We start from the raw sequence: 57,671 nt of genomic DNA, 5'->3' as shown, positions 1-57,671 counted from the left end.
GCGGTCGGCAGCTGGATGAACGGGAACCTGTGCCGGTGCGGCACGTATCCGCGGATCCGGAAGGCGATCGGCGCCGCGTCCGAGGCGCTGGCCGCCGGCGGCGCTTCGGAGCCGGTGACCGCCGCGGGGGAGGTGGAGGCGCGGCGGCTGACGCCGGAGGAACTGGCCGATCCGGTCCATCCGTACGTCCGCGTCCACGAGGACGGGACCGTGGTCGCCTTCTCGAACCAGATCGAGATGGGCCAGGGCGCCCACACCGGGCTGGCGACGATCGTGGCCGAGGAACTGGACGCGGACTTCGCGTCGGTCCGGGTGGTCAACGCGGCGAACGGCGGCAACGCCGGGGGAGACGTGTACGCGACTCCCGCCGGCGGCGGATTCCTCCAGCTCACCGGTGCGTCCACGTCGACCGTGGGGTACTGGGCCCGGTACCGCTTGGCCGCCGCGCAGGCGCGGGCCCGGCTGGTGGCGGCCGCGGCCGAGGTGTGGCGGGTGCCGGCCGGCGAGGTCGAGATCGACTCGGGCGTGCTGACCCACCCGAGCGGGAAACGCGCCGGCATCGGCGAACTGGCCGCCAGTGCCGAGCAGGTGCCGGTCCCGGCCGACGTCAGCCCGAAGGATCCGGCCCGCTACAAGCTGATCGGCGGCGAAGGCCGGCTTCGGGTCGACGCTCCGGGGAAGATCCTCGGGACGACCCGGTTCACCATCGACGTCACGCATCCCGGCATGGTGACCGCGGTGGTGCTGCACCCGCCGAAGTTCGGCGCCACCGTGGCCTCGGTCGACGACACCGCGGCGCTGGTCCTGCCCGGCGTGAGCGCCGTGATCCCGATCGAGGAGGGCGTCGCGGTGGTCGGCGAGACGTTCGACGACGCGCAGCGGGGCGTCCGTGCGTTGCGGGTGGACTGGGACGACCGGAACGCCGAGCGGCGCAGTACGGAGGAGCTCCTCGCCGTGCACCGCCGACTGCTCGACTCCGGCGAGAAAGCCGTGGTGGCCAAGGAAGACGGCGATGTCGACGGCGCGCTCGCGCGGGCGGTGCACGTCGTCGACGCGAGCTACGAGCTGCCCTACCTCGCGCACGCCCCGATGGAACCGAACAACGCCGTGTGCCGGATGGCCGACGACGGCACGCTCGAGGTCTGGGCGGGCACCGAGGGACCCGAATACGTCCGCATGGCGGCGTCCGCCGCGGCCGGCGTCGACAAGAACCGGGTCCGGGTGCACGTGCCGTACGCGGGCGGTTCGTTCGGCCTGCACAGCTCGTCCGGCCGCGACCCGGTCAGCGAGGCCGTGCAGGTCGCGAAGGCGCTGGACTGGAAGTACCCCGTGAAGCTCCAGTCGCTGCGCGAGGAGGAGCTCAAGAGCGGCCGGTACCGGGCGATGGCCGTGCACCGGGTCCGCGCCGGAGCCGACGCCGAGGGTCGCGTGACGGCGTTCCACCAGCAGATCGCCGCCCAGCCGACCTCGGTCACCCTGCCGGTGGTGGCGGACTTCCTGTTCACCGGTGGCGTCGACTACATGACCACCAGCGGCGCGGTGAACCCGCCGTACGCGGTGCCGGACTTCAAGCTGGAGACCAGCGTCGTCGAGACCGGCGTGCCGATCATGGTGTGGCGGTCGGTCGGCAACTCGCACACCGAGTTCGCCCGCGAGTCGGCGCTCGACGAGCTCGCCATCGCCACCGGGTGCGACCAGGTCGACCTGCGCCGCGACCTGCTGGCGGAGAATCCGCGCACCTTGAAGGCGCTGGAGCTGGCGGCCGAGCGGGGCGGCTGGGGCACCCCGCTGCCCGAAGGCCGGGCCCGGGGCATCGCCGCCAGCAGCTTCCTGTCCCACAGCGCCCAGGTCACCGAGATCTCCCTGGACCGGCGCAACCGCGTTCGCGTCGAGCACGTCACGTTCGTGGTGGACTGCGGCATCGTCGTCAACCCGGACCTGGTCCGCGCGCAGGTCGAAGGCGGCCTGATCTACGCGCTGAGCGCCGCCGCGTGGGGTGAGGTCGTGCTCGAGGACGGCGGCGAGATCGTCACCCGGAACTTCGACCGCTACCCGATCATGCGGATGCAGTCGGTACCGCGGATCGACGTGCACCTGATCGAGTCGGGCGAGCCGCCGACCGGCGTCGGCGAGGTCAGCGTCCCCACCGCCGCACCCGCACTGACCAACGCCATCGCGGCCGGCACCGGTACCCGCATCCGCAGGCTGCCCGTCGCCAGGACCATGCGGGTCCTCTGAGACCCGGGTGATCCCGGTGGTTCAGGCGCGGCCGGAAGCCAAGAGCCGCAGCTCGCGTCCGCGGCGGACGGCGGCCGTCCGGTCGGTGGCGCCGAGTTTCGCGTAGATGTGGCGGATGTGGGTGTTGACGGTGTTGAGCGAAACCGACAGCTGCCCGGCGATCTCGGGCCGGGTGAGGTTGGTCGGCAGGTAGCGCAGCACGCGAAGTTCGCTCGGACTGAGTTCTCCGGCGGGAAGCGGGTTCGCGGGCGCGCCACCGCGGACGACGTCGAGGATGTCGGCGACGAGCGCGGCGTGCGACGTCTCCCGCAGGGACTCGAGCAGTTCCCCTGCCCCGGTCATCGCGAACGGCAGGATCAGCCGGTCCTGCTCCGCGAGGGTCAAGGCGTCCTCGACCAGGGTTCCGGCCGCTGCCTTGTCGCCCAGCTCCCAGCCGGCGAGCGCCGCCACGAGCCGGGCCTCGATCCGGGCCGGCACGGAGGCGGTCTCGGGAACCTTGCGCAGCTCCTCGCGGGCGCCGGCCGGATCTCCCCCGGCGAGCCGGACGACCGCCGCCGCGGTGCCGAACTCGTCGCCTGCGGCGTGCTCGAGGGTCGCCTTCGCCTCTTCGAGCAGCCCGCCACGGGCCTGCGTGGCGATCATCCACGCGGTGACCCGGGCGCTCAGTGCGTGCTCACCCGCCATGCCGGCCTGGACCCGGCGCGCGGCGGCGAACTCGGGCAACGCTTCGCGATGGTGGCCGCGGGCCGCCGCGAGGAGCCCGGCGACCAGGTGCACCAGCAGCCGGGTGCCGGGTTCACCTTCGGCCCGGGTGAGGCGCTCGGCCCGCGCCAGCCACTGCTCGCCCCGGTCGAACTCGCCCGTCCCGGCGAAGATCCCGGCGAGCGTCACAGCCGCGGGCGCGATCACGGGCTCGGCCTCCCAGCCGTGGTGGGCCGCCAGCGCGATCGCCTCTTCACAGCGCTGCCGCGCCAGGGCGAAGGACCGGAACGTGGACGCGAACCCGAGGTGCGCCAGGCACGCCACTTCGAGGTAGGGCCTGCCGATGTCCCGGGCGAGGGCGGCGCCGTCCAGGAGGTGCCGCTCGGCTGCGGGGAGCCGCATCGACCACGCCTCGGTGACGCCGAGGTTCAGCAGGGCGACGGCTTGCAGGTCGCCCACGAGCGCGATGTCGGCGTCCGACCGGCCGGTCACCGGCGACGGCAGCGCATCCGCCTGCTCGACGACCGCGGAGAAGTGGCCGCGCAGCCGGGCCAGCAGCAGCTCCAGGGCGGTGATCACCATCCGCGACGCGGTCGTGCCGGCGTGGGACCGTGCGATCGCCAGGTGGGCCACCGCGTCGTCGAGGTGCATCCGGTCGAGGTCGGCGATCGCGTGCACCACAGCCAGCTCCGGGGACCGCGCACCGGCCCTGGCCGGGAAGGCACGCAGCAGGGCCGCCACGCTGCCCCCTTGGCCGTCGAGGGTCATGCTGAGCGAATGGTCGGCGAGCAGCCGGGCCGCCGCGGGCCAGTCACCGGCGGCCTGGAGGTGCCGGACGGCGTCGGCGGGCAGCGCGTGCTCCGCGAACCAGCGCGCGGCGAGCCGGTGCAGGGCGGGAATGTCGGCGTTCTGGGTCCGGCGCAGCTCCAGTCGCAGCAGCCCGGCGAACAGGTTGTGGTAGCGGAACCAGGTGCGAGTGGCGTCGACTGAGACGACGAAGGCGTTCGCGTCCTCGAGCTCCAGCAGGATCCGGTCCGAACCGGCCGCGCCGGTGAGCAGGTCCGCCAGCTCGCCGTCGACCCGGTCCAGCAGTGACGTGCGTAGCAGCAGGCGTCGCACGTCGGCCGGCTGCCGGTCCAGTATCTCGGCCATCAGGTACTCGGCGACGGTCCGGTCGCTGCCGGAGAACTCGGCCACGAATCGTGCGGGGTCCGGGTGCCCGGCCAGCGAGAGCACCGCGAGTCCCAGCCCGGCCGCCCAGCCCTCGGTCCGCTGGTGGAGGGTGGCTGCCGCGTCGTCGGGCAGTGGGATCCGGGCGGTGGCCAGGAGTTCCCGGGTTTCGGCTTCGGTGAAGCGCAATTGTGGGACGCGGATCTCGGCCAGTTCCCCGGCCAGCCGCAGCCGGTGCAGGCGCAGCGGCGGGAGGCGGCGGGTGGCGACGATCGCGTGCACGCGCGGCGGAAGCCGCGTCAGCAGCGCCGTGAGCTGATCGGCGGCCTCGGCGGAGCCCAGCTCGTGCAAGTCGTCGATGACCAGGTAGATCGGCTCCCCGGCTGAGCCGATCTCCGAAAGCACCCGGTCCACCATCGCCTGCCCGTCGAAGCCAGGTGTCGTCGACGGCTCCACGCGGTCCGCGCCGGTGGCGTCGTACACCGCGCCGAGCAAGGCGTGCCAGAACAGCTGCGCGTCGAGTTGCTCCGGCCGCACCGACATGAAGGCGATCCGCCGGCCCCGGCCGTACTGGTCACGCCACAGGCACAGCAGCGACGTCTTTCCGCTGCCGGCGGGCGCCGAAACGACCGTGACCCGGCTCCTGGCGGCGCGGTCGAGCGCGGCGACCAGGTCACGACGCTCGATCAGGTCGGGCACGCGGCCAGCCTAACCGCAGATCGCCGGAATCCGGTGGCGACCGCTCACCTGCCGCGCCGCGACGCTGGTCGGGGCGTGCACCCGCGCGTAACTCGAAAGGATCCTCATGTCCCCCTCGAACCGCCGATCGTTCCTCGCCCGAGGTGTCGCGCTCGCGGCGCTTCCGGCGGCCGCGAGCCTGACCGGTGGCGCCTTCGCCGGCACAGCGTCGGCCGAGACCCTGCCCGACTACGCGCCGGTCCCGCCGTCCGCGCTGGGCCCTGCCCTCAACGAGCAGGGCTACTACGTGGGGAGAGTCGAGAAGAACCTGTACTGGGTCACCGACGGCACCTACCAGGCGGCGTTCCTGACCACCCGCGAGGGCGTCGTCCTGTTCGACGCACCCCCGACCATCGGGCACAACCTGCAGCGCGCGATCGATCAGATCGCAGCCGCCAACGGCGTGTCACGCAAGGTGACCCACATCGTCTACTCCCACCACCACGCTGACCACCTCGGCGCGTCCTCCCTGTTCGGCAAGAACGTCGTGCGGGTCGGCCACGCCGAGACCAAACGCCTCCTGGTCCGCGACAACGACCCGGCGCGGCCGGTCCCCGACGTCACGTTCGAGAAGCAGCGCACGCTGCGCGTCGGCGGCGAGCGCATCAACCTGGCCTGGCAAGGCACCAACCACACCCCGGACAACAGCTACATCCACCTGCCCGACCACGGCACCCTGATGCTCGTCGACGTCGTGCTGCCCGGGTGGGTGCCGTTCTACAACTTCAACCTCAACGAGGACGTCCCCGCCTCCATCGCCGCGCCGGCCAAGGCGCTGTCCTACCCGTGGAAGCACTTCATCGGCGGGCACCTGGGCCGCCTCGGCACGCGGGACGACGTCGTCGTGTACCAGCAGTACATCACCGACCTCACCGACAACGTGAAGACCGCACTGGCCACTGTGGACCCGACGCCGTACTTCACGAAGTACGGCGACAACGCCTGGGCCGGCGTGAAGACCTACCTCGACGCGGTCTCCGACTACGCGGCCGCACCGGTCGTCAAGAAGTACACCGGCGTGCTCGCGGCGGCCGACGTCTTCACCGCCAGCCACGCGTTCATCATCCTCGAATCGATCCGCCTGGACCTCGGCTATGGCTCGCAGATCCACCCCTGACCTGGGCGGCTCCTTCGCACTGGGTGCCCGGCGCGTCCATCGGGTCGGTTACGGCGCCATGCAACTCGCGGGGGACGGGTTCTCCGGGCCACCGCGAGATCACGACGAGGCCCTTCGCGTGCTGCATGCCGCCGTGGCCGGCCGGGTCGACCACATCGACACGGCGCAGTTCTACGGGTCGGGGACGGTGAACGGCCTCATCCGCGAGGCGCTGCACCCGTACCCGGCCGGCCTGGCGATCGTCAGCAAGGTGGCCGTCGGCCACGACACCCGCGCCGCCGACCTGCACCGGGGCATCGAAGACAACCTGAGGGCCCTCGGCCTGGACCGGCTGGCCGCGGTCAACCTGCGCATGCCGGACCCGCTCGCGGTGCCGGACCGGGGGTTCGACGCCCAGCTGGCCTCGCTCGTGAAGGCGCGCGAACAGGGACTGGCCGACGGCGTCGGCCTCAGCAACATCTCCCGGCAGCACCTGCTCAGGGCGCTGGAGCAGACCGAGGTCGTCTGCGTGCAGAACCTGTTCCACCTCCTGGACCAGCGATCCCTCGACGTGCTCGAAGAATGCGCGCAGCGGGGCATCGCGTTCGTGCCGTACTGCCCGCTGGGGTGGCCGCTCGCCGCGCGGCAGCGGATCCTCGACAGTCCCGTGCTCGCCGAGCTGGGTACGAGGCTGGTGGCCACGCCCACGCAGGTTGCGCTGGCATGGCTGCTCGACCTCGCGCCGAACGTCCTGCTCATCCCGGGTACCCGCACGCGCGCCCACTTGGCCGAGAACCTCCGTGCCGGAGACGTCGTCCTCGACGACGACGCGCGTGCCGCGCTGCAGCGGAGTTTCCCGCCCGGCGAACGGAGACCCACGCCTGATCCACACGCACTGAGGCCGCCGACCGGCCGGACCCGGTCGCTCGGCCCGCCGGAATCACCAGGATCCGGCGACGCCGGGTCACCGGGCCGATGAGCAGCCTGGGTTCATCACCCTCATGAATCCAGGAGCTTCCATGGGTTTCGATTCCGAACAGGTCGTCCGCAACGCCTACCGTGTCGCCGAGGAACAGGACGTTCCCGGGTGGGTCGCCCTCTTCACCGAAGACGGCACCTTCACCGACAACTCCATCGGCGTCACCTACCGCGGGCAGGAGCTGGGCGACACGGTCGTGGTCTACGCGAAAGCGTTCCCCGACATGCACCGCGAGCTGTACCAGGTGTACGTCGCCGGGAACATCGTCGTGGTCCAGCTTGCCTTGCAGGGCACGCAGACCGGCCCGCTCACCACGCCGATGGGCGTGCTCCCGCCGACCGGCAACAAGATGGACGCACCGTGCTGCGACGTCTTCGAAATCGTGGACGGCAAGATCAAGCGGTTCGACTGCTACCCGGAAGGCACGATCATCTTCGGCCAGCTCGGCATCCTGGACGACATTGCCGGCGCGATGACCACGCCGTAGGGGGACGACAGTGAGAACCGGCACCGAAGCACTCTAGCGGCCTCACCTGCGCGACGGAGACGATTCGCTTTCTCCTCCCATCCCGGAAGACAGGAGTTCGACATGAGCGACCCGCTCGATCGGAACGCGAAGACCATCGCGGAGTTCCGGGCGAACGAGGGCCAGGTCGGCGGGGTCTTCGAGGGCGCTCCGCTGGTCCTGGTGCACCACCGTGGCCGCAAGAGCGGACGGGAGTACGTCACCCCGGTGATGTAGGCAGAACCAGTCGGCCACCTACCCCTGATCGGTCAGTTGCCACAAGTGTCGGCCTTCGGCTCGAGTAGGTCGAGAAGCCGGTGAGGATGATCGGCGAGCTCACTGCCCGGCGGCAAGTCCGACGACAGCAGCCACCGTGATGCCCGGCGGATGGCTCCCGAAGCGCGGCGCCGGCAGAACATAGTTCCGCCGGCGCCGTCCCCGGTCAGTCGCTAGTAGTGGTAGCACCGGCCGGCCACGTCGTTCGACGTGAATCGCATCGCGTTTCGGGTGTTCGGGCCGTAACCGCCGTCCGGAGTGGTGCCGATGGTCGATTGCACGCCCTTGACGGCAGCCTCCGTCCTCGGCCCGAAACTGCCGTCGGCGGCGAGGTTTCCCACCAGCTCGCTAGAGTAGGGGCTCGCCAGGCGAACGGTCGGATAGCATGTCTTCAGCGTGTACTGCAGGCCTTGCACGACGGCGGAGTTGGCCGCTTGGGTCCTGCTGATGAGGCAGGTGACGTTCCCGCCGCCGGTCGCGGGCACGGAGAGGTTGTTGCCGCCCCGGTTGACGTTGACCATGGTGGTGCACAGCGGTGTCGCCGCGGACGCGACGCCGGACGGCAGCAGCGTCAGCGCCGTCGCGACGAGAACCGTGGTGACACCGGCGGCGAGGTGTCCGAGCATGCCGGGCCGGTTGCTCATGAGCGTCTCCTCTCAGTTGAACACGCTCGCTGCGCTCGGGCAGATGTTCAACCAGTGCAGGGTGTCCTGCACGAGGGCGTTGTCGTGGTCCTGGATCGCTTGGTGGTGCAGCTGGTTCACGAACTCGCGCATGTTGTGCCCGGTGAGCGGGCCCACCTGACCGTCGATGCCAAGGCTGTTCCGGGACTGGTAGTTCCTGACGCCCTGCCTCGTCGCTGAGCCGAAATCGCTGTCCTCGCCGCTGCTGCCGACGCTGATCCCGGCGTAGGAGTGCACGACGTGCTGCGCGCACCAGACCGCGGTGCCCGTGTCGCCGTAGTCCACCTGGCCGTTGTGGTTGTTGTCGCCCGCCAGCGCCACCGTGGTCGCCAGCCCCAGCGAGGCGACGACCGCGGTCACGATCGTGGTGCCGCGCGCAATGGTTCTCCGAATCACGTGCTTCCTCCCTCTGTTTCCGTTTGTCACGATCCATTGGTCAGTGCGCCGCCGCCACCACCGCCGCTCCCCGTTTTGAGGCAGCTCAGGAAGTAGGAAGCGTAGAGGCCGGTGATCCTCTTGGTCTTGGCGACGAGACGGCTGCTGTTGCTGAGAATTCCCACTTCAATCCCGTTCACGGCATCGTGTACCCGGCAAGTGGTCGTTCCGCCGTCCGGCGCGAACACCGTCATCTTGACGGCGTGTTCCGCGCTGTTCGCCGAAACCGCCCTGGTCGAGCAGCCGATGCCGGAGGACGGGATGGTGCAGCTGGTGGTGTCGGCCGCCGCTGTTCCGGCGCCGAGCACCAGCCCGAGCAGAACGGTCGCACCACTGGTGACGACGGCCAGGGGTTTCTTGATCCCGCGAGACATCCGTTGACTCCTCTGCTCTGTTGTCCGTGTCCCGGAGTCTGCTCCGGTCACCTTGACAGCGGCTTGACACGGGCGACCCCCGAGTGGGCATCATGCGGCGGGGGGAGAGATGGAATTCCGGTTGTTGGGCCCCATGTGCGTCAGTAGGGGGAACGAGGACCTCGAGCTGGGGCGCCGCGCGCAACGCCTGGTGCTCGGCGTTTTGCTGCTCGAAGCCGGCAAACCGGTGTCCTTCGCCCGGCTGGAAGATGTTCTCTGGGGTGAATTCGTGCCGCCGAACGGCCGGGCGATGTTGCAAACACACGTGTCGCGCCTGCGCCGGCTGCTCGATCCCGGCCGGAAGGGCAGGTGCGACTGCCGGATCGTGACGCTGGGGCCGGCCTACCTCATCGAAACCGACGCCGAAACCATTGACGTCCACCGGTTCCGCACGGCGGTGACTCGCGGGCTGGCCTCGACCGACCTCGAGGAGAAGGCGTGCCTGCTCCGCGCCGCACTCGACCTCTGGCGCGGCCCGCTCCTCGCCGGCGTGATCGACGAGGATCTCAGGCACCAGCTCGGCGCCGGGCTGGACGAACTGCGCCTGACCGCCTGGGAGGCTCTGGCCGAGGCCGATCTGGCCCTCGGACGGCATCGCCAGGCCACGGCGACGGTGGCCGACCTGGTGGCCAAGCACCCGACCCGGGAGTCACTGGTCTCCTCGCTCATGCTCGCCCTGTATCGAGATGGCCGGGGCGCAGAAGCACTCACCGTCTACCACGACACGCGCACGGCGCTCGCCGACAGGCTGGGGACGGACCCCGGTTTCGCACTGCAGCAGCTGTATCACGCCATCCTGCGGGCGGACCCCGATCTGGTCGTGACCGGTCGCACGAAGCCCGCGGAACGGGTGGTGCCGCGCCAGCTGCCCGCGGCGACGCGACCGTTCGTCGGGCGCGTCGACGAATTCGCCAGGCTCGACGACGCTTTCGGGGTCGCGGGTCGGCAACGCGCGTCGGTCGTCGTGCTGGCCGGCATGGCCGGCGCCGGCAAGACCGCCCTGGCCCTGAACTGGGCCCACCGCAGAAGGGACAGCTTCCCGGACGGCCAGTTCTTCCTGAACCTCAACGGATTCGCCGGCCTGCCGGCGACCTCACCGGCCGACGCGCTGACGCAGTTGCTCGGCGCTCTCGGTGTTTCAGTCGCGGACTTGCCGAAGTCGGTGGACGAGGCCGGGGCGTTGTTCCGCACGCTGGTGGCAGACCGGCGCATGCTGGTGCTCCTTGACGACGCCGCGAGCGCGGACCAGGTGCGTTCGCTGCTTCCCGGTGGCAGGGCTTGCTTCACGCTGGTGACCAGCCGCGGCAGCCTGAACGGACTCGTCGCCCTCGATGGCGCGCGGCGGATCACGGTCGGCTCGCTCAGCACGCGCGAGTCGTGTGTGCTCCTGAGTGAGATCGCCGGCGCCGACCGGGTCGCGAACGAGCACCCGGCAACGCTCGAGATCACTCGGTTGTGCGCCCGGTTGCCCCTCGCCGTGCGGATCGCCGGGGCCACGTTGGCCGAAAACGGAAGCCTATCGGTCACCGGGTACGCCGCCGAACTGGCTACGGACCGCAGGCTCGCCGCGTTGCAGGTGGCCGACGACCCGGACGCGGCCGTGCGGGTGGCGCTGGACCGGTCCTACGCCAACCTGCGTCCGCCGGCGCGCCGGCTACACGCTTTGCTGGGTCTTCTGCCAGGGCCGGACATCTCCCTGCCGGCCGTCGCCGCCCTCGCCGGACTGCCTCAGCCGCACGCCGCGCACCGGCTCGCTCAGCTCACCGACGCTCACCTCGTGGTCAGCTCCGGCGCCGATCGCTTCGCGATGCACGACCTGGTCCGGCTCTTCGCCCACGATCGGGCCGTCACCGACGCGACCAGGGCCGACCGGGACGCCGCCGCCGTCCGCGTCCTGACCTGGTACCGGGACGCCGCGAACGCGGCGGACCGGGTACTCCGCCCCCGGGAGCGGCCCAACTTCGAATCGACCACCCACCCCATCACACCGACCGACGAGGCAGCCGCGCTGGAATGGCTCGGGCGCGAGGAAAAGAACCTCATCGCCGCCGTGACCTTCGCCGAGCGGGACCACCCCGGATTCGCATGGCAGATCGCAGCGGCCATGTACGGGTGGCTGTACCGCCGCTACTCCCGCACCGGGTGGATCGAGATCTACCGACGCGCCGCCGACGCCGCCGTACGCGCCGGCGACGTCGCGGGAGAGGCCCTCATCGTCGGGCGGATGGCCATCGCGTACGGTCTGCTCCGGCAGGTGAACGACGCCGTGGCCGCGTGTAAGCGAGCCTACGAACTGCGTCGATCCCTCGGTGACCGGCTGGGCACCGCCACCGCACTGCTGAACCTGGCGGCGGTCCACCTCAACGACCGGCGCCCCGACGAAGCGATCCAGGTCCTGCACGAGGCGACAGAGGAAGCGCGGGGAGTCGCGGGCAACGGGCACTTCACCACGATGATCCACAGCAACCTGGCGGAGGCCTACCAGCTCACCGGCCGGCCCCGCGAGGCGCGACAGTACTTCCAACGCGCGCTCGAAGCCGCCGGCCGGGATACCAACCTTCGTGACCAGGCTCAGATCTTGATCGACTTCGCCGCGTTCAGCGCCGAGTGCGACGACCTGAGACCGGCGCTCGACCTCGCCGAACGCGGCAGGCACCTCGCCACCGCCACCGGTGACGAGATATTGGTCGCGGAGGCACGGGAACAGTTGGGCTCCATCCGCCTCGCTCTCTCCGAGACCGGTCCGGCCCTCGAACACCTCTACGCCGCACTGGCCACCTACGACCGTCTCGGCCACCGGGGCGCCGCCGATCTCCGCGACCACATCAAGAAGATCCATTCGACGGCCCGCACGGCGCGTGACCCCGCCACGACAACGTGACGAGGGTCGTCTTCTCACCGGGATCATCGGCGCGATGGTCCCGCCGGGTTCCCGTGTGCACCACGACGCGCCGGTGCGCCGCTGGAGCCCGCGCGGCCACTGGATCCTCCGAGCGCCCGTCCCGCCTTCCACCCTGTCGTCTGGGGAGGACGGGGCGGAAGCCGGACGAACACCCCGACAACGCCGTCGGACACGGACCCGCACGGACCGTCCTCACCGAATGCCCGGATGATCTTGAGGTTGAGGCTGTACCCGCACTGGTTCAGCGCGTGGCCGGTCTGAGTGACGATTCCTCGTTGACCCAGACCTTCACGCAGGTCGGCGCGTTGCCGAAGATTCCGACCTCGCCGCCTACCCAGCGGGTGTCGGCCGCGGCCGGCTGACGCCGGCCGCAGTGATCAGCCCCGAAACGGCTATGGCGACAACCGTCACTTTTCGCCAGGTATTGCGGAATTTCATGGTAGCCCGAGCATGCCACCGTGGTCTGCCCTCTCAGAGGTACTCGCCAGACGAGGCCGCGCGGCCGGTTCAATGAGTGCCGCGCTGACGGCCGGCCGCCGGATGGCGAACTCGGCCGTCTCCGTGGCGTTGCGGCCGCTGACCGGAGTGGCCCCTTGGCCGGCCCACCCGACAGCACGCTGGACCTGCCGCAGCAAGGTGTCCACCGCGCGGGGCACTGCCCGAGCCGCCTTCACGGGTCCTGGGCTAAAGGTTCTGTGACAGGTTTCGCTCGCGAAGGCGAGTTCGGCAATACGTTTGTGCGGTTGTCAGGCGAATGACAGACGGGCCATGCGGCCGTGTCATTCACTCGCCGTTCGTTCAGCCACCAGCGCGTCGACGATTTCGGCGAGCTCGTGGACTCCGCGGGTACCGGCGATGTGTCCGGCGATGCGGCACGCGGCGTCGCGGTAGTGGTGGTCGTCGAGGACGGCGCGGACAGCCCGACGGATGGTCGACGGCGCGGGGATCCGGGTTCTGATGCGGCGTCCGACACCGGCCCAGGCGACCCGGGCGATGACTTCGGGCTTGTCCTCCTGGCGGCCGGCGGCCACGATCGGCACGCCGTAGCGCAGCGCGTACTGCACGCCGCCGTACCCGCCGTTGGTGACGTAGACGTCGGTCTTCGGCAGCAGCTCGTCGTACGGCAGGAACTCGGCGGCCCTGGCGTTCGCGGGCAGCGGCGGCAGGGAATCGAGGGGGCGCCCGCCGGTGGCCACGGCGATCAGCACGTCCTCGTCAGCGAGGCCGTCGAGGGCCGGTGCGATGAGCTGACCGTAATCGCTGTTGCCGATCGTGCCCTGGGTGAGGTGGACGACGGGCCTGGAGCCGTCGAGTTCCGGCCACCACGGGGGAAGCGGGGCCCGCGAACCGGATGCCGAGATCGGTCCGGCGAAGTGCAGGGTGGCGGGCGCGTCGGAGCGCGGGTACTCGAACTCGGGCACGGTGAACTGCACGATCGCGTCGGCGTGGCGGGGCCAGTCGAGGACTGCGAACGGGATCGAGCGGCCGTGCACCCGGTGGAACGTCCGGTCGGCGATCTGCTCGATGGCCGGGAAGAGGACCTTGGCGGTGAGTGAGGCGAGCGCGGTGTTGCGGAGTCGGCCGAGCGGGCCGCGCAGCGGCATGAGCCCCGTGCCGAACGGGGCCGTGTCCCGGCTGGCGATCATCAGCGGGCAGATGCCGCACATCACGATCGGTGGCCGGACGCCGAGCGGGTGGCCGAGGAGGAACGCGCCGCCGATGAAGGCCGGGTCGGCCAGGAGTGCGTCAGCCGGTTCGGCGGCGTGCGCGGCCATGACGGCGTCGTGTTGCGCGCGGCCGGGCCGGACGAAGATGTGCTCGAGGTCGTGGGCAATCGCCCGGGTGCCGCTGAGCGCGGCGCGCTCGGGGAAGGTCCGGTTCCAGTCCTGCCGGTCGTCGAAGTCGGCTTCGGCCGGCAAGGGCAGGTGCTCGGCGCCGGTCGCTGCGACGAGTTCGGCGAAGCGGGCACCGGTGAGGAAGCGCACGCGGTCTCCTCGCCCGGCGAAGTGCCGCGCGACGGCGAGCAGCGGGGTGACGTGCCCGTGGACGGGCATGGTCGCGATCATGATCGAGGGCATGACGCCCTCCCTCGGCCGCTGGGGAGATAGAGTCGGATACTATGGAGCAGTATTCATCTGTATGGGTCGGTAGTCAATATGTCGGACGCTGATCGCGGCGCCCGCACTTACCGGTCGGAGCTTCGGCAGCGCCAGGCCGCGGAGACCAGACGCCGGGTGGTCGAGTCCGCCATCGAGGAGTTCGGCGAGCGCGGGTACCACGGGGCGACCTTCGCGCGGATCGCGAAGCGGGCCGGGGTCTCGGTCGAGACAGTGCGTGCCAACGGGCCGAAGACGGCACTGCTGTGGGCCGCGGTCGCGGTGGCCTCCTTCGGGGTCGAAGGGGACATCGAGTTCTTCGACACCGAGCGCGGCAAGAACATGCTCGAACTCCGTGAGCCGGGCGCGTTCGGCGCCTACCTCGGAGAGACGATGCTGGCGATCAACGAGCCCGTCGCCGGGGTCTGGACCGCGGTGACCGCCGCGGCCCACGGCGACTGCGAGGTCCGGGACACCTTGGCCGAGCGGCTCGTGTCCATGCGAGGGCAGGTCGAGAAGGTTCTCCGGGTGGTCGGCGAACGCGACTGGCTGCGGACCGACGTGCCCTTCGACGACCTCGTCGAGGCGCTCTGCGTCATCACCAGTGTCGAGGCCTACGTGCGTTATGTGCGGATGGACGGCAAACCGCGCGAGGAGTACCAGGCCTTCGTCGCACGTACCGTCAACGACACCATCCTCCGGCGCAGTTCCGGCGAGGCTCCGCTTTCCTGATCGGCACGTGCGTACGCGCGGCGCTGCGGTCGGCGGCTACTCGAGACTGGGCCCAGGATCGGGTCCGGCCAGACTCTGGTCCAAGTGCTCGGTGAGCCGCTCGCTCACAGCGGCTGCCCCCCTGGGGGGTGTCATTGGCGTGGCTCTCTCATGGCATGGGTCTCATCGAGCACTGCACGAGGGGTGACTGAAAAAGTCTGTTCTGTTCGAAGTGGCGGCCCCCTCTTTGCGGGCATCGTCGCGCTGAGGCACGTTTCGCTCGTAGAGGTTGTGGTAGCCAGTGGCAAAGTCGAACGTCCGCACATCGGCACGAGCGGACGTCTGCGTGCTGGAACAGCCCCGGCCGGCTCGCCACCAACCGGGCCTGGGCCGGGCTGCCTCACGTGTCGGATAGCCTCGTGTCGTGCATCGCAGTCGGCTGTTCGGGATCTTCATTGACACGCCTGCCGCGGAAGCCGGTTCGGCAGCGGGTTTCTGGTCTGCCGCACTGGGGGTTCCGGCACGGTCCGTGGTGGGCGAGGAACAGTTCACTGCGCTGGACGGTGCCATCCCCGGGTTGATCGTCGACATCCAGGCGGTCGACGACGAGCCCCGCTATCACGTCGATATCGAGACTGATGACGTGTCGGCGGAAGTAGCCCGTCTGACAGCTCTGGGCGCGAAGCCGGTCTCGCGTTGGCTGGAGTGTCACACACTGCGCGCGCCCGGCGGCCACCTGCTCTGCGTGGTGCCGGTGCACAGCGATCCGGAGACGTTTCACCGGCTCGCTCGGACCTGGCCATGACGGTGGCCGGCACGGGCGTGGTGGTGTTTCGGCCGCCGCGACCGGCGGGTGGCGTCTGGCCGGACAAGAAGCCGTCCTGGCGACCTTCGACGGATCGCGACACATTCGGGCCATGGCAGCACACGCCTTCCGGCTCGGCCGCGCCGGCCGAGCTGAAGACCGCAGCGCTGAGCTCGATCGCGGCCTGGCTGGGCGACTGATCTTCGACAAGCTGTACCAGTACCGCAGAGGTCGGTTCCTCGGCATGAGCGGGCGTTGGTTGTAGGCTGCGAAAATGGTCGAGATCCGGGGGCGGCTCGGCGAAGGTGACTTGCTCGGCGTTGTGCGAGCGGCGTTCGGGGAGCGCGAACTGGTCTCGGTGGAACGGCTGCGTGGCGGTTCCAAAAAGGGCGTCTACCGGCTCGTGCTGGATGACCGCACGACAAGCATCGCCTACGTGTGGAACGCCGAGGAGAACTACTGGCCGGACGCGGCGTCGCAGGATCAGAGCGATCCGTTCGGTCATGCCGACGGGCTCGATCTGTTCGAAGCCGCTCATGCCGCACTGTCCTCGATCGCCGTCCGGGTGCCCCGCGTGGTGATGGTGGACCGCTCCAGGAGCCTGCTCGCGGGCGAGGTTGCCGTACTGGAAGACGTGCGTGGCGGCACGCTCGAAGCCTTGCGCGAACGGGACTCGCGGCGAGCATCGCGTGTGCTGGCCCGCCTCGGTGACGTGGTTCGGGCGATGCAGGACAGCCGGCGCGACCGATATGGCCGGCCGGGCGTCGACCGGGCCGGCGACACCGATCCGGTGGAACAGATCGTGCTGCGCCGCGCGCTGGGCCAGCTCGCCGAGACCGCGGCTCGCGTCGACCGGCTCGCGGCGGTCGAACACCGCCTCCGGGATCTTTTGTGCGAGCGTCACGCGGCTGTGGCTCCCCGTACCGAGTACGGGTTCATCCACGGCGAGCTGGGTCCCGATCACGTCTTGGTCGACGACCATGACGAGCCGGTGCTGATCGACATCGAGGGTGCCATGTTCTTCGACGTCGAATGGGAGCACGCGTTCCTGGAGCTGCGCTTCGGAAGCGATTACCCCTTTTTCCGCCGTGCCGGCCTGGACCGAGACCGAATGCGCTTCTATCGCCTCGCCATGTACCTGTCGCTCGTGGCGGGCCCGTTGCGGCTCCTGGACGGTGATTTCCCGGATCGGCCGGTGATGCTGGAGATCGTGGAACAAAACATCGACCGGACCCTGGCGCAGCTTACCTGAGCGCCCAGCGGGGCGACCGCTCCATCATCGGCAATAGCGGACGTTTGACAGCCGTACTTTCGACACGGGCCCCGGAACCAGCTCGGCGCGGTCGGGTCTGCAGGTTCAGCGGGCCAAAACCGCGACGCAGAGCCCCCGCCCGACCTGGACCCGTTGGAGCGCCCACCGAGCCGGGCTCAGCGTGTATCGGCTCAGCCGGAGACCGCTGTTGACGCGGACAGGCCCGTGCGGGCGGTCGCGGCGCGGGAGCGGAACGGCCCGATCGGCATCGCCGCCACGCCCGAGGTGGACCTCGTCGGCCTGACCGCCCGCGAAGACGCCGCCGTCGGCGCACCAGCCCCGACCGCCACTGCGCCCGACGCCGCGGCGGCAACGGCGGCAACGGCGAAGCGTCAACGAACCCGGCCCACGGCGCCGACAGAGGCACGCAGTCCGCCTTGCGACGGCAATCCGTTCAGTTCAAGGTGGACAGGTTGATTGAGTTGGCCATCACGGCGTAGCCGCTGTTGTCGGGGTGGATGCGGTCGCCGCTGTCCCACGCGGGGTTGAGCCAGTTCTGGTGGTCGGGTGCGCCGGAGTTGGGGTAGTTCGGGTCGGTGTTGCGCATGATCGCGTCGAAGTCGATGATCGCGTCGAAGTGGTTGTCGGTGCGGATGAACTGGTTGACCTGGACGCGGTTGGTGTCCTTGGCGTCGTCGTTGCCGAACCACCCACCGCGACGCGGGGTCACAGTGGCACCGACGACTCGGAGGCCGGCGGCGTGTGCCCGGTCGGCCAGCTGGTTGAGTCCGTCGATCAGGGTGGCGGCGTCCGTGCCCAGGTAGAGGTCGTTGGAGCCTTCGGCGATGATCACTGTTCGGGCGCCGTTGTGGCCGAGTACGTCCCGGTCGAACCGTTGTGCCCCGGTCGGGCCGACTCCACCGGGGGTGATCAGGGTGTTTCCCGCGACCCCTTCGTTGACGACCGACAGCGGCGTGCCCGCGGCCTGCAACCTGCGTGATAGCACGTCCGGCCAAGTGCTGAAGGTGTTGACAGTGGCGTGTGCTCCGTCGGTGACCGAGTCACCGAGGACGATTACGGCGCCGGTGGTGTGGCCACCGGCCACCTCGATGCCGGCCACCCAGGCCACGTTGATCCCGCGGCCCGGATACGGGCCGGGATCACCTGTGTGGTCCCCGGCTTCGCCGCTGAAGTCGGTGCAGTACTCACCGATCAGCCCGAGTTCGTGGTTGGGGTACTCGGTGACGGATCCGGCGGTGTATACGCTGACCGCGAGTTGCTCGCCCGCGGTGACCGGCATGGGTACCGGGTCGCTGAACACCTCGCTGCCGGCCGGGATCGTGACCACGGATTGGGCGCCGAAGGTGACCTCGTGCAGGGTGGCGGGGACGATGGTGCTGTCGGTGTCGCGTTGCGCGACGGTGACCCGGTTGAACGTGGTGGGCGTGCGGACGAACTGGTTGGTCAGCCGGATGCGGATCTGTGTGCCGTCCGCGCTGACGCGTTCGGCGTTGCGGCAACTGAAGTTCGAGGCGTTCAGCGGCATCGCTTCGTGCATAGCAGTGCCCCAGGCCGCGATCCACTGGGTGTCGGTGGTTCCCGAGGATGCCGACCCGGCCGTGCACGCTACGGCGGTCAACGCGGCCAGGCTGACGCCGATACGTCTGCTCCACGGGTTCACCAACTGCTCCGAGTTCGTAACGGTATAGGTGCGGTTCGTTCGGGTTCACCAGTGGTGCGCAAGCACTTTCGGTGAGTGAAAGCGCGGCGTGATCGACAATACTGGGCTTACCGCCGCATCGGGCACATCGGATCCCACGAATGGCCCCTCTTCGATTCCCCCAGCGTCGTCACAATTGCGACAAATTGCCACGACCGGCCCTGGCGGGATGCATGGCCAGTCCTGCGTGGCACCGACAGACTAAAACATCACTCCGCGAAACAGTGTTGTGATATCGGCCATAGTGCAAATGGCGGTTGACGGGTCTTGATACGCCCGCTATAGGGCTTACATCGAGGCGAAATCTTCGCGCCGGTCGATCGAGGAGACTCAGATGCGTGCGGCGAGATCCGGTTTCGCGCTGCCCTTTCAATTGGGCGCGCCGGCATCGGCGACCACGGACTGTTTGATATGACTGGGTTGAGCCGGGCGGTCACCAGCGTGAGATTGCCGAGTGTCTATCCCCGGCCCGGCCGCCGGGTTGTCGAGGGTGACGCTGCCGGCCGGCAGGCAGCGGACGTCCACCTCGCCGTCGAGGCGCGCCAGCCGGACGAGGCGGCTCACGCTGTCCATGGGCCCCGAGCCGGTTCGAGGAGCCGGCGGACCTCGGGGACCACCTCGGCGGCGAATGCGGCGATCTGGCCGGCCGTCTCCCGTTCCGGCCAGAACACGAACGAAGTGAACGGCTGCTCGGTGCCCAGCCGCGCCAGCACCTCCGCCCACTGCCCGGCCGTTCCCCGCACGGGTGCGGCGCCGTGGTCGATCCGCGGACGGCCCTCCGTCGCGGTGATGGTGCCGACGACTTGGGCGATCCGGCGGACCGACGCCGGGTCCCGGCCCACGGCGACCGCCGCCTCGTCGATCGACCGGTGGGGCGCCGGCCACTTTTCGTACGGCAGGTAGGGGGCGATCGGGGCGGCCCACCCGTCGGCGATCTCGCCGGTGAGGGTCAGCGCATTCGGTCCCTGGGCGCCGGTCCAGATCTCGATCGGGTGCGCGGGTGCCGGTCCCGGGGGCACGCCGCCGACCGAGTAGAACTCGCCCGCCAGCTCGACCGGCGCCGGGCCGTCCGCCCACAGGGCGCGCAGCACCGCGATCGCTTCCCGCAAGGCGGCGTTCGCCTCGCGCGGCGTGCGCCGGGGCACGCCCATCCGCGTGATGGCGTCCCAGTAGCCGCCGGCACCGAGCGCCAGCTCGAACCGGCCGCCGGACACGACGTCGAGCGCGGCGGCGGCCTTCGCCGGCATCGCGGGCGGCCGCAGGGGCAGGTTGGCCACGTCCGGGAAGACGCTGAGGGCGAGCACCGGATCGGCCTGCGGGTGATCAGCTGAACTCGATCGTGGGCACGGTTGACTGCAGCCGCGGCTTCGACCGCCGCTTCCGCCCGACAGCGGCCCGCGTGCGCGAGCGTGGTGCACCGCTGGGACGACGACGTCATCGAGGCACTGCGATCGCGAGGCCGACCGGCGGCCGACCGGTTACGAGCAGCGGGGCCAGCGCGGTCCCGGCCGGCACCGCCTCGGCTCCCGTCCCGGTCGCCGACGAGGCGTACGACTACACCTACCAGACCGGAATGTACCGCGACGGAACGCCCGGCCCGCTGGGCGCGGTGGTCCCCTGCGTTGCCGACCAGGACGAATGGTTCCTTCGCCGCTACGCCCGTGCCTTCGACGACCTCAGCTCGGATCTCCGGATCGGCCGGTTTCCCACACCGACCTGCGCCGCCGAGGAGATCGCGCTCGACCTGGCGATCCAAGATGCCGAACGGCTCCACCACGACGAAGACGAACTCGTCGCGGATTTGGAGACCGAGCTACCGGCCTCGCGATCTGACGAGAACTGGGACACCCTGCAGGGCGTTCTGTTCCAGGACAAGGACTACGAAGGGCTGCTCAGCTACCGCATCCCGCTCGAACGGGACGAGGCCGAGCGTTCGTTCGAGGAGTTCGACAATGTTCCGCCGCGCGACCGTCATCGTGGCTTCCGCCGATAGCTGTCCCCCTGTTCGCCGTCCGGCACGCCTTCTGGCGAATAACCTTGTCTTGAGATCGCTGAACGAACCGGTGAGGACGGCCGGCCGCGGACTCACAGCCATCGCAAACCATCCAAGACTCGCTGGAGGAAGCCGAGATTCGACGCGGTGCTCGCCCGCGTCGCTGCGGCTCTCTCGTTTGCGAAATCGGCGTCACTGGTCTCGGCTGGTGGCTCGTCGTCGGTGCCTCCCGACAGGCGGCAGGTTCAGGCGTCGGGCTAGGGTGTGGGAAGCCTCAACGGCGCCTGTAACGCCCGTCGGGCGCAGGCCGATGGTTCGCGTGGGCCCTGTTGGGACGCGCGCGGGGGAGGTCTTGCGGCGCTCATACCGGACGGCAGTCGCCGGGGGTGCTGGGGAAACAGAGCCAGGGGGCTTCGAGCATCATGACGTCTACGGTCACCGCCCGCGCGTCCGTACGCACCGCACCCGCGAGTACCGGCCACAAACAGCGCGACGACATCCAGGGTCTGCGCGCGCTCGCCGTCGGCCTCGTGCTCGTCTACCACCTCAGGCCGGGGTGGCTGCCCGGCGGATTCGTCGGCGTCGACGTCTTCTTCGTGATCTCCGGCTACCTGATCATCGGCACCCTCACGGGTGAGCTGCGCCGCACCGGGCGGGTCGGGCTGCTCACCTTCTACGCCCGGCGCATCCGGCGGCTGCTGCCCGCGGCGACCGTCGTGCTGCTGGCCACGGTCGCGGCGACGGTGCTGCTGGTGCCGGTGTCGCGCTGGCCGGAGATCCTGCGCGAGGTGGTGGCGTCCGCGCTGAACGCGCAGAACTGGGTGCTCGCCCTGTTCTCGTCGGACTACGCGACAGCCACCGCCTCCGCCTCGCCCGTGCAGCACTTCTGGTCGTTGAGCGTCGAAGAGCAGTTCTACCTGGTCATCCCGCTGTTGCTGCTGCTCAGCGCGGCGATCGCGCGGCGGTCCGGTTCACGTCCGGTGGCGGTGGCGTTCGGCGCGATCACGGTGCTGACGGTGGCGTCGCTGGTGTTCTCCGCGGTCTATACGCAGATCAACCACGGTCAGGCGTACTTCATCACCCCCACCCGCATGTGGGAGCTGGGCATCGGCGGCCTGACCGCGATGGTCATCCGCCAGGTGCGCGTGCGCTTCGCCGCGCGGCTGGCGCTGGGGTGGCTGGGCCTGGGCGCGGTACTGGTCAGCGCTTTCACCTTCGGCACGCACATGGCGTTCCCCGGCTGGATCGCCCTGCTGCCCACGCTGGGCACGGCCGCGCTGCTGGTCGCGGGCACCGCCGAGCGTCCCCGGGTCGGCGAACTGTCGCCGCTGCTGGGCCTGCCGCCGCTGCGCTACGTGGGCGACATCTCCTACAGTCTGTACCTGTGGCACTGGCCGGTGGTGGTCTTCCTGTTGGAGGAGGCGGGTGCCGCCAAGCTCAGCAAGCGTCAGGTGCTGGTCGCCGCAGTGTCGAGCCTGGTGCTCGCGGCGCTGTCGAAGCACCTGGTCGAGGACCCGCTGCGGCGACCGCGGCCCCGTCGCGGGGGTGCGCGGCCGAGGCGCCGCGCCGCTTACGCGCTCGGCGCCTGCATGGTGGTGGTCACCACGGTGGCCGCGACGGTGCCGTGGCAGATCGCGCAGCACCGCCTCGACGCGCTGCGCGCCGACATCGCGTTGGACGCCGACCACCCTGGCGCGCTCGCGCTGGACCCGGCGCACACACTCACCGTGCGCGAGGACGTGCCGGTCGTCCCCGATCCGTCGGTGGCAGCCAAGGACATCGCCTCGGTGTGGCACGACGGCTGCGGCCAGTACGACCCGGCGGCCTTCCCGATGACCAGTGACAAGTGCGCCTACGGCCGCGCCGGCGCGACGAAGACGATGGTCGTCATCGGCGACTCGCACATGACCCAGTTCGCCACGGCCCTGATCGACATCGCCAACCGCGCTGGCTGGCGCGTCAAGTTCATGCTCCACGACGGCTGCCCCTTCAGCGCCGCGGCCCCGACCAAGACCCGAGACGCCGACCCGAGCCGAGTCGAGCCGTTCGCCGAGTGCCCCGCCCAGGACAAACTGAAGATCGACTCGATGCTGGCGGACAAGCCCGACCTCCTGGTCACCGCGGCCATGTCCCCCGAGTCCTACCTCAACGACCTCAGGTGGGCGTGGAAGTCCCCGGAGGCACTCACCGCGGGCTACCGCTCGTACCTCGAAAAGATCACCGCCGCGGGCATCCCCGTCGCCGTCATCAGGGACACCCCCCGCGCCGACGACAACGTCCTCGACTGCCTGCAACGCAACCCAGCCCCCCACTCCTGCGACAAGCCGAGGTCCAAGGCGGTAGCCGCCTTCACCGACCCCTTGGCTACCACCGCGGCCACCATCCCCGGCGTGCGGGTCGTGGACTTGACGAACTGGATCTGCACGGCGGACCTGTGCCCGGCGGTCGTGGGCAACGTGGTCGTCTACCGCGACAACCACCTCACGGACACCTACATCCGCACCTTGGCGACCCCCCTCCGCCAGGCCCTGGGAATCTAGCCCCCGCCCACTGACCGACACGAGCACCCCATCGCGGGCCGATCCGCCTGGCACGGTTCAGCTCAACAGCCCGCGGACCACACCAAGGTGATCAGCGGCGACGGGATCGTCACGACCACGCCCGGGATCGCGCGGACCGCCTTGACCAGGTGACCGGCCGCCCAGTGCCGCGATCGGTCGACCCACCTGACGATCGCGGCCAGCGAGTCGCTGAACACGTACGCGAACGCGGGCGGCGGCAGCCGGCGCGCGCGGTTGGCCGAGGTGACCAGGAAACCAGCGCAGGGCGGCGGTGCGGCGTGCGGCGACGAATCGGCGGCGCGCCTGGCCGTCGTTGACCCGAGCCCGGGAAGGAGCGCGAGCCACGGGTCGTCGTCGATCGCACGTGTGCTGGGATGCTCGATGAGTTCCGCCAGGTCGTAAGCGGCGTCGGAGTGTCCTGCGAATTCCCAGTCCAGGGCGTAGATGGTGCCGCGGCCGCGTGCACGGCGTCCGGGACCTCGTCGACGGAGGTCGGGTTGAGCAGGCCGACACAATGCTCCGGTGACAGCCCCCACAGATCGCTGTCGGTGAACACGTCGCGAAGTGTCTCGATATTGTTCCCGACCGCGGGAAGCTCTTCGAGCGAGGTGTAGTCCGATACCCCGACGAGCACCGCCCGGGAAGCTCGAGGATCGGGCAGCCCTGCTCCCGGCCCGGCCGCGTCACTCATCGTCGCGTGGTCCCACCGGCAGCCGCAAGGTCTTCAGCATGGCCAGCTCCTCGTCTGACAGCGGCCCGGCCACAGTGAACGTCACCGGCGGTGCGTTCTTCTTCGAGCGCAGGAAGCTCGCCCACGCGATTCCCAGGTTGGCCAGTCCGGTCAGCGAACCGACGGACATGCAGATGACTTCGACCGCGCCCATGTGGCCGGTCCCGGACGTTCCCTCGGTGCTGATCGTGTTCTACCACTGGCTCCGTCAGGACGTCGAAGTCGTGCGGTCGGCGACGTGTAACAGATCCCCGGTCTGCCTGCCCGGCAACCGGACTGTCGACGGATTGTCGACGGATCATGGCAGCGTTCACGTCGGGGACCGGCTCGTCCCCGCGATGGACGGGAGGCCATGTGCGTGTCAGATTGCTCGGCCCGGTCGACGCCGTCGTCGGCGGGACGCCGGTGCCGATAGCGGGACTCCGGCGAAAAGCAGTTCTCGCGGTACTCGCCCTGCACGGCGAAGGAATAGCCGGCACGGGCCGGCTCATCGAAGCGGTTTGGGGTGACAAGGCGGGCCGAGCGTCGTTGAACACCCTGCAAAGCCACGTGTCCGCCCTCCGGCGCGTGCTCGGCAACCGGAACGCGATCGTCGCCCGGCCACCCGGCTACCTGCTCGACCTCGGTCCCGGCACGACGGACGTGACCGAGGCGCAGCGCTTGGTCGCGCGGGGCGAGTGCGATGACGACCCAGCGCAAAGCGCCACGACGCTGCGGGCCGCGCTGGCCTTGTGGCGGGACCGTTCGCTGGTCGACGTCGGCGGGATGGCGTGGCTGGACGAGCAGGCCGCCGCACTGGAGCGGTTGCGCACGCGGGCCCAGCTGGCGCTGATCCGGGCCAGGCTGGCCCTCGGCGAGCACGCCCAGCTCGAACCGGACCTGGAGCGGCTGGCCCGCGCGCACCCGTTCGACGAGCAGGTGCACGCGCAGCTGATGTTCGCGCTGTACCGCACCGGCAGGCAGGCCGATGCGTTGTCGGTGTACCGGAGGCTGCGCGCGGCATTGGCCGACAACGTGGGCATCGACCCCAGCCAGCGGCTGCGTGACCTGGAGATCGCGATCCTGCGGCAGGACCCGGCGCTCGACCAGTCCGCGCACGCCGTCCGGCTGCTGGCCGGCTGTGCTTCGTGAGCGCCGCTGACCACGCTTTTTCAGCGCCACGTCAGGGCCGTTTCAGCGCTGCCTGCCAGATTCGGCGGGGACCCGGATGCCGATGCCGGTGCCGATCTTCGCAGACAGGACTCCCATGAAACTTCGACGGCTCCTGCCGCTCACCGCCCTCGCGGCGGCGGCGGTCGTGTTCAGCGCCGGGGCCGCGGCGCCCGCGAGCGCCGCGAGCACACCCACCGGGTACGCCGGCAGCCCGTTCGGCGGTGCGGCCCAGCACACCGGCCGCTCGCCCGCGGTGGCCGGTCCGCTGGTCAACGCGACCTCGCGGAACTGGGCCGGCTACGCCATCACCTCGTTGTCCACACCCGCCGCCACCTTCACCCACGTGCACGCTTCGTGGACGCAGCGACCGGTCACCTGCCCGACGTCGGACGCGTGGGCGGTGTTCTGGGCCGGTTTCGACGGATGGACCAACGGCACGGTCGAGCAGGGCGGCAGCTCGGCCCGGTGCGTCAACGGCACCCCGGTCTACCAGCTCTGGTGGGAGATGTTCCCGACCAACGCGATCCAGCCGGTCCTGAACATCAACGCCGGCGACTCGGTGAGCGCGGACGTCACTTACAACGCGGCCACCGCCCAGTTCACGATCACCGTCGCGGACGCCACCCAGCACACGAGCTTTTCCACCACCCAGACGTGCGCGGCTAACCTCGTCTGCTCGCGGAGCAGCGCCGATTGGATCGTCGAGGCCGTGGGCCGGTTCGGGACGAACGACTTCTTCCCCCTGGCGAACTACGGCCGGGCGCTGATGGGCAACACGGTCGCCACCGACAACGCGGGCCACGGCGGGTCGATGACCGCGAACTCGACCTGGCAGCGGACCAAGATCCAGGAGCAGGACGCGACCACGACCTACGCCACCACCGGCGACACCAGCACGAACGGCCAGAACTTCGCCGTCACCTGGGCGCACCAATGAGGCCGGCACGTCGCGCGGCGATGGTGGTGTGCGCCGTGCTGACCGCTCTGGTCACGGCCGGGGCGCCGGCGCTGGCCGCGAACCCGATCACCATTTCCAACGGGCTGTTCAACAACAGCGCCGCACTCGCGTGGTCGTCGGCGCCGGCCACCACGATGGGCGACCGGACCGTGACCAGGACGACCACCGGGGTGCAGGGGCTCGTCGTCAGCGGCCCGACCGGGTCGGTGTTCCACCAGACCCTCGGCGTGTCGAGGTACATGTTCATCGGTACCCACAACTACGTCCTGATCCTGGAATCCTCGACCGGCGCCGGCCCCGGTACCCGCTCGGTGTCCCTGGTCGACTTCACCACGACGCCGCCTGCCGAGCGGCCGATCCTGTCCGTCCTGGCCTCCTCGGCGGCGGTCAGCTCACCGGGCGTCCAGTTCAGCGTCGGGACCGGCGACGCGTTCTTCGTGTTCGCTCCCACCGGCACCACGGTCGCCGGGCTCGGCATCTACCGCAGTGACAACGGCACGATCCTCTGTCCCGGGCCACCACCGCTGACGCCGACCGGCCAGCTGTTCGGCGAGGCCACGGCGACCCAGCTCCGGATGAAGATGGGCGGGACGGTGCTGGCCGCCTGCGCCCGCCCACCCGGCACCAGCGGCTGACCGGCTTCGGAGGGGGTGTCCGCGGTTTCGCGGCACCCCCTCGCTTGTTGCCCGAGGTCGAACGGCGGCGGTAGAGTTCTCGGTCGGATAACTCGACAATGCCGGTGTCCAGGCAGAGGCTGACCGTGGGGGGAACGAGCCTTGAGTGACATGCAGAGACCTTGTGTTGCACCCGTCCGGGTTTTGCTGGCTATTCGCGGCCGGACATTGTCGGCCGGTTTCGACGCGCTTCTCGGCGGTGACGTCGAAATCGTCGCCGTGAATCCGGACGTGGTGGTCGCCGATTCCGCGCTGGCGGAAACCGTCGAAAGCCTGCTGGCCGGGTTGAATTCACCGCCGGTGGATCGTGTCGTCCTGCTGGTTCCCGAGTGCCCCTCCTCCTCCCTGCTCCAGGAAGCGGTGGAGGCGGGCGTTCGCGGATTTGTGGTCAGGGACGGCCCGATCGACGAAACACTCCGCGCCATCCGGGCGGTGCACGCCGGGCTGCCGTGGTTCGACTCGTCCGTCGCCCACCGGCTGCTCCGGCTGATCGCCGACCGGCGGCAGGGTGGTGGCTGGTCGGCCTTCAAGGATGATCCGTTCACCCCGCGCGAACGCGAAGTGGTCGAATGCCTCGCCGAGGGGATGTCGAACACCGAAATAGCCGCACGGATGTCCATGGCGCAACGAACCGTCAAATACCACGTTTCGCACGTGCTCGCGAAACTCGGCGCGAGGGACCGGGCACACGCCGTCGCGCTGGCTTACGGCTCCGGCTTCCGCGCCGTTCGCAGCGGTGCCGGAGCCCGTCCCTGAGGACACTGTCCCCGTCCCCCGGGGCAGGGAAAGGCCGCCCCGGGGGACGGGGACAGTGCCGCCTATTCCTCGTTAGCGTCGGTTCGTCAGCAAGAAACGCACCGAATCCGAGGGGTTGGACGAAGTGAGGATTCTGAACAGGTTCCTGGCCGTGGCCGGGCTGTCCGCCGTGGCCGCCGGTCTGCTGGGGGCCCCGGCGCAGGCCGCGACGCCGGCGGCGCACGGCAAGGAAATCCGGTACTGCAAGACGGTGGTCGACGGTCCCAAGGAAGCCTCGAAAGTGGTTTCCCGGACCTGCTCCGCGGACAAGGGGGCGCCCGCGCTCGCGGCGGCGCCCGCGGAAACGGTCCTGATCACCTTCTTCGAAGACGCCGGTTACGTCGGGTACTACGACAGCGTCTACGGAAAGTACGGCGCCTGCGACTCGTCCGGATACGGGTTCTCGGACCTGACCGGCGTCCAGCTGGGCGTCAACGGCATCAGCTCGTACTACTACTACAACAACTGCAACGTGCAGCGTCTCTACACCGACACCTACTACGGCGGCACGGCGAGCGGCGCCCTGTACGGCGACCGGTTCTACGTCGGCGACACCTTCAACGACAACGTGTGGTCGATGCGGGTCTGGCACAACTGACCGCCGCCGGGCTCACCGCGGCGGGGCCCCGAGCGCTTCGGCCACCGCCGACCGCACCGCGGTCGACCTGGTGACGGTGCCGGCGGCGATGCCCCCGGCGGGTTCGGTCAGCGTGCTCCGCTCCCCGAGGAACCGGCCGGTCAGCGGGTCGACGAACAGCTCCTCCCGCCGGCCGGCCGGTTCCACCACGAAGGCGGCGGCAGGCTCGCCGCGGACGTCGGCGCTCTCCCGGACGAACGTTACCTCCGGGGCGAGCAGCAGGGCGCCGTACAGCGCGGCCCGCAGGTCCGAGGGCACCAGTCCGCTGCGGAGCAGGTCGGCTGCGTAGGTGAACGGGCCGTGGTAGCCGCTTCGCTCCGGGCTGTCCCGCCGCAGCCGGTCGTAGAGCAGCCGCGGGTCGCGGGGGACTCCGGCCAGGAACTCGGTGTTCGGCGTCTGCCACGAGCCCGGCACCGGTCCCGGCGGCTGCCCTTCGCCGGCGTAGAAGTTCCCGTACGGCGCCTGCCAGCGCCCGGTCGGCCAGTGGGCTTCGGTGCCGAATCCGTCCGCGGCGGCCTGCTCTTCCGTCCCGGAGAGCCAGACCCTGGCGCCGGTGGTCCGCCGGTCGAGCAGCCAGTCCTGTGCCGGGTCGGCCGGGACCCAGAGCTGGAGCACGTGTTCGGCCAGGTAGGCGTACCGCTTCTTGGGGCCGCCGAACATCGCCGTCCACCAGGCGTGGGTGCCGATGTACCGGTACTGGCCTGAGCCGAGCGGCTCGTCGGTCGTCTCCGGAAGTTCGTCCATGTGCTTTCGCCCCCTTCGGTCCAGTGTACGAGCTATCCGTCCTGGCCCCGCCTGGTCAGCCCGTCCAGCACGAGGGTGATGACACCGTCGGCCTCGGCCCGCCAATCCGGGCGGTCGTGGGCCGCGCCGATGCCGTGCAGGGCCATCATCACGGCGCCGGCGTCCACGTCGTCGCGAATGGCGCCCGCCTGTACGGCGGCGGCCACCAGGTCGGTGACCGCCTGCTCCAATTCCTGGCTGCCCTCGGCGAGGGCACTCGAGCGATCGGCCCAGAGCGTGGCCAGCGTCCGGGCGAGGCCCTCGTGGGCAGCGATGTGGTCGACCATGTCGCGGAGGAAGGTCGCCAACGCCTCCGCTGCGGGCAGCGTGGTCTGGAGCCGGCGGGCGCGGTCGCACAGCGTCGCGACTTCCCCGCGGTAGACCGCCTCGGCCAGTGCCTCCCGGGTGGGGAAGTGGCGGTACAGCGTGCCGGTGCCCACTCCGGCCAGGCGGGCGAAGTCATCGAAGCGCAGGTCGAAAAAGCCGCCGGCAGCAGCGACTTCCCGGGCGGTGGCGAGCAGGGCGTCGCGCTTGCGCCGGGCGTCGGCTCGCAGGGGCTTGTCGACGGTCATGTGCTCCCTCGCGTTGACAAATGGAGATGATCTCCATATTTTGAAAGTGGAGATGACCTCCAGATCGATCGTACTCCGCGAGGTGCAGCGTGAAGATCCTGATGTTCGGCCGAGGCGTGATCGGCACCGTCTACGGCTGGGCCCTGGAACGGGCCGGGCATGAGATCGAGTTCTACGTCCGCCCGGGCCGCGCGGCGACCTACGGGGACACCGTGGACCTCGACCTGCTCGACACGCGGCGCCGGATGCGGGGGGAGCGCGTCGTCGAGCAGTGGCCGGTGCGCTACCGCGAGGCGCTGGAGCCGGACCACGACTTCGACCTGATCGTGCTCAGCGTGTCGCACCACCGCCTCGCGGAGGCGGCGGCCTTCCTGGCCCCGCGGGTCAGCGGGGCCACGGTGCTGGTGTTCGGCAACATCTGGGCCGAGCCGACGGCCGCGATCGGCGCACTCCCGCTCGACCGGATCGCCTGGGGCTTTCCGCAGGCCGGTGGCGGTTTCGGCGCCGACGGCGTGCTCCGCGGGGTACTGCTGCCGTCGGTCGTCTTCGGCACCCTCGGCCGGCCCCCGACCGACCGGGAGCGAGCCGTGCGCCGGGTGTTCCGCGAGGCCGGTCTCCGGCTCAAGGAGCGTCCTGACTTCCGCGGCTGGCTGCGGGTCCACTTCGTGTCGGATGCCGGCCTGCACTCGCAGGGCCTGCGGCGGGGTTCCCTGTCCGAGCTGGCCGGGTCGACGGGTGACTTGCGTGAGGCGTTGCTGGCCGGCCGTGAGTTGCTGCCGCTGCTCGAGGCGCGCGGCGTTGACCTGCGACGGCACCGGGGCGGTGTGTTGCTGTTCCGGGCGCCCGCCTGGCTGACGGCGCCCGTGTTCGCGTGGCTGACTGCTCATGTCGCGCTGGCGCGGATGACTCTCCAGGCCCATTCCGACCCCGAGGCTCAGGAGCCGCGTGAGGTCTGCCGGGACACCCTGGCCGAAGCACGACGATTGGGCATTTCGGTACCGCGGCTGGAAGCGGCGGAACCGTACTTCGCCCGGGAGGGGAAAAAGTCATGACTACCACCGAGAAGCGCGAGTTCCCCATGGCCCGTACGTGCCCGTTCGCGCCCCCGCCGGCGTACGAGGAGATCCGCGAAGAAGAGCCGGTCTCGCGGGTTCGTCTGCCCGACCGTCGGTGGGCGTGGGTGGTCAGCCGCCACGAAGACGTGCGAACCATGTTGAAAGACCGGCGGTTCAGCGCCGACCGGCAGCATCCGGACTTCCCGCAGCTGGTCAAGGGCGGGGCGGCGTCCCGGCGGCCGGACGACGAGCGCACCCTGATCGAGATGGACGCGCCCGAGCACGGGCCGGCGCGCAAGGCCGTGCTCGGCGAGTTCACCGTGCGCCGGAGGGAGGCGCTGCGGCCGCGGATCCAGGAGATCGTCGACGGGCAGATCGACGCGCTGCTGGCCGGGCCGAACCCGGGCGACCTGGTCGAGGCGCTGTCGCTGCCGGTCCCGTCCCTGGTGATCTGCAAGATGCTGGGTGTGCCCTACGCCGACCATGAGTTCTTCCAAGAGCACACGGTGAAGATGTTCAAGCAGTCGACGCCGCCCGAGGAGCGGGGAGCGGCCATGGGGGCCATCCAGGGCTACCTGGCCGACCTCATCACTGAACCGGCCCGCACGACAGGACACGCGGGCCCCGGACCTTGCCTTTCGCGATCGTGGTGACAAGGCCGCCGTCGACCCCGCCGGTGTCCCGGACGGTGGTGAAACCGGCGTCGAGCGTCGCGTCGGCCGTGGCGAAGATGTCCGCCGCGAGCTCGGCGGCGCTGAGCCGGAACGAGAACTGCGGCTGGATCGGGCTCGACAATCCCAAGTGGACGTGGGCATCGATCAGGCCGGGCGTCATCGTCAGGCCTCCGGCATCGAGGCGCTCGCCGCGCGCGCCGGAGGCCCCGACCTGGGTGATGTGCCCGTCTTCGATGCTGACGTCGACGTCGACCGGGTCGCGACCCGATCCGTCGACGACCGTCGCGCCGACCACTTGAGCCTGTCCCACGAATCGTTCCCGCCACTGGCGCGCGAGCGTCTCCTCGCCCGGCTCCTCGACGCCTTCGGCGAGGACCTTCCCGCGCCGGAGGTGTCGCTGCGGGAGATCGCCGCCAGAGCCGAGACGAGCCACGCTCTCCTGAGATACCACTTCGGGTCACTCCCGGGCGTCTTGGCGGCGATGCTGAAGGAGCAGCGCTCGCGGGACAACGCGACCCTCGTCGAGGCCGCTCGGCAGGGCACTTCGACGACCTCGTGGTCGCGATCTGGCGCGCCTACACGCGGCCGGAGCAGCTGTCGCGAGTACGCGGCTTCTTCCACGTCGTGGGACTGGCTGCGTATCGCCCTGAGGACTTTCGCGAGTTCATCGACTCGCTCGACGACCTGACCAAGGTGCTGGCCTCGCTCGCGGAACGGGAAGGGCGCGACGCGAAGGAAGCGCTGACTTTGGCCACCGTCACCATCGCCGCGATGCGTGGCTTGCTGTTGCCGGAGGTTCTCACGCCGACAGCCCACTCGAAGGACGCGGTCGCGTTGCTCTTGCGCATGAGCAAGGACCGATCCGCTCCACGGACACGCCCGGGGGCCAGCGGATAGCCGCCGGTCGCTCCCGGCCGACGTTCCCAGCTGCCGGGCCTGCGAATGCAGGCGGGCGTCCGCCATGGTGCGGTCGTCACGGACGATCCGCGCCGCCCGGCCGTCGTCGGTCCTGTTCCTCCCCGACACGCCCTGCGGCACGACCTGAGGACGGAGCCGGCCCGTCAGGCTGTCACCCAGACCAGGCGCAACAGCGAGGTGGCGAAGGCACGGGACTTCGCCCTCGCACACGGTCTGACCAGCGATGTTCGTCATGCGCTGACGTAACCTGAACGCTTTGGGCGCGCGTTGGCAAAGACGGGGTGTCAGGGCGAAGCGAAACCCGAGGAGCTTCATGTCGTCAGACGCGGAACTGATCGGTAGGTCGCTGCGCGGAGACACCGATGCCTTCGTGGAAGTGATCAGCCGGCACGAGACCGCGCTCGGGAACTACCTGGCGCGCAGAGTGGGGCGGCAGGCCGCCGAGGACGTGCTCGGCGATGTGTGGGTGGCGGCTTACGAGTCCCGTGCGAAGTACGACCGTTCGTATCCCGAAGCCAGGCCTTGGTTGTACGGCGTCGCGCTGAACAGGCTGCGCCGGCACTGGCGGTCCGCACCGGCCGAGGAGCCGGCGCCGGACCTGAGCGGCGTGGCGAGTGACTGGGATCCCTGGCCGGCGGTGGATGCCCGCGTGGACACGCAGGCACTGCTCGGCAGGGCACTGGCCCGGCTCAAACCGGAAGAGCGGGAAGTGCTGGGCCTGGTCGCCTGGGAGGACCTGACCGTCGCCGAGGCCGGGCGGGTGCTCGACATCCCGGCCGGCACGGCCCGCCGCCTGTTGCACCAGGCGCGCAAGGCATTGCGTGAAGCCCCCGAAGTGGTCGCGCTGCTGCAAGTCCCGACAACGTGAAAGACAAACCCATGGATGAAATGGATCTCATGAAGAATCTGCGTGACGTGCCGTCCCCCCGTCCCGAGGCCTATGACCGTGCCCGCACGGCACTGCAGACGGCGATGGCGGAACCCGCGGCCACGGTCGTGCGACCGAAGCGCCGGCTTTCCTGGCCCAAGGTCAGCGTCGCCGCCGTGGGCGCGGCAGCCGTCGCGGCGGCTGTGGTGATCGGTACGTCAGGCGGCAGCGTCCCGGCCGGTCCGGCCGGCGCGGCCCCGGCCCCGGCTCCGCAGGCGGTCGAGGTACCGCTGGTGAAGCTGGCCTCCGCGGTCCAGGCGGCCGGCACGCAGCCAGGAGACGCGTCGCTGATCGTCAACGAGAAGTTCGGGCTGGACAACAAGCCGGACCTCAACTACACCCTCTACACCGACAAGGGCGACCAGTTCACGGGCGACTCGGCGAAGAGCCTGGTGGACGCAGTCGCCAAGGGCGACGCCCAGCCTGCCACGCCGTACGACCGGAACGTGATGGCGGCGGCCCGTCTCGCCGCGAACGGCGACGTCGACAAGGCCAGGATCGCGATGATCACCGCGTCCGGCAATCCCCTCGGAGTCGGCCTGAGCCCCGCCGAGGCGGACAAGGCCTGGGCGGCCGCCCAAGCGGAGACCGCGGAGCTGTTCCGCAAGATGGGCAAGCCGTTTCCCGGCCCCAAACCGCGTCCGACGGGCAAGGACCTGGAGAACCTCATCAACAACCACCTGTTGAGCAACATCAAACACGCGCTGTTCGCCAACGCCGCCGACGCGGAGGTCCGCGCGGGCGTGCTGAAGCTGTACGCGACCATCCCGGACATGATCGTCGGCAAGACCAGCGTCGACGGCCAGGCCGCGCTGTCCCTCACCGCGCCCCCCGCCATCCTGGACGGCAGTACGGACGTCCTCATCATCAACGCCGGCAACGGCCTGCCGATCCGTGAGGAGATCACCTCGGCGGAAACGTCCAAGCACTATGTGGTGAACTACAAGTCCTCCCGCGTGACCATCGCCGACGTGGCCGCGGGCAAGATCTGAGCCTCGTGCCGAACTGTCCTGGGAGGGCCGAGATCATCTCGGCCCTCCCAGTCGCATGGGGAACATGGCGCCGGCGCCGGACCTGCCGCCCGGCTCCGGTTGGTGCGGTGCTGTCCGGAACGCCTGGTAGCGCTGTTTGGTCACGCACAAGACGACGGCGTGCATGAACCTCTCGCGGTCGGGCACCTGCACCGCCCAGCGCTCGTCGGTGCGCGTGTTCCACAGCACGCCCGTCCGGTGGCCGCCCATCACGAGGTAGAGCGCCAGCTGGAGGAACATGGCGTTGTCGAGTTCGGAGACGAACTTGAGCTCGAAGACCTGACCATCGTGCACGGCGTCGGCAACACCCACGAACGAGATCGCCGTCGCCGCCGGTGACGCGACAGCCGTACCGGACAGCTGCATCGGCACCTGGGCCGCGCAATCACGGGGCAGCTGTGTCGCCAGCCGCCTCGTCAGCCCGTCACGAACGTCTACGCTGACCTTTCTGGTGACCTGTTCTGCGTAGCGCATCTGGTCTGTGTCGACGGCGGTCAGCAGCAGCGAGTTGTGCCAGGGGTCTTCACTGAGCTTGACGCGCAACTGCTTCGCGATCGGTTTGGGGTTCAGCATGACCTCGAGGGCGGGGTTGTACCTGTCGAAGAACACCGCTTCCTGGTAGTGCCCCACCACGGGAGAGAGGTCGATCAGCCCGTCGACGCGGTCGATGTTGATCTCCTGGCCCGCGCCGTCGTCGAGGCGTCGCCGGTCGAGCAGGTCGACGCACGCCTGGAGATTCTCCGCGTAGGTGAAGTCGAAGCATTCCGACGCCAGAAACGGTTTCTCGTACTCGGGTTGTTCGTCATCCGGCAGCTGGGTGAACCGTTGCACGGGGATGAAGCCGATGCTTTTGGGTTGCCGGTGCGCCTGTTCCGAGCGCACGAAGACGACTTCGTGCTTTCCGCGGGACGCTGCCACCAGGAAGACGTTGCGCATGACGGTTTTGTCCACGCCCGGGAACCCGCAGCGCATGTCCCACATGGCCTCGTCGTAGTCGAACACCACGCTCGCCGGCCGTTCCAGCCCCTTGCTGGAGTCGAATGTCGTGAACACCGCGGTGTCGTCGCCGTAGGTCACCGACGTGTCACCATCGCGGATGGAGGCGTAGACGGTCTCCTTGTTGAAGACCTCACCGTGCTTGCGTTCCAGGTGATTCAGTGCCTCGGCCATCTGGCCGTTGCGTCTGCCCAGGCAGAGCAGGTCGCCCGGCTTCTTCGCGCTCATGAATTCGAGCGCCTCGCTGTAGGATACGTATCGGAGCGTCTGGGCGGGGTTGACGCCCACCACCGGCTTGTTCCACGCCTCGCCGAGCAGCGCGCCGAGTTCCCGGCCGACCCGGAAGGACTGCGTGAACGGCATCAACTCGGCTTGCCGGGTGATCTCCCTGGCGAACCGCTGGACGTCCAACGTCGTGTTCGAGTGCACTTTCTGAGCCAGGTCGCCGACCAGCACCGTCTGCATCGACGGGTTCAGCGACTTGATGTGGCGCAACAGTTGTGCGTATTCCTCGTTGATGTCCTGGTACTCGTCGACCACGAGCAGGTCGAACCTCGGGAACGATGCCGAGAGGCTGGTGAACGCCGCGTTGAACCGCCGGATGGATTCATCGAGGCCACACTTGATGCCCGCCCTGACCAGCGACGGGTACACGATACCGTGGTAGTTCTGGACTTTTGCGTGTTTCACCCGGCGTTGCGCATCGGCCTTCAACAGTTTGCTGTACGTCAGATACAGCACCCGCCGGTCCCGGCCCACTTCGGTGCACAACGCCTGGATCGCCGTGGTCTTACCCGATCCCACTGTCGCATCGACGATCACATCCTGCCCCGCCCGCACCGAGTCGAGCAGCCGCCGCTGTTCGTCACTCAACGTAACAGGTGATGTCGCGGTGTCACGGCCAGGATTCCGGCGCCGGCCCGAAGTCCGGGCCGGGGTCGTGGCCGCGGCAAAATTCGGGTCGGCCGACAGCTGTCTCCGCAATATCGCCTCGGCATCAGCGCGCAACTCCGGCCGCAGTTCCGGCGGCAACAGCACCTGACACCGTGCCTGCAGCGCGCCGGTCGTGCGCTGCAACGCCCCCGCGAGTGTTTCCAATGGCGCGCCGCGCCGAAGCCCGTCCAGCAGCATTGCGGTATCGCTTGCCGACCAGGCCGCACCCGCGCGGCGCGGTGCGGATCCGGCACCGTCCCTCCGGCTGTCAGTAGTCACGTCGTCACGTTACCAATGGCCGACGACGAAATTGCCGGTTTCGCGAACCCGGGGCCCGACGCGCAGCAGCCCGCCGGGAACGGCTGGTGCGCGAGCGTGCGACCGGAAAGAATGGTGCGTTCGGCGGACGTTACGTCGTGAGTCGGGAACGGTCAACTTCGATCGCCTGTCGCTGTAAGTTTCATCAGTCGCCGGGCCGGCGGAGTTCCCGCCCGTGTACGTTTCACGGTCACTTGACACCGATCATCGCCGGGGAGTTATCTGTTTTCGAGGTCACGCCAGGAATCGGTGCCGGACCGGTCGCGATGGCATCAGGCCGCCGTGCCGCTTCACCCGCCGACGTCTGCCCATCGCCCCCTTCGGACTACGCCGCCCGCAGAGATGTCAACGACGTCATCGGAGGTCGCATGCGCCCCTTCACCCGCAAGCCGCGTCGGTCGCCGCGCTCCCGGCGCGGTGCGCTCGTTGTCGCGATAGGGCTCGCGCCGGTCTTCGCCGCGGTCGCGGCACCGCCCGCGGATGCGGCGTCGACGCTGCGTTCGCTGGCCGAGGCCCAGAACCGGTACATCGGCACCGAAATCACCGGCAACATGGTGAACAACGCGACGATCACCTCGCTCGCCGGCACCCAGTTCGACATGGTCACCCCCGGCAACGAGATGAAGTGGGACACCACCGAGCCCGGCAACGGTTCGTACAACTTCGGTCCCGGCGACAACGTCGTGTCCTTCGCGCAGGCGCACAACATGCGCGTGCGCGGCCACAACCTGGTCTGGCACGCCCAGCTCCCCGGGTGGGTGAACAGCCTGCCGCGCAACCAGGTCCAGGGCGCGATGGAAGCGCACATCACCACCGAGGTGAACCACTACAAGGGCAAGATCTACGCCTGGGACGTGATCAACGAACCCTTCAACGAGGACGGCAGCCTGCGTCAGGACGCCTTCACCAACGCCATGGGCACCGGCTACCTCGCCGACGCGATCCGCACCGCGCACAACGCGGACCCGAACGCCGTGCTGTACATCAACGACTACAACATCGAAGGCGAGAACGCGAAGAGCAACGGTCTCTACAGTCTCGCGCAATCCCTGCTGTCCCAAGGCGTGCCGCTCGGCGGGATCGGCCTGGAAAGCCACTTCATCGTCGGCCAGGTCCCGTCGTCCATGCTCGCGAACATGCAGCGCTTCGCGGCACTCGGGCTGGACGTCGCCGTCACCGAGCTCGACGACCGCATCCAGCTGCCGGCCTCCGGTAGCAGCCTGCAGCAGCAGGCCAACGACTACGCCACCGTGGTGAAGGACTGCCTGGCGGTCACCCGCTGCCCGGGCGTCTCGCAGTGGGGCGTCGGCGACGCCGATTCCTGGATTCCCGGGACCTTCCCCGGCTACGGCGCCGCGAGCATGTACGACAACAACTACCAGCCCAAGCCCGCCTACAACGCCACCGCGACGGCGCTGGGCGGCCCGCCTGCCACCAGCGGCGGACCGGTGCACGCGGTGGGCGCGGGCAAGTGCCTGGACGTGCCCAACTCGACCACCACGGCCGGCACACAGGTGCAGATCCGGGACTGCTCGGGCGGGTCGAACCAGACCTTCACCCACAGCTCCTCGGGCGCGCTCAGCGTGTACAACGGCGGCGACTGCCTCGACGCCAGCAGCCGGGGCACGAGTGCCGGCACCAAGGTGATCATCTGGCCCTGCAACGGCCAGGCCAACCAGCAGTGGACCGTCAACGCCGACGGGACGGTCACCGGCGCGCAGTCCAGGCTCTGCCTGGACGTCACCGGAGGCTCCACCGCCAACGGCGCCCTCGTCGAACTGTGGACCTGCACCGGCCGGAGCAACCAGCAATGGACGCTCGGATAGCCGCGTCACCACCACGTCCTCTGCCGGGAAAGGAACTCCTCATGTCAAGGTTCAGGCGTTGGCGGGCGCCGGCGGTCATGCTCGGCTGCCTCGCCCTGGTCACCAGTGGTGTCGCGGCCGCACCGGCCGAAGCCGCGACTTCGATCACGATCAACGGCTCGTCGGGCGGCCGCACGTTCGACGGCGTGGGGGCGATCAGCGGCGGGGGCGGCAACTCGCGGCTGCTGATCGACTACCCGGAGCCGGAGCGCGGCCAGATCCTGGACTACCTGTTCAAGCCCGGTTACGGCGCTTCGGTGCAGATCCTCAAGATCGAGATCGGCGGCGACACCAACTCCACCTCCGGCGCGGAGCCGAGCGTCGAGCACACGCGGGGGACCGTCAACTGCGACGTCGGCTACGAGTTCTGGCTCGCCGAACAGGCGAAGGCCCGCAACCCGAACATCAAGCTCTACGGGCTGGCCTGGGGAGCACCCGGCTGGATCGGCGGCGGAAACTTCTGGTCCACTGACACGCTCGGCTACCTGACCACGTGGCTGGGCTGCGCCAAGCAGCACAACCTGGCCATCGACTACCTCGGCGGGTGGAACGAGCGCGGCTACAACGTCGGCTGGTACGAGAACCTGCGCTCCACGCTCAACTCCGGCGGCTACTCGGCGGTGAAGATCGTCGGCGCCGACTCCGACTGGTCGATCGCCAACGACGTCAACTCCAACGCCGCTCTCGCCTCGGCCATCGGCATCATCGGCGCGCACTACCCGTGCGGCTACCGTTCGGCCCAGTCGAACTGCAGCGTGCCTTCGGCCGCCACGTCGTCCGGAAAGCCGTTGTGGGCCAGCGAAAACGGCTCGGACGACTACAACGGCGGCGCGCAGGCGATGGCTCGCGGCCTCAACCGCGGGTACATCGACGGGAAGATGACCGCCTACCTCAACTGGCCGATCGTCGCCGCGATCACCCCGAACCTGCCGTGGCCGACCATGGGTGTCGCGCTGGCCGCGCAGCCGTGGTCCGGCCACTATTCGATCGGCAAGAACGCCTGGGTGATGGCCCAGACGAGCCAGTTCACCGCGCCCGGCTGGAAGTACCTCGACAGCTCCAGCGGCTACCTCGGCGGCAACCGGAACAACGGCAGCTACGTTTCGCTGAAGTCGCCGGACAACACCGACTACAGCACGGTCATCGAGACGATGGACGCAAGCGGGCCGCAGACGCTGGCCTTCACCGCGACCGGTGGCCTGTCGACGGGCGCCGTGCACGTGTGGGCCACCAACGTCAACTCCGGCAACGCGGCCGACTACTTCGTGCACACCACCGACCTCACCCCGTCCGGCGCCAGCTTCAGCCTGACCGTGCAGCCCGGGTACGTCTACACCCTCACCACGACGACCGGGCAGGGCAAGGGCACCGCGGCCGGCCCGGCGCCGGGCGCACTGAGCCTGCCCTACAGCGACTCCTTCGACAGCAACGCGATCGGCACCGAGGCGAAGTACCTGATGGACTGGCAGGGTTCCTTCGAGGTGGCGGCCTGCGGCGGCGGCCGTGCGGGCCGGTGCGTCCGCCAGATGAGCGCGCAGGCGCCGATCACCTGGGACCCGCTGACCGACCCGCACACCCTGCTCGGCGAGCTCGGGTGGAGCAACTACACCATTTCCTCCGACGTCCTGCTCGAAAAGTCCGGGTACGCCGAGGTGATCGGGCGCGCCGGCAGCCAGAGCTACACCGGAGCCGCCGGGCTCAACGCCTACCACCTGCGCGTGAGCGACACCGGGAACTGGTCGATCCTGAACTCGAACACCAACGGCACGGTCTCCACCCTCGCGCACGGCACGGTCGCGGCGCTGGGCACCAACCGGTGGCACACCCTCGCGCTCACCTTCTCCGGCAGCACCATCACCGCCGAGGTCGACGGCGCGACCGTCGGCTCGGCGAACGATTCCACCTGGGGCGCCGGCCAGGTCGGTTACGCCACGAGCCAGGGCGAGACGGCCCAGTTCGACAACCTGTCCATCACCCCGGGCAGCGGCGGAAACGGCGGCACGACGTCGACGGTCGTCGGCGCCGGTTCGGGCCGCTGCCTGGACGTGCCCAACGCTTCGCAGACAGCGGGCACCCAGGTGGAACTGTGGGACTGCAACGGTGGTGCCAACCAGCAGTGGACCTCGACCGCCGCCGGTGAGCTGCGCGTCTACGGCAGCTCCTGCCTCGACGCCAACGGGCAGGGCACCACCCCCGGCACCAAGGCGATCATCTGGACCTGCACCGGCGGCGCCAACCAGAAGTGGACGCTCAAGTCCGACGGCACGATCGTCGGCACTCCGTCGGGCCTGTGCCTGGACGCCATCGGAAACGGCACCGGCAACGGAACGCTGATCGACCTCGCCACCTGCACCGGCGGCAGCAACCAGAAGTGGACGCGGAACTGATCCGGTCGACCGTGCCGGGTGAAGCCGTGGCATCCCGCCTCGGCTTCAGCCGGCACCCCGAGGCGGGCCCGGAGCTGCGGTCCTTCAGCGTCTGATCAGCGGGAGCAACACTTCGTCGACGATCGTGGTCACCTCGGTCGCGGTCACCACCCCGGCCTCCAAGTGCTCGACGAGAACCAGGCGCGGCCCGACCGCCGCGATGCGGGCGGTGACCGCGGCGGGCCGCGCCTCCCCGCGTTCGGCGGCGCGGGTCAGCAGGTCGAGGATCAGCTCCTGACGAGGGCGCAGCACGAGTGCACGAACCCGGGCGAACAGTTCCGGGTGCTTTGCCCGCTGTGTGATCAGCGCGAGCAGGGCCCGGCCGTGCGGCTCGTCGAGCACGCGAGCCAGCCCCCCGAGCAGGGCCAGCAAATCACCACGCAGGCTGCCGGTGCCCGGCGTCGGAGTCGCCCCGAATCCCGCGACCGGATCGGTGAGCGCGGCCAGCACCAGGTCTTCGGGCGTGGACCACCGCCGGTAGAGCGCCGCCTTTCCGGTTCGCGCCCGGACCGCGACCTTCTCGAAACTCAGCTCTTCGAAGGAGGTTTCGGCCAGTTCGTGCAGCGCCGACTCGAGGATCGCCCGGACCAGTGCGTCGCCCCGGCGCCGCGTCCCCGTCATCGTGGCCCCTCTCGTGTACGGTCGTTAGTGAACGATACCGTTCCTTATCGGGGGTGCGTCATGACGGCCATCACGAACGTCCGGATCTTCGACGGCGCCGGGCTCAGCGAGCCGCGAACCGTCTTCCTCGACGGCGACAGGCTGGCCGCGGAGGCGAGCAGCGCCCGGACGATCGACGGAACCGGGAAGGTCCTGCTCCCCGGCCTCATCGACGCCCACGTCCACCTGCACGGCCGGGAAAACCTCGAGCAGCTCATCCGGCACGGCGTCACCACCGCGCTCGACATGGCGACGACGTCCGCCGAACTGCTGACCGCACTGCGCGACCAGCCCGGCCTTTCCGACATCCGCAGTGCCGGGGTGCCCGCGATCGGCCCCGGCGGCCACCACGCCCGCATGCCCGGCATGCCGGCCGAAGCGATCGTCACCGACCCCGCGCAGGCGAAGGACTTCGTCGCGGCACGCAGGGCAGCGGGGTCGGACTACCTCAAGATCGTCTTGGAGGCGCCCGGCGGAGGTGGCCCCGAACTGCCCGTGGCCCGTGCCCTCACCGGAGCCGCGCACGAAGCCGGGCTGCTGGTCATCGCGCACGCCGCGAACGCCGGGGCGTACACGATGGCCTTGGACGCGGGCGTGGACGTCGTCACGCACGCACCGCTGGGGCCGCCGATCGCGGGGGAGGACATCCCGCGCGTGAAGGTCGTCGTGCCGACGCTGACGATGATGAAGGGCATCTCGTCGGGGATCGGGCAACCGCGGCTCTACGAAGGCGCGAAGACGTCGGTCACCCTGCTCCACCGCGCGGGCGTGCCCATCCTGGCCGGCACCGACGCGAACGCCGCGCCCGGCTCTCCGTCCCCCGTCCAGCACGGCGCGAGCCTCCACGACGAACTCGAGCTGCTCGTCGCCGCCGGACTGTCCACTGTGGATGCACTACGCGCCGCGACCGCGCTGCCCGCGAAGCACTTCGGCCTCACCGACCGCGGCGCGATCCGGCCCGGGCTGCGCGCGGACCTGCTCCTGGTCGACGGCGACCCGGTCGCCGACATCCGCGCCACCCGCGCGATCAGCCGCGTCTGGTGCGCCGGCGTCGAGTGCTGATCGCCGCCGGCCCCTGGTCCTCCTTCGGCTTCCTCGCGCAGCGCGTGTGGGAGGGTGATCGGGTGAACTTCGAGGTCGTCACCGACACCGGCAGCGCGGACGCGGTTCGTGAACTCGCCGGCGAACTCCGGGACGTGAGCAGCGAGTTCGCCACGACGACGGCGGCGGTGCCCGGGGAGTTGCTGGTCGGGCTGCGGTGCCTGCCGGAGGCGCTCGGCCGCCGCACGTTCAGCCGGTTCGATCGGGCCGACGGGACGCTGACCATCGACCTCACCGTCAGTCAGGAACGCTTCGCCGGGCAGACGGTGGCCTGGCAGCGAGAGGAACTCGGCCGGCTCCTGGAGGAACGTTTCGGCCACGTCCTCGCCACGACGTCGGCACCGTGGTCACCCGCACAGCGCGAGGCCGTACGCCACGCCGCACGCACGATGCTGCTCTCGGCCGGCTGGCTCGACGGCGCCCGGTCCCGCGCCCGCGCCCTGCTCGAACAGGGGCAGCCGATCGACCAGGTCGCCGAAGCTGCCGGGCTGGAGAGCGCGGAGGTCGAGGACATCTACGTGGCCATGCTCACCGAACACGGCTGACGGCCGAAGGTTCGCGATCCCGGCCCGCCGATCGTTGGCGATCCACCGTGAGATCGCGCCTGGTTCGAACAGGTAGCCGGTTTCGCCGTGGTGGACCAGGTGGGGCAGGGCGAGCGCGTTGGCGGCGATGACCGGGAGTGCGGCAGCCGGTCAGTTCGAGGTGGCCGGTCGTAACGCGACGCTTGATCACCCCGAATCTAACGGTTGCACGCTGTGGTGTGCCGGATGAGGGCGAGGGTGAAGCATTGACGGTGGCGAGCGGGGATGGCATTCCGATCCTGTGGACGGAGCCGGCCGTTGACGGTGAAAAGGGCTTGTTCTCAACCGCGCGCCAGGTCGCGGGCCGGATCGGTGAACTGGACTCGGAGGAGCTGGCGCAGAACCTGTCGGCCGTCTGCTCGCGCCTGGCGAGCGCCTTTCGCCGGGCCGCCGAGGCGTCCGAAATGTTCGAGCTGGATGCCTTCGAGGTGAATCTGGACCTCACCGCGAAGGGTGAGGTCCGGCTGGTCGGTTCGTTCTCCAGTGAAATCAAGGGAGGGGTGAAGCTGGTCTTCCGCCGCACCGAAGGCACCCGGACGTGAACCGGGCGCTGGTGGTCGGCTGCGCGGGTTACGAGGACCCCGACATCGCTCCGCTGCGCCACGCGCAGACCGACGCGGCAAGGGTCGCCGACACGTTGCGGACGGTTTGCGGTGTCGAAGATTCCGAACTCGTCGTCCTGCACGACAACATGCCGAGGACGCACCAACCGACGAGAACCAACGTGCTGCGGCACCTCACGCGGATGGCGGCCGACCCGAGAGACGACGGAATACTCTACTTCTTCTTCTCCGGACACGGGTTCCAAGCCGGCGACAACTCGCAATACCTGCTGCCGATCGACTGCGTCCGGGCGGCGGTGGAGGACACGGCCCTGCGATTCGACACCGTCGTGCGCTACTTGGGTGCGGCCGCGGCCCCGCACGTCGTGTTGTTCCTCGACGCCTGCCGGAACGTTCTGGACGGCGGCAGGTCCGTCTCGTCGTCGTTGCCCCGCATCGACGTGGATGCCCTGTGCCCGCCGGGCGTCGTGTCCTTTTGCTCCTGCCGCCCCGGGCGGGTCTCCTACGAGATCGACGCCATCAGGTCGGGCGTTTTCACCGAAGCGTTGTGTTCGGCGTTCGGCTCTGTAGGCCGGTGTCGGACGATTCACGAGCTCGACGCCTACCTTTCGGTGCAGGTACCGGCCTTGGCCAAGGCGCACGGCAAGCCCGAGCAACGACCGCATTCCAGGGTCGAGCCGCTCGGTGTGCAGCACCTGGAGGTCGTCTCCGAGCAGACGCTCAACCAGTGGCGCGCGACGACGCCCATCGGCGCGGAGCGGCGAACCAGGCGCGTCGCCCCCGTGGTTCCGGCCGGCACCGTGGAAGATCCGCTGCTGGCGATCGACTTCGGGACGAGTTACTCCGTCGTGTCCTGGTACCGGCCCGAGGGCGACGTCGCGCTGATCCCCGGCCCGGACGGACGGCCGCTGGTGCCGTCCGTGCTGCACTTCCTGCCGGACATGGACTACCTGGTCGGCACCGCGGCGGTGGAGGCGACACCGTACCGGCCGACTTCGACGATCCGGCACGCGAAACGCGACCTGGGCCGTAGCGTCGATTACCTCATCGAGGGGCGCAGCATCGAGCCGGTGCTCGCCGTCGGCCTGATTCTGCGGTCGTTGCGGCGCAACGCCGAAGAGGCGCTCGGCTCCCCGGTTCGGCGATGTATCGCGTCTCATCCGGCGAACTTCACGTTGCGGCAGATCGACACTCTGGAAAAGGCCTTCGAACTGGCCGGCCTGACCGTCACCCGGATGATCGGAGAACCGAACGCCGCGTCCCTGCTGACGCTGATGGCGACGCCGGAGGCGGAGCAGGACTACCTGGTCGTCGACCTCGGCGGAGGCACGTTCGACGTCGCTCTGGTCGAGGCCGGCGAGGGGGTCGCGGAGGTCCGGGCCGTCGCCGGCAGCAACGAGGTCGGCGGACTCGACTTCGACGACGTCATGGTCGCCTACGCCGAGGAACAGTTGCGTACCGTGCACGGCTGGGGTGGGGAACTGACGTCGACCGTCCGGGACAAGCTGCGGCGGGAGGCAGAACGCGCGAAACGGGACCTCGGCTACCGGGACGCCACGACCATGCTGCTGACCGACCTCGACGACGTTTCGCGCGGCCTGGTCGATATCAGCATCGAGATCGACCGGACGCAGTTCCGGCGTCTGACAGCCGAGCTCAACAAGTCGGTCCGGGCGACTCTGGACACCGTCTTCACCCGCCTCGCGTTCGGTGAGAGCGTGAGCGCGTGGGTCGAGCGCGGCGGAAAGGTCATGCTGGCCGGCCAAGGGACCAAGATCTTCACCGTTTCGGAGCAGATCACCGCGGTCGTCCCCGGGGCCGAGGTCGTCTCGAACTTCCAGGAGACCGCCGTAGCGCACGGTCTCGGAACACAAGCCGGTGTGTTGACCGGTTTTCAGAAGACCTTCCTGCTGTTGAACGCCTTGAGCTTCGGTGTGGGAGTTCTCGTATCGGGCACGGATGGACGTATTTGCTCGCTGTCTCCCCATGCCGAGGACAACAAAGAAGTCCTGACCATGATCGACCCATCGAGGACAATTCCCACCAAGCGCACTGAGTTCCTTCGCCTCACCGGAAAGCGTGGCGTGGCCCACGAGATCACGATCATCGAGATTCCCCGTTCGTCGGGTCTCGTGTTCGGGTCCGTCTCGTTGGTGGCGGCGAAAGGGGACATCTCGATTACGGTGGACGTCGACGCGAACAGCATCGTTCGGCTGACTTTCCTCGATCAAAAGAACGAGGTGATCGGTTCGCATCAGCTGAACGAGCTGCGTCAGCGGTCGTGACATTTCACCGGCTGCCGGCCGGGATCACCGGCCGGCACGCCGGTATGAGCCCGTTCTTCGTAACAGGACGTGACCGTGGCCCGACTCATCAAGCAACGGGTGAATTGCCCGGCGCCGGAGCGGAGTAAGGGGGCCAGTCGTGCTGACAGAAGAGCAGCGGCGGCAGATCGTCCCGCTGATCGTCGACCATCTTGGGGTGAATCTGTCGGGCTCCGCCGCCATCGACCTGTTCGGTGTCGACGCGGTCCGGTTGGTCCCGGCGGGGTTGAACGACTACCGCCGCGCTTCGGCGTTGCTGGACCACACGCTCGCCGCCGTGGACTGGGTTGCTTTCGCCCGGGTCGTCGAGACCGTGGACCGTGCGGGCGTCCTCGTCGAGGTTCACCACCTCGTCGAGGCCCTTCGCCGAAGCCGGATTCAGTGGAACGCGGTCGGCGCGGGTGATCTGTGGGTACCGGTCGCGTGGCCGTTCGCCGACCGGCGGGCGCTGCGGCAGATCGTGTACGAGATCGCGCTCGGCGCGGGACCGGCGGCCATGACCATCGAGGCGCCTGCCGGCCACGGCAAGAGGACGATGTGCAGCTATATCGAGCTCTGTGCCCAGCGGCATCGGAAGCTCGTCACGGTGGTCGAGCACCTGAGCTGTTTCGATGACCCCGGCGTGCTGGACTCCGTCGTCACGCAGTTGCGGATGTGGGTTCCGGCTCGGCCGGGGGCCCGGGGCACGACCCACCACGAACCGGAGCGCCGGGCCGCGGAACTCGCGCGGGACCTCGCCAGGGACGCCGCGCTGGGCGGCACGCCCGTCTGGTTCATCGCCAATGTGCTCGAGGCCGAGCTCGACGACGGAGTGCTGCGGTTCGTCGACGAGCTTCTCGGTCAGGTCCAGGCAGACCCGCTCGTGGCGAAGGGTTTGCGAATCACCGTGCTGGCCGACGACATCGCCGCGCTCGGGCTGACGAACCTGCCCGGCCTGGATGACCGGCACACCCTGCCCGACATCACCGAGCCGGAGATCGCGGCCTGGCTGCGGGACGCGGCACCCGGCCGGGACCGACGCCTTTACGACCTCGCGGCGAGGATGGTCCTCACGGACGTCGACGCACGCACGCATACGCCTCGGATGCGCTTGCGTCTGCTCGCGCAGCAGTGCGTCATCGCACACCGTCAGCTCGCCGGGGCGCCGCAATGACCGACAACGGGCGGCTTTTCGAACTCTTGATGGCGCTGTTCGACGATCCGGCTGAGCTGCAGCGCTTTCTGGTGCTGCACGACTTGGTCGACGTGAGGACTTCTGCGCTGACGATGTCCGGGTATGCGCGGGCGGTCGCGAACGAGCTGCTACGTCGGGAGCTCGTCGACGCGGAGCTGTTCGATTCGCTGATCCAGCGGACGCCGATGCGGGCAGCCGACATCAACCGGGTCGCGCGTTTCTACGCCGACGCGCGCACTGCGCGTCCAGGGCCGCGGGAGACCGACCAGGTGCCTGACGACCTCGTCGGATTCGCCGACGAGTTGCGTCAAGCCCTCAAGTCGGTCGTGTCGCCGGACGAGGACACCCGCGCGTTGGACGCGGCGCACTTCCCGTGGACTTCGGCGGCGGCTGTGCTGGGTAGCTTCTGGCCGACGACGCTGCGTCCCACGACCGACGCGGCAGGGTCGGCACTCACCTCACTCGCGGATCTCGTCCAGACGAACCCAGACGGAACATGGACGCTGAAACACGGGGTGCGGACCGCCTGCCTGAGGCGACTGGCGGCGGAACAGCTATTCGACCGGGCACTGAGGGCCAACGACGAACTGCCGGACGAGAAGCGGGACACGCTGCGCCGCCTCCTCACCCAGCTCCCGCCCGAGCAGTTGACCGCCCTCGACACCGGCACGTTGACCAGCTACAGCGCCGTGATCAAGTGGCTTGAGCCACTCGGCATCGCCCAGGGGACGATCCGCACCGCGGTCTTCGCGACCCTCGATCGCCGTCGGCTGCTCGACCCGCTCCGCGCCCTGGTCGGCGCTGACTTCTGCGGCCGCGACACGGAAGAAATCGCGCTGGAAGACCACGTGGTCGGACGGTCACCGGCGTCGATCATGGTCGTGCAGGGCCCAGGCGGCGCCGGCAAGTCGAGCCTGCTGGGCAGCGTCCTGCTGCGGCTGGAGGAACACGTCGAATTCGAGCCGATCTCGTTCGCCTACCTGGACTTCGATCGCAGCAGGAACGATCCTCGGGACCCGGTCGGCCTCCTCGGGCAGATTGCCCGGCAGCTCCGGTTGCTCTACGCCACCTACGAAGAGGACGCCCGTACTTTCGCGGCCCACGAGAGCGCCGCCTTCGGCACGGACGCGGTGGCCGCGTCCACCATCCTCGACGTCGACTTGGCACGTGAGCCGGACCTGGCCCGGATGCTGAGCATGCTGACACAGCGGCTTGCCGAAGTGCACGATCTCCACGGCGAGCCCGGCACACCGCCGCTCGTCCTGGTGCTCGACACGTTCGAAGAAGTGCAGATACGGGGACCCGGCGCTCTTCACGACCTGCTCGACCTCGTGGACCGGCTCTTCGACCGCCTGCCCGGCATGAAGGTCGTCGTGTCCGGCCGGGGCGCGAAGTCCGCCTTCCCGGATCGGGCCGGGCTCGAGGTCATCGAGCTCGGTGACCTCGAGCCCGCTTCGGCCGAGGACGTCCTGGACGAACTCGGGGTGTCGGATCCGCAGGTGCGTTCGATGGTCGTGACGAAGTTCGGAGCGAATCCGTTGACGTTGCACCTCGCTGCGGAGGCGATCGCCAGGATCGGGATGTCCGAGGAGGTGTTCGACGGGGTGACGACCCGGGCGGAAGCCCTCACCGAGATCGCGCTCGAACAGGTGCAGGGCATGCTCTACGGCCGGATCCTCGGGCACATCGGCGATCCGGAGGTCGTCCGGGTCGCGCACCCGGGGCTGGCCGTTCGCAAGGTCACCGTCGGCGTGCTGCGCGAGGTTCTCGCCGAGCCGTGCGGTTTGGATCCGGATCGGGCCGAGATCATCTTCGACAAGCTGCGGTTCGAGGTCGGCATGTTCGACCGGGAAGACGCTGACACGCTGCGTCACCGGGAAGACGTACGCCGGCTGATGCTGCGGACGATGCTGGACGAGCCGACGCGTGCTGCGGCGGTCGCGCAGATCCATCGGCGGGCCATCGCGTACTACGGGAGCCGGCGAGGGATCGACGCACGCGCCGAGGAGCTTTACCACCACCTGATGAGTGACGAGGATCCACGCCGGCTCGACGACCTGTGGCACGCCGACCTGAAACCGTTGCTGGCGTCCACCTTGGGAGAGCCGCTGCCGTCCTCGGCCCGGACCTGGCTGGGCCGGCGGCTCGGTCTCGCCGATCCCAGTGAACGCACGGAGTGGGGCCAGCAGGACTGGGAGGCCGAAGCCGCCGACCGGGCCCGGTCGTGGCTGGCCTCGGAACGCCCGGACCAAGCACTCGCCGTCCTCGGGGAGCGGACCGAACGGCTGCCCGGCAGTCCGCTGTACCCGATCGAGGTCGCCGCCCGGTTGGCGGTCGGCGACATCATCAGTGCTGCTCGGCTGCTCGAGGCCGGCATCGTGAGCGCGACCGGGCAGGACCGGCGGCGGGTTCAGATCGAGCTGGCCGAGCAGGCGATCGCGGTGCACGGCGTGCAGGACGACGACGCCGGGGTCGTGCGTGCCGCCCGATGGGGAGCGACGCTCGCGGATCTCCTCGGTGACGAAGCACGAGGCGTCGACCTGCTGGCGGCAGCACTGGAAACGTTGCAGCGGGGCGGCTCGCCGGAGCAGGCGCTCGAGGTCGGCGGCCTGCTCACCGACCGGTTCACCCGACTGTCCAAGGCCGAACTGCTGAGCCGGCACGACCTCGTGCTGCGGGTCCTTCACGCCGCCGGATCGACCGACACCGACGTGCTTCGCCACGTCGCACTGGAAGTCGGCGAGAAGACCGACGGAGGTGTGTTCAGGCCGGACTCGTTCGCGGTCGAGCAGTTGCTGTCCCAGACGACGGCGAGCGCGGCCCCCGCCCTCGCCGAACTGGCTCGTGACGTGGGCTTGCCCCGTGCCGGCTGGGAAATCGCAGATCTGGCCAGCACCGCGGTCACCTCGGGCTACACCGGCAAAGCGGTAGCGCTCGGCCTGGACTACGCATCGGACGCCCAGGAAGCTCGCGACCTGGTCGTCGACAACCTGGTCCGCCCGATGGGCACGGCACCGGAAGGGCATCGCCCATGACGTTCACTTACTTGAACGACGCAGCGCTGGAGGAGGTGCGCCGGGCCGCGATCGACCTGGGGTTCGCCGATGAGCAGAACCGGCTTGCCCTGGCCGCCGGCATCTCGCGGGCCTTCGTCGATGCCTTCACGACCGGTGGTACGGGGGTGGCCAAGCTGCTCACGCTGACCAGCCGGATGAACGGCACACGTGTGCTCCTGTCCGGCGAGGTGCCCCTGCAGACCTGGTTGAACAACGCGATCCTGCTGTCCGCCGGCACTGAAGAAGAACTGGTGTTCCGGCGCGCCTTGGAGATCGTGTCGGTCGACGGGATCGCGCCGCCGACCACGTCACCGAGTGACGCACCGGCGGCCGCTCCCACCGACGCCGCCGAGCTCCCCCGCACGGATGGGGAACTGGAAATCACGATCGTCGAAGACGACACCCTCGATGTCGGGTTCCTGCACGACGGCGCCCGGGTGTCCCGTTCCGTGGCCAAGCTGCTGGTTCCTCGCCATTTCGGCGGCGTCCCCTCCACGCTGCCACGCGGCGTGCCCGATGTCGGCCTCGGCACCGGCTGGCTGCTCGCGCCGGGTTTGCTGATCACCAACTTCCACGTGATGAACGCCCGGCTGGCCAGGGAGCCCGCGGCGTCCGACGTGGACTTCGAGCACCAGGCCAAGGTGACCGAAGTGGTCTTCGACTACTACCGGACGGACTCCGAGGTGTGCAGCGTGCCGTCGGAGGGGTGCGTCGCCTTCGATCGGGAACTCGACTACGCGATCCTGCGGCTGCCCACGGGATCCGTTCCCCGGCAGCCGATGCGACTGCGGGACGCTCCGATCATCAAACCGCGAGCCAATCCACTGCGGGAGCGCGTCAACGTCCTGCAGCACCCGGCCGGTGACCCGATGAGGCTGGGTTTCCGGAACAACTTCGTGGTGGCCGGTACCGGGGACCGGCTGAGCTACCTCACCGACACCGCCGGCGGTTCGTCCGGCTCGCCGATCTGTGACGACGCCTGGTTCGTCGCTGCGCTGCACCGTGGTTTCCAGACCATTCCGGGCCAGCCGATGTCGGTGTGGGGCAAGACCATCAGGCAGGAGAACTACGGCACGCCCATCACCGCGATCCTCGACCACCTCGGCCGGACCCGGCCCGACCTGCTCGAAGAGGTGGCGTCCAGCCAAGGAGCACCGAAATGACACCTCCAGCAGACCACAGCTTGCCGGACGACCTCCAGCAGCGGATGGACCAGGCCGACGTGGCCAAAGCCGAAGCCGAGGCGCGTAGTGCGGCGGCCAAAGCCGAGCAGGACGCCACGGACGCGCGAACCAGCCGGCTCGCCGAGCTGGTACCGGACTTCGGCAAGGTCAAGGACAGCGTTCTCGAAGTCAAGGACGGCCCGGCGATTCTGGGGACCTCCCTGACTTACCGCGCGCTCGCGAAAGCTGCCGGCGCGGTGCCCGCGAAGCTCCCTGAAGACAGAACCGGATGGCGCAGGTTGCTCGTCACCAGCGACGCGGACCTGGCGACGGCGGACGCCGCTTACGCCGAAGTCAGGTCCGGTCTCGAGCAGCTCCAGCGTGCCGCAGCAGCGCTCCTGCCGCCGGAGGAAGGAGACGAGATGGCGCTGGCCGCCGACGTCGCGGCGGTCGTCGCCAGTGCCCTTCCCTCCGCTCTTTCCTTGCTGACGACCCAGCGTTCGGTGGCCACAGCCACGGTTACCGTGAACGATCTGGCGGCGGCAGCGGCGGTGGTCGGTGCACTCCTCGCCTCGGCACTGCAAGTGCCCGTCGTGCACGACGACTTCCGGCTGCTGCCCCGGGGTGAGATCTACGGCGCCGTCGCGGTGGTGGGCGGTATGCGGCAACAGCTCGTCGAGCGGAAGACGGACCTCGGCAACCGGCGGCCTCCCGCGGGGAGCCCCGAAGCTCAGGAGCTGAGTGGCCGTGTCGAGCAGATCGACTCGGTGGTAGCGGCCATCGACACGTTCAACGCGGCCATTCGGGTCGTCCCGCCGAACGCCAAGCGCTCGCTGCTTTCGGCGGCGGCGCTGCACGAAGACCTGCACACGACCGACGGGATGAGTCACGTGCTGCTGGTCAAGGCCGAACCGGGCCAGGCCCAGCAGGTCACCGAAAACCGGCCTCTGTGGTTCGAGGACCGGTTCAGCACCCTCGTCGACGTCAACCTGCTGTACGTCCTGATCGAGACCGCCGGATCGACCGTGCTCAGCGCGGGGACGATCACGGCGACGGCGACCGCTTACGGGAAGATCGGCGCGGACTTCGTCGTGGCGCTGAAATAAGCCAGGCGGCGCGCCCGATTACGGAACCTCCGTCCGGCGAACCTTGACGACGACCTTCCCCCTGGCGTGCCCTTCTTCGACGTACGTCATGGCCTCGTTGGTCGACTCGAAGGGGAAGACCCGGTCCACGACCGGCTCGATGACACCGTCGTCGATGAGGCTGGTGATCTCGCGGAGCCGGGTGCCGCTCGCTCGCATGAAGAGGAACGAATAGTCCACCTCGCGGCGCTTGGCCGCCGTCCGGATTCCGTGGCTGAGCACCCGTGTTGCCGGGCGCAGGATCCACGGTTTTCCCATCTCCCTGGCGAAGTCCGGGTCGGGCGGGCCGGAGAGGGAGATGAGCTTGCCGCCGGGTCTCAGGACCCGGAGGGACTTCTTGAGCGTTTCGTTGTCGAGGCTGTGCAGGACCACGTCGTAGTCGTGCAGGACGGTTTCGAAGTCGTCCTTGCGGTAGTCGATCACGATGTCCGCGCCGAGGCGCTCGACCAAGCCGGCGTTCGCGGTGCTCGTGGTCGTGGCCACGGTCGCGCCGAGGTGCTTCGCCAGCTGGATCGCGAACGTTCCCACGCCACCCGAACCCGCCTGGATGAAGACCTTCTGGCCCTTCCGCAGGTGGGCGCGTTCGATCAGGGCCTGCCACGCGGTCAGGCCGACGAGCGGGATCGATGCGGCTTCCTCCATCGTGAGGCGCTTCGGCTTCCGGGCCAGGTCGCCTTCGTGGACGGCGATGAACTCGGCGAAGGTGCCGATCCGGTCCTTGCCCGGGCGCGCGTAGACCGCGTCGCCGGGCTTGAACTCGCGCACGCGGGCCCCGACACGGGTCACCACCCCGGCGACGTCGTTGCCCAGGACGAACGGGGGGCGGTAGGGGAGGAAGAGCTTGAACTCCCCGTCCCTGATCTTCGAATCCAGGGCGTTGACGCCGGCGGCGTGCACCTGGACCAGCACGTCGTGGGCGCCGACGGTGGGTTCCGGTACGTCGCCGGCCCGGAGTTCGTTGTCGTTCTTCCCGTAACGATCGACGATGAACGCCCTCATGTCAGCCACCCGCCTTGAGATTATGATCGTACTACAATATGACTCGGCGGGGCGGGGGTGCAAGGGGTCTGGCCAGATTCAGATTATGATCGTACTAACATCGGGGCATCGAGTGGAGGCGCGCGTGGTGCGGTACGCGAAAGAGCACAAGCAGGTGACGCGGCAGCGGATCATCGAGGCGGCCGGACGCCGGCTCAAGCGCGATGGGATCGACGGCTCCGGGGTCGCCACGCTCATGAAGGACGCCGGCCTGACCAACGGCGCCTTCTACGCCCACTTCGAATCCAAGGAAGACCTGGTCGCCACCGTCGTCTCGGAGCAGCTGCGCGGCCAGCGCGAGTGGCTCACCTCGTTCCCGCCCGGCCGCGACGGTGTCGAGCAGATGGTGCGCACTTACCTCTCGCCCGAGCACCGTGACCTTCCCGAGGAAGGCTGCCCGTCCGCCGCGCTGCTGGACGAGATCACCCGGTGCGCGGATCCGACGAAGGAGACCTACACCACCAGCGTGGTGGCCGTCATCGACGACATCGCCGCCCGCCTGGCGCCGCACGACCCGGCGTCGGTGCGCACCAAGACCCTCGGCATCTACGCCCTGATGGCCGGGACCCTGCAGCTCGCTCGCGCCTTGGCCGACCGGCAGCTCTCCGACGACATCCTGGAGCAGGGGGTCCGCAATGCGCTGACGGTGCTGGACGCGTCCGAAGGCTGATCGGCCGCCGGGCCGGGATCTCGGGATCGCTCGGGGTGCCGCTTGCACCGCTCATGAAATTATGGTCATAATATAAAGCGTGACCCCAGCTCTTCCCCGGCAACCGACCGAACAGGACGAACCATGAACAGCAGCCAAGACGTCGTGACGTCCTACCGGGACGCGCCGACCCGCACGGTCTCCGCCGGCGGCGTCGACTTCGCCTACCGCGAGCTCGGCCCGAAGACCGGTGTCCCGGTGGTCTTCCTGACCCACCTCGCCGCGGTCCTCGACAACTGGGACCCGCGCGTCGTCGACGGGATCGCCGCGCGTCACCGGGTCATCGCCTTCGACAACCGCGGCGTGGGCGCGTCCACCGGCACGACCCCGAAGTCGATCCAGGCGATGGCGGCCGACGCCGTCACCTTCATCCGCGCGCTCGGCCTGCCGAAGGTCGACCTCCTCGGCTTCTCGATGGGCGGCATGATCGCCCAGGTGATCGTCCAGACCGAGCCGGAGCTGGTCCGCAAGCTGATCGTCGCCGGCACCGGGCCCGCCGGGGGCGAGGGCATCAAGGACGTCACCCGGATTTCGAACCTCGACACCGTCCGGGCGTTGCTGACGCTGCAGGACCCGAAGCAGTTCCTCTTCTTCACCCGGACCTCGAACGGGAAGCGGGCGGGCCAGGAGTTCCTGGCCCGGTTGAAGGAACGCAAGGACAACCGGGACAAGCCGATCGCGCCGAGGGCCTACGTCGCCCAGCTCAAGGCCATCCACCGCTGGGGCCTGGAAAAGCCGGCCGACCTCTCCGGCATCCGCCAGCCCGTGCTGGTCGCCAACGGCGACCACGACCGGATGGTGCCGACCGGCAACACCCGCGACCTGGCCAGCCGCCTACCCGACAGCGAACTGGTGATCTATCCCGACGCCGGCCACGGCGGCATCTTCCAGTTCCACGCCGAGTTCGTCGGCAAGGCCTTGGAGTTCCTCGCGCGATAACACCCCCGGCCGGGGTGCGGGAAAATATCTCCGGTGCCGTGTCGATCCGTGAGCCGCCCGTTCGACCAGAGGGCGCACGGGCCCGGAGCGGCCCGCCGGACGAGGAGACCGAGATGCCGAAGTACCTGCTGATCATGCGGGGCACCGACGAGTCGAACGCGGCCATGATGGCGAACATCGACGAGATGATCGCCACCAGCCGCCAGTTCATCGACGACCTGTTCAAGGCCGGTGTCTACGTCGCCGCCGAAGGGCTGGACGACCCCGCCAAGGGCGTTGTCGTCGACTTCGGAGGAGAGACGCCCGTGGTCACCGATGGGCCCTACGGGGAGACCAAGGAACTCTTCGGGGGCTTCTTCCTGATCGACGTCGCCTCGAAGGAAGAGGCGGTCGAGTGGGCCAAGCGCGTTCCCGCGGCTCCTGGGGCCAAGGTCGAGGTGCGGCGGGTGCCCGGCGGCGACGAGACCCCGCACTGATCCGGTGAGCACCCCCGATGTGGAAGCCGTCTGGCGGATCGAGTCGGCGCGGATCGTGGCCGCGCTGACCCGGTTCACCGGGGATTTCGGGCTGGCCGAAGACGCCGCCCAGGAGGCGGTGGCCGAGGCGCTGGTGTCGTGGCCGCGCACCCCGCCCGCCGATCCGGCCGGCTGGCTGATGGCCACCGCCCGGCGGCGGGCGATCGACGCGATCCGCCGCCGGGCCGCCCTCCGGGACCGGTATGCCGTGCTGGCCACCGATCCCGCGCTCGGCGCGGCGGCCGGCGACGAAGTCGATCCCGACCGGATCGACGACGACGTGCTCGCGCTGATGTTCGTCAGCTGCCACCCGGTGCTCTCGCCCGAGGCCCGGGTGGCGCTGACGCTGCGGGTCGTGGCCGGCCTGTCGAGCCAGGAGATCGCCCGGGCGTTCCTGGTTTCCGTCCCGGCCCTGCAGGCCCGCATCACCCGCGGCAAGAAGACGATCGCGGCGGCCGGGGTGCCGTTCGAGCTGCCGCCGCCCGCCGAACGCCGGGAGCGGCTGGGCGGTGTGCTCAGCGTCCTCTACGTGATCTTCACCGAGGGGTCGACGGCCACTTCGGGGGACCGGCTGGTGCGCCCCGAGGTGGCGTACGAGGCGATCCGGCTGGCCCGCACGCTGGCCGCGCTGCTGCCGGACGAACCGGAGGTGCACGGCCTGCTCGCGTTGTGCGAGCTGACGGCCGCGCGCTTCCCGGCCCGGACCGCGCCGGACGGTTCGCCGGTCCTGCTCGAGGACCAGGACCGGCGCCGGTGGGACGTCTCGGCGATCCACCGCGGGCTGGCCGCGCTGGCCAAGGCCTCGGCCGGCGGCGGCCTCGGCCCGTACGGTCTTCAGGCCGCGATCGCGGCCACGCACGCCGCGGCGCCGTCGGTCGAAGCCACCGGCTGGGACCGGATCGTGGTGCTGTACGAGGCGTTGGGCCGGGTCGCGCCCTCGCCGGTGGTCGAGCTCAACCGGGCGGTGGCGGTGGCCATGGCCTCGGGGCCGGAGGAGGCCCTGGCGATCGTGGACGAGCTGGTCGTCTCGGATCGGCTCGCCGGGTCGCACCTGGTCCCGACCGTGCGCGGCGAGCTGCTGACGCGGCTGGGGCGCCGCCCGGAGGCGCGCGCCGAACTGGAGCTGGCCGCCCGGCTGTGCGCCAACGAGCGGGAACGTTCGGTGCTGCTGCGCAAGGCGGCCGAGCTGGACTGACCTGTTGGACAGACGGCGTCCGTGGGCGCGCCGTCTCGGCTCGATGTCGCTTGTCAGGCCCAGAAGGGTGCGGCGTGGCCCGCCGCGCGAACGATGGCGTTCCCGTCGAGTGTGGTGGCGGTCGGATCGAGGCCCATGCTCGGCCACGCGAAGACGAATTCGAAGGGGCCTGGCGGCGGCAGCGGCCGGAGCCAGAGCTGCTGATGACGGTCGTAGTACCGGTCGTTGCTGGAGGAGCCGGCGCCGACCTCGGCGAGCATGGGGCGTTCCGGCGTGTCGGAGGGATGGGCCCAGCCGGGGATGGCGTGTTCGACGGTCGTGACCTTCGAGCCGTCGGGGAGGCGGACGCCGAACTTCAAGCCGCCCTCGGGCGCCTCGAGGTCGAGGTCGGTTCCGGTCACACGTTTCCACGCCGGGCCGTCCAGCGGGCCTCGCCGGACGGCCAGGTGCAGCGCGAGCACACAGCCCTCGGGAAAGGCGACCGCGTAATGCAGCGCGGCGACCACGGCGTCCGTCCGGGCGACGAACTGCTGGATCGGCACTACCTGCCCCAGGACTTCCCTGGGCGGTTTTTGCCAGGAATCGGTGTCCATGCGCGACATATTGACATCCGCCTTTTCCGGGTGAAGCGAAATCGGGGTCGGCCGGCAGTGGGGGGGGGGGGGGGGGGGGGGGGGGGGGGGGGCGGCCCCCCCCCCCCCCCCCCCCCCCCCCCCCCCCCCGAGCAACGCCGGGGGGGACCGGGGGGGGGGGGGCGCGGAGCGCGGGGGCGGGGGGGGAGCGCA

The 57,671-nt window shown here is 69.6% G+C and carries 52 protein-coding genes (1 of these 52 running past the window's edge); 36 read left to right on the top strand and 16 right to left on the bottom strand.

Features of this window, described 5'->3' with window-relative positions:
* Nucleotides 1–2,238: the 3' portion of a molybdopterin cofactor-binding domain-containing protein gene (locus ISP_RS33165; protein ID WP_013228246.1), read on the top strand. 360 nt of this gene lie to the left of the window's left edge; the window shows 2,238 of its 2,598 coding nt (coding positions 361–2,598); its start codon lies off the left edge, out of view; the stop codon is at nucleotides 2,236–2,238.
* Between the two features lie 21 nt (nucleotides 2,239–2,259).
* Here the strand turns inward: ISP_RS33165 and ISP_RS33160 are convergent, their stop codons facing one another.
* A complete protein-coding gene (locus tag ISP_RS33160; RefSeq protein WP_013228245.1) occupies nucleotides 2,260–4,809 on the bottom strand; it encodes a LuxR C-terminal-related transcriptional regulator in 2,550 nt (849 codons plus the stop codon).
* Between the two features lie 106 nt (nucleotides 4,810–4,915).
* Here ISP_RS33160 and ISP_RS33155 point away from each other — a divergent pair, with 106 nt between their 5' ends.
* From ISP_RS33155 to ISP_RS33140, 4 genes are all read left to right on the top strand, one after another.
* The gene (locus ISP_RS33155; RefSeq protein ID WP_013228244.1) at nucleotides 4,916–5,965 is read left to right on the top strand and encodes an MBL fold metallo-hydrolase; all 1,050 of its coding nucleotides are present in this window, start codon (nucleotides 4,916–4,918) and stop codon (nucleotides 5,963–5,965) included.
* Nucleotides 5,943–6,923, top strand: a complete 981-nt coding sequence (locus ISP_RS33150) for an aldo/keto reductase (protein WP_230468475.1) — start codon at nucleotides 5,943–5,945, stop codon at nucleotides 6,921–6,923. Before ISP_RS33155 ends, ISP_RS33150 begins: the two co-directional genes overlap by 23 nt.
* A gap of 40 nt (nucleotides 6,924–6,963) precedes the next feature.
* Entirely contained in the window at nucleotides 6,964–7,410 is a 447-nt protein-coding gene (locus ISP_RS33145; RefSeq protein ID WP_013228242.1) for a nuclear transport factor 2 family protein, read from the top strand.
* Between the two features lie 102 nt (nucleotides 7,411–7,512).
* Nucleotides 7,513–7,665, top strand: coding sequence for a nitroreductase/quinone reductase family protein (locus ISP_RS33140; protein ID WP_014467463.1), 153 nt, complete (start codon nucleotides 7,513–7,515; stop codon nucleotides 7,663–7,665).
* Between the two features lie 212 nt (nucleotides 7,666–7,877).
* On the opposite strand, the gene ISP_RS33135 is transcribed toward ISP_RS33140, so the two are convergent.
* The 3 genes from ISP_RS33135 to ISP_RS33125 are packed head-to-tail and all read right to left on the bottom strand — an operon-like array spanning nucleotide 7,878 to nucleotide 9,196.
* Nucleotides 7,878–8,348: a peptidoglycan-binding domain-containing protein gene (locus ISP_RS33135; protein WP_013228241.1), complete on the bottom strand. Its 471-nt coding sequence runs from the start codon at nucleotides 8,346–8,348 to the stop codon at nucleotides 7,878–7,880.
* A gap of 12 nt (nucleotides 8,349–8,360) precedes the next feature.
* On the bottom strand, nucleotides 8,361–8,783 hold the full coding sequence (locus ISP_RS33130) for a peptidoglycan-binding domain-containing protein (protein ID WP_013228240.1): 423 nt from the start codon (nucleotides 8,781–8,783) through the stop codon (nucleotides 8,361–8,363).
* 26 nt (nucleotides 8,784–8,809) lie between these two features.
* Entirely contained in the window at nucleotides 8,810–9,196 is a 387-nt protein-coding gene (locus ISP_RS33125) for a hypothetical protein (RefSeq protein WP_013228239.1), read from the bottom strand.
* 133 nt (nucleotides 9,197–9,329) lie between these two features.
* Here ISP_RS33125 and ISP_RS33120 point away from each other — a divergent pair, with 133 nt between their 5' ends.
* On the top strand, nucleotides 9,330–12,116 hold the full coding sequence (locus ISP_RS33120) for an AfsR/SARP family transcriptional regulator (RefSeq protein ID WP_013228238.1): 2,787 nt from the start codon (nucleotides 9,330–9,332) through the stop codon (nucleotides 12,114–12,116).
* A gap of 800 nt (nucleotides 12,117–12,916) precedes the next feature.
* Here the strand turns inward: ISP_RS33120 and ISP_RS33115 are convergent.
* Nucleotides 12,917–14,215 (bottom strand): glycosyltransferase, encoded by a 1,299-nt coding sequence (locus ISP_RS33115; RefSeq protein ID WP_013228237.1) that lies wholly within the window; start codon nucleotides 14,213–14,215, stop codon nucleotides 12,917–12,919.
* Between the two features lie 156 nt (nucleotides 14,216–14,371).
* Between ISP_RS33115 and ISP_RS33110 the strand changes: the two genes are divergently transcribed.
* From ISP_RS33110 to ISP_RS33095, 4 genes are all read left to right on the top strand, one after another.
* Nucleotides 14,372–14,965, top strand: coding sequence for a helix-turn-helix domain-containing protein (locus ISP_RS33110; RefSeq protein WP_013228236.1), 594 nt, complete (start codon nucleotides 14,372–14,374; stop codon nucleotides 14,963–14,965).
* 403 nt (nucleotides 14,966–15,368) lie between these two features.
* Nucleotides 15,369–15,749 (top strand): VOC family protein, encoded by a 381-nt coding sequence (locus ISP_RS33105; protein WP_161790920.1) that lies wholly within the window; start codon nucleotides 15,369–15,371, stop codon nucleotides 15,747–15,749.
* Nucleotides 15,746–15,949, top strand: a complete 204-nt coding sequence (locus ISP_RS33100) for a hypothetical protein (protein ID WP_014467462.1) — start codon at nucleotides 15,746–15,748, stop codon at nucleotides 15,947–15,949. The genes ISP_RS33105 and ISP_RS33100 overlap by 4 nt, the downstream gene beginning before the upstream one ends.
* A 74-nt stretch (nucleotides 15,950–16,023) precedes the next feature.
* Entirely contained in the window at nucleotides 16,024–17,001 is a 978-nt protein-coding gene (locus ISP_RS33095) for a phosphotransferase family protein (protein ID WP_013228234.1), read from the top strand.
* A gap of 454 nt (nucleotides 17,002–17,455) precedes the next feature.
* Here ISP_RS33095 and ISP_RS33090 read toward each other — a convergent pair whose 3' ends face one another.
* Nucleotides 17,456–18,640, bottom strand: coding sequence for a GDSL-type esterase/lipase family protein (locus ISP_RS33090; RefSeq protein ID WP_230468474.1), 1,185 nt, complete (start codon nucleotides 18,638–18,640; stop codon nucleotides 17,456–17,458).
* A 641-nt stretch (nucleotides 18,641–19,281) separates the two neighbouring features.
* Entirely contained in the window at nucleotides 19,282–20,025 is a 744-nt protein-coding gene (locus ISP_RS33085; protein ID WP_013228232.1) for an LLM class flavin-dependent oxidoreductase, read from the bottom strand.
* 269 nt (nucleotides 20,026–20,294) lie between these two features.
* On the opposite strand from ISP_RS33085, the gene ISP_RS33075 reads away from it, so the two are divergent.
* Both ISP_RS33075 and ISP_RS33070 read left to right on the top strand, forming a co-directional pair.
* The gene (locus tag ISP_RS33075; protein ID WP_014467460.1) at nucleotides 20,295–20,714 is read left to right on the top strand and encodes a hypothetical protein; all 420 of its coding nucleotides are present in this window, start codon (nucleotides 20,295–20,297) and stop codon (nucleotides 20,712–20,714) included.
* Between the two features lie 422 nt (nucleotides 20,715–21,136).
* Nucleotides 21,137–23,254: an acyltransferase family protein gene (locus ISP_RS33070; protein WP_013228230.1), complete on the top strand. Its 2,118-nt coding sequence runs from the start codon at nucleotides 21,137–21,139 to the stop codon at nucleotides 23,252–23,254.
* Between the two features lie 62 nt (nucleotides 23,255–23,316).
* Here the strand turns inward: ISP_RS33070 and ISP_RS33065 are convergent, their stop codons facing one another.
* Nucleotides 23,317–23,811 carry a hypothetical protein gene (locus tag ISP_RS33065; protein ID WP_230468473.1) on the bottom strand — a complete coding sequence of 165 codons (495 nt, stop codon included), beginning with the start codon at nucleotides 23,809–23,811 and terminating at the stop codon, nucleotides 23,317–23,319.
* 147 nt (nucleotides 23,812–23,958) lie between these two features.
* Nucleotides 23,959–24,192, bottom strand: a complete 234-nt coding sequence (locus ISP_RS33060) for an effector-associated constant component EACC1 (protein WP_265049924.1) — start codon at nucleotides 24,190–24,192, stop codon at nucleotides 23,959–23,961.
* A 167-nt stretch (nucleotides 24,193–24,359) separates the two neighbouring features.
* Between ISP_RS33060 and ISP_RS33055 the strand changes: the two genes are divergently transcribed.
* From ISP_RS33055 to ISP_RS33035, 5 genes are all read left to right on the top strand, one after another.
* Entirely contained in the window at nucleotides 24,360–25,136 is a 777-nt protein-coding gene (locus ISP_RS33055) for an AfsR/SARP family transcriptional regulator (RefSeq protein ID WP_230468472.1), read from the top strand.
* 115 nt (nucleotides 25,137–25,251) lie between these two features.
* The gene (locus ISP_RS33050) at nucleotides 25,252–26,094 is read left to right on the top strand and encodes a G1 family glutamic endopeptidase (protein ID WP_013228226.1); all 843 of its coding nucleotides are present in this window, start codon (nucleotides 25,252–25,254) and stop codon (nucleotides 26,092–26,094) included.
* A gap of 35 nt (nucleotides 26,095–26,129) precedes the next feature.
* Nucleotides 26,130–26,750, top strand: coding sequence for a hypothetical protein (locus ISP_RS33045; protein WP_230468471.1), 621 nt, complete (start codon nucleotides 26,130–26,132; stop codon nucleotides 26,748–26,750).
* 150 nt (nucleotides 26,751–26,900) lie between these two features.
* Complete coding sequence (locus ISP_RS33040) at nucleotides 26,901–27,545, top strand: response regulator transcription factor (protein ID WP_230468966.1); 645 nt, start codon at nucleotides 26,901–26,903, stop codon at nucleotides 27,543–27,545.
* A gap of 124 nt (nucleotides 27,546–27,669) precedes the next feature.
* A complete protein-coding gene (locus ISP_RS33035) occupies nucleotides 27,670–28,182 on the top strand; it encodes a hypothetical protein (protein WP_230468470.1) in 513 nt (170 codons plus the stop codon).
* Nucleotides 28,183–28,194: 12 nt separating this feature from the next.
* Here the strand turns inward: ISP_RS33035 and ISP_RS33030 are convergent, their stop codons facing one another.
* Together ISP_RS33030 and ISP_RS33025 are read right to left on the bottom strand one after the other, a co-directional pair.
* Nucleotides 28,195–28,965, bottom strand: a complete 771-nt coding sequence (locus ISP_RS33030) for a hypothetical protein (protein ID WP_013228222.1) — start codon at nucleotides 28,963–28,965, stop codon at nucleotides 28,195–28,197.
* Between the two features lie 32 nt (nucleotides 28,966–28,997).
* Nucleotides 28,998–29,576 (bottom strand): TetR/AcrR family transcriptional regulator, encoded by a 579-nt coding sequence (locus ISP_RS33025; RefSeq protein ID WP_013228221.1) that lies wholly within the window; start codon nucleotides 29,574–29,576, stop codon nucleotides 28,998–29,000.
* An 89-nt stretch (nucleotides 29,577–29,665) separates the two neighbouring features.
* On the opposite strand from ISP_RS33025, the gene ISP_RS33020 reads away from it, so the two are divergent.
* Nucleotides 29,666–30,628, top strand: coding sequence for a ketopantoate reductase family protein (locus tag ISP_RS33020; RefSeq protein ID WP_013228220.1), 963 nt, complete (start codon nucleotides 29,666–29,668; stop codon nucleotides 30,626–30,628).
* Nucleotides 30,625–31,284, top strand: coding sequence for a cytochrome P450 family protein (locus ISP_RS33015; protein ID WP_013228219.1), 660 nt, complete (start codon nucleotides 30,625–30,627; stop codon nucleotides 31,282–31,284). Before ISP_RS33020 ends, ISP_RS33015 begins: the two co-directional genes overlap by 4 nt.
* Here the strand turns inward: ISP_RS33015 and ISP_RS48390 are convergent.
* Nucleotides 31,220–31,738: an amidohydrolase family protein gene (locus tag ISP_RS48390; RefSeq protein ID WP_230468469.1), complete on the bottom strand. Its 519-nt coding sequence runs from the start codon at nucleotides 31,736–31,738 to the stop codon at nucleotides 31,220–31,222. The genes ISP_RS33015 and ISP_RS48390 overlap by 65 nt on opposite strands.
* Nucleotides 31,739–31,860: 122 nt before the next feature.
* Here ISP_RS48390 and ISP_RS33005 point away from each other — a divergent pair, with 122 nt between their 5' ends.
* The 3 genes from ISP_RS33005 (at nucleotide 31,861) to ISP_RS32995 (ending at nucleotide 34,143) form a co-directional block, all read left to right on the top strand.
* Complete coding sequence (locus ISP_RS33005; RefSeq protein ID WP_013228217.1) at nucleotides 31,861–32,202, top strand: hypothetical protein; 342 nt, start codon at nucleotides 31,861–31,863, stop codon at nucleotides 32,200–32,202.
* Nucleotides 32,203–32,536: 334 nt separating this feature from the next.
* Nucleotides 32,537–33,091, top strand: a complete 555-nt coding sequence (locus tag ISP_RS33000; RefSeq protein ID WP_013228216.1) for an RNA polymerase sigma factor — start codon at nucleotides 32,537–32,539, stop codon at nucleotides 33,089–33,091.
* Between the two features lie 29 nt (nucleotides 33,092–33,120).
* Nucleotides 33,121–34,143 (top strand): hypothetical protein, encoded by a 1,023-nt coding sequence (locus ISP_RS32995; RefSeq protein ID WP_230468468.1) that lies wholly within the window; start codon nucleotides 33,121–33,123, stop codon nucleotides 34,141–34,143.
* 33 nt (nucleotides 34,144–34,176) lie between these two features.
* On the opposite strand, the gene ISP_RS32990 is transcribed toward ISP_RS32995, so the two are convergent.
* Complete coding sequence (locus tag ISP_RS32990) at nucleotides 34,177–36,390, bottom strand: DEAD/DEAH box helicase family protein (RefSeq protein ID WP_230468467.1); 2,214 nt, start codon at nucleotides 36,388–36,390, stop codon at nucleotides 34,177–34,179.
* Nucleotides 36,391–36,797: 407 nt separating this feature from the next.
* Here ISP_RS32990 and ISP_RS32985 point away from each other — a divergent pair, with 407 nt between their 5' ends.
* Both ISP_RS32985 and ISP_RS32980 read left to right on the top strand, forming a co-directional pair.
* Nucleotides 36,798–38,255 (top strand): endo-1,4-beta-xylanase, encoded by a 1,458-nt coding sequence (locus tag ISP_RS32985; protein WP_013228213.1) that lies wholly within the window; start codon nucleotides 36,798–36,800, stop codon nucleotides 38,253–38,255.
* Nucleotides 38,256–38,296: 41 nt separating this feature from the next.
* Nucleotides 38,297–40,681 (top strand): ricin-type beta-trefoil lectin domain protein, encoded by a 2,385-nt coding sequence (locus ISP_RS32980; protein WP_013228212.1) that lies wholly within the window; start codon nucleotides 38,297–38,299, stop codon nucleotides 40,679–40,681.
* Nucleotides 40,682–40,765: 84 nt separating this feature from the next.
* Here ISP_RS32980 and ISP_RS32975 read toward each other — a convergent pair whose 3' ends face one another.
* Nucleotides 40,766–41,341 (bottom strand): TetR/AcrR family transcriptional regulator, encoded by a 576-nt coding sequence (locus tag ISP_RS32975; protein ID WP_013228211.1) that lies wholly within the window; start codon nucleotides 41,339–41,341, stop codon nucleotides 40,766–40,768.
* Nucleotides 41,342–41,401: 60 nt separating this feature from the next.
* Between ISP_RS32975 and ISP_RS32970 the strand changes: the two genes are divergently transcribed.
* The 8 genes from ISP_RS32970 to ISP_RS32935 all read left to right on the top strand — a co-directional run bounded on the left by ISP_RS32970 (nucleotide 41,402) and on the right by ISP_RS32935 (nucleotide 52,451).
* Nucleotides 41,402–42,442, top strand: coding sequence for an amidohydrolase family protein (locus ISP_RS32970; protein ID WP_013228210.1), 1,041 nt, complete (start codon nucleotides 41,402–41,404; stop codon nucleotides 42,440–42,442).
* Complete coding sequence (locus ISP_RS32965; RefSeq protein WP_230468466.1) at nucleotides 42,421–43,026, top strand: hypothetical protein; 606 nt, start codon at nucleotides 42,421–42,423, stop codon at nucleotides 43,024–43,026. Before ISP_RS32970 ends, ISP_RS32965 begins: the two co-directional genes overlap by 22 nt.
* A 251-nt stretch (nucleotides 43,027–43,277) precedes the next feature.
* Nucleotides 43,278–43,607, top strand: a complete 330-nt coding sequence (locus ISP_RS32960; protein ID WP_014467454.1) for a Pepco domain-containing protein — start codon at nucleotides 43,278–43,280, stop codon at nucleotides 43,605–43,607.
* The gene (locus tag ISP_RS32955; protein WP_013228207.1) at nucleotides 43,604–45,913 is read left to right on the top strand and encodes an Hsp70 family protein; all 2,310 of its coding nucleotides are present in this window, start codon (nucleotides 43,604–43,606) and stop codon (nucleotides 45,911–45,913) included. Before ISP_RS32960 ends, ISP_RS32955 begins: the two co-directional genes overlap by 4 nt.
* 139 nt (nucleotides 45,914–46,052) lie before the next feature.
* Nucleotides 46,053–47,105 (top strand): hypothetical protein, encoded by a 1,053-nt coding sequence (locus ISP_RS32950; RefSeq protein WP_013228206.1) that lies wholly within the window; start codon nucleotides 46,053–46,055, stop codon nucleotides 47,103–47,105.
* Nucleotides 47,102–50,161, top strand: coding sequence for an AAA family ATPase (locus ISP_RS32945; RefSeq protein ID WP_013228205.1), 3,060 nt, complete (start codon nucleotides 47,102–47,104; stop codon nucleotides 50,159–50,161). Before ISP_RS32950 ends, ISP_RS32945 begins: the two co-directional genes overlap by 4 nt.
* Entirely contained in the window at nucleotides 50,158–51,345 is a 1,188-nt protein-coding gene (locus tag ISP_RS32940) for a trypsin-like peptidase domain-containing protein (RefSeq protein ID WP_013228204.1), read from the top strand. The genes ISP_RS32945 and ISP_RS32940 overlap by 4 nt, the downstream gene beginning before the upstream one ends.
* Complete coding sequence (locus ISP_RS32935) at nucleotides 51,342–52,451, top strand: hypothetical protein (RefSeq protein WP_230468465.1); 1,110 nt, start codon at nucleotides 51,342–51,344, stop codon at nucleotides 52,449–52,451. The genes ISP_RS32940 and ISP_RS32935 overlap by 4 nt, the downstream gene beginning before the upstream one ends.
* Nucleotides 52,452–52,469: 18 nt before the next feature.
* Here ISP_RS32935 and ISP_RS32930 read toward each other — a convergent pair whose 3' ends face one another.
* Nucleotides 52,470–53,489, bottom strand: coding sequence for an NADP-dependent oxidoreductase (locus tag ISP_RS32930; RefSeq protein WP_013228202.1), 1,020 nt, complete (start codon nucleotides 53,487–53,489; stop codon nucleotides 52,470–52,472).
* Nucleotides 53,490–53,613: 124 nt separating this feature from the next.
* Between ISP_RS32930 and ISP_RS32925 the strand changes: the two genes are divergently transcribed.
* The 4 genes from ISP_RS32925 (at nucleotide 53,614) to ISP_RS32910 (ending at nucleotide 56,886) form a co-directional block, all read left to right on the top strand.
* On the top strand, nucleotides 53,614–54,198 hold the full coding sequence (locus tag ISP_RS32925; protein WP_013228201.1) for a TetR/AcrR family transcriptional regulator: 585 nt from the start codon (nucleotides 53,614–53,616) through the stop codon (nucleotides 54,196–54,198).
* Between the two features lie 123 nt (nucleotides 54,199–54,321).
* A complete protein-coding gene (locus ISP_RS32920; RefSeq protein ID WP_013228200.1) occupies nucleotides 54,322–55,176 on the top strand; it encodes an alpha/beta fold hydrolase in 855 nt (284 codons plus the stop codon).
* 113 nt (nucleotides 55,177–55,289) lie between these two features.
* Complete coding sequence (locus tag ISP_RS32915) at nucleotides 55,290–55,652, top strand: YciI family protein (RefSeq protein ID WP_013228199.1); 363 nt, start codon at nucleotides 55,290–55,292, stop codon at nucleotides 55,650–55,652.
* 19 nt (nucleotides 55,653–55,671) lie between these two features.
* Entirely contained in the window at nucleotides 55,672–56,886 is a 1,215-nt protein-coding gene (locus ISP_RS32910) for an RNA polymerase sigma factor (protein WP_013228198.1), read from the top strand.
* 53 nt (nucleotides 56,887–56,939) lie between these two features.
* On the opposite strand, the gene ISP_RS32905 is transcribed toward ISP_RS32910, so the two are convergent.
* Entirely contained in the window at nucleotides 56,940–57,479 is a 540-nt protein-coding gene (locus ISP_RS32905; protein WP_235190551.1) for a hypothetical protein, read from the bottom strand.
* Between the last annotated feature and the right edge of the window lie 192 nt (nucleotides 57,480–57,671).

It is taken from the genome of Amycolatopsis mediterranei (assembly GCF_026017845.1).
Classification (GTDB): Bacteria; Actinomycetota; Actinomycetes; order Mycobacteriales; family Pseudonocardiaceae; genus Amycolatopsis; species Amycolatopsis mediterranei.
Note: the sequence above shows the minus strand (reverse complement) of the source record. Positions and strands in the feature narration are given on the sequence as shown.

Coding starts and splice junctions, on each gene's coding strand:
- ISP_RS33155 (WP_013228244.1), top strand. CDS start 4,916: ATGTCCCCCTCGAACCGCCGATCGTTCCTCGCCCGAGGTGTCGCGCTC.
- ISP_RS33150 (WP_230468475.1), top strand. CDS start 5,943: ATGGCTCGCAGATCCACCCCTGACCTGGGCGGCTCCTTCGCACTGGGT.
- ISP_RS33145 (WP_013228242.1), top strand. CDS start 6,964: ATGGGTTTCGATTCCGAACAGGTCGTCCGCAACGCCTACCGTGTCGCC.
- ISP_RS33140 (WP_014467463.1), top strand. CDS start 7,513: ATGAGCGACCCGCTCGATCGGAACGCGAAGACCATCGCGGAGTTCCGG.
- ISP_RS33135 (WP_013228241.1), bottom strand. CDS start 8,348: ATGAGCAACCGGCCCGGCATGCTCGGACACCTCGCCGCCGGTGTCACC.
- ISP_RS33125 (WP_013228239.1), bottom strand. CDS start 9,196: ATGTCTCGCGGGATCAAGAAACCCCTGGCCGTCGTCACCAGTGGTGCG.
- ISP_RS33120 (WP_013228238.1), top strand. CDS start 9,330: ATGTGCGTCAGTAGGGGGAACGAGGACCTCGAGCTGGGGCGCCGCGCG.
- ISP_RS33115 (WP_013228237.1), bottom strand. CDS start 14,215: ATGCCCTCGATCATGATCGCGACCATGCCCGTCCACGGGCACGTCACC.
- ISP_RS33100 (WP_014467462.1), top strand. CDS start 15,746: ATGACGGTGGCCGGCACGGGCGTGGTGGTGTTTCGGCCGCCGCGACCG.
- ISP_RS33095 (WP_013228234.1), top strand. CDS start 16,024: ATGGTCGAGATCCGGGGGCGGCTCGGCGAAGGTGACTTGCTCGGCGTT.
- ISP_RS33075 (WP_014467460.1), top strand. CDS start 20,295: ATGTACCGCGACGGAACGCCCGGCCCGCTGGGCGCGGTGGTCCCCTGC.
- ISP_RS33070 (WP_013228230.1), top strand. CDS start 21,137: ATGACGTCTACGGTCACCGCCCGCGCGTCCGTACGCACCGCACCCGCG.
- ISP_RS33050 (WP_013228226.1), top strand. CDS start 25,252: ATGAAACTTCGACGGCTCCTGCCGCTCACCGCCCTCGCGGCGGCGGCG.
- ISP_RS33040 (WP_230468966.1), top strand. CDS start 26,901: ATGCAGAGACCTTGTGTTGCACCCGTCCGGGTTTTGCTGGCTATTCGC.
- ISP_RS33030 (WP_013228222.1), bottom strand. CDS start 28,965: ATGGACGAACTTCCGGAGACGACCGACGAGCCGCTCGGCTCAGGCCAG.
- ISP_RS33025 (WP_013228221.1), bottom strand. CDS start 29,576: ATGACCGTCGACAAGCCCCTGCGAGCCGACGCCCGGCGCAAGCGCGAC.
- ISP_RS33015 (WP_013228219.1), top strand. CDS start 30,625: ATGACTACCACCGAGAAGCGCGAGTTCCCCATGGCCCGTACGTGCCCG.
- ISP_RS33000 (WP_013228216.1), top strand. CDS start 32,537: ATGTCGTCAGACGCGGAACTGATCGGTAGGTCGCTGCGCGGAGACACC.
- ISP_RS32995 (WP_230468468.1), top strand. CDS start 33,121: ATGAAGAATCTGCGTGACGTGCCGTCCCCCCGTCCCGAGGCCTATGAC.
- ISP_RS32985 (WP_013228213.1), top strand. CDS start 36,798: ATGCGCCCCTTCACCCGCAAGCCGCGTCGGTCGCCGCGCTCCCGGCGC.
- ISP_RS32980 (WP_013228212.1), top strand. CDS start 38,297: ATGTCAAGGTTCAGGCGTTGGCGGGCGCCGGCGGTCATGCTCGGCTGC.
- ISP_RS32975 (WP_013228211.1), bottom strand. CDS start 41,341: ATGACGGGGACGCGGCGCCGGGGCGACGCACTGGTCCGGGCGATCCTC.
- ISP_RS32970 (WP_013228210.1), top strand. CDS start 41,402: ATGACGGCCATCACGAACGTCCGGATCTTCGACGGCGCCGGGCTCAGC.
- ISP_RS32945 (WP_013228205.1), top strand. CDS start 47,102: ATGACCGACAACGGGCGGCTTTTCGAACTCTTGATGGCGCTGTTCGAC.
- ISP_RS32940 (WP_013228204.1), top strand. CDS start 50,158: ATGACGTTCACTTACTTGAACGACGCAGCGCTGGAGGAGGTGCGCCGG.
- ISP_RS32935 (WP_230468465.1), top strand. CDS start 51,342: ATGACACCTCCAGCAGACCACAGCTTGCCGGACGACCTCCAGCAGCGG.
- ISP_RS32930 (WP_013228202.1), bottom strand. CDS start 53,489: ATGAGGGCGTTCATCGTCGATCGTTACGGGAAGAACGACAACGAACTC.
- ISP_RS32920 (WP_013228200.1), top strand. CDS start 54,322: ATGAACAGCAGCCAAGACGTCGTGACGTCCTACCGGGACGCGCCGACC.
- ISP_RS32915 (WP_013228199.1), top strand. CDS start 55,290: ATGCCGAAGTACCTGCTGATCATGCGGGGCACCGACGAGTCGAACGCG.
- ISP_RS32905 (WP_235190551.1), bottom strand. CDS start 57,479: ATGGACACCGATTCCTGGCAAAAACCGCCCAGGGAAGTCCTGGGGCAG.